52 protein-coding genes (2 of these 52 cut by a window edge) are annotated in these 55903 nt (G+C 66.1%); 33 read left to right on the top strand and 19 right to left on the bottom strand.

Going from position 1 to position 55903, the window contains the following annotated elements:
• A protein-coding gene (locus HOP59_RS14525) for a putative bifunctional diguanylate cyclase/phosphodiesterase (RefSeq protein WP_234254433.1) crosses the window boundary here: on the top strand, positions 1-1728 show its 3' portion. 624 nt of this gene lie to the left of the window's left edge; only the last 1728 of its 2352 coding nucleotides appear in the window; its start codon lies off the left edge, out of view; it ends in the stop codon at positions 1726-1728.
• Between the two features lie 16 nt (positions 1729-1744).
• Here the strand turns inward: HOP59_RS14525 and HOP59_RS14530 are convergent, their stop codons facing one another.
• Positions 1745-2545, bottom strand: coding sequence for a TraX family protein (locus tag HOP59_RS14530; protein ID WP_234254434.1), 801 nt, complete (start codon positions 2543-2545; stop codon positions 1745-1747).
• 107 nt (positions 2546-2652) lie between these two features.
• Here HOP59_RS14530 and HOP59_RS14535 point away from each other — a divergent pair, with 107 nt between their 5' ends.
• From HOP59_RS14535 to HOP59_RS14570, 8 genes are all read left to right on the top strand, one after another.
• On the top strand, positions 2653-3612 hold the full coding sequence (locus tag HOP59_RS14535) for a LysR family transcriptional regulator (RefSeq protein ID WP_234254435.1): 960 nt from the start codon (positions 2653-2655) through the stop codon (positions 3610-3612).
• Positions 3613-3808: 196 nt separating this feature from the next.
• Entirely contained in the window at positions 3809-4357 is a 549-nt protein-coding gene (locus HOP59_RS14540) for a TRAP transporter small permease subunit (protein ID WP_234254436.1), read from the top strand.
• Positions 4354-5676 (top strand): TRAP transporter large permease, encoded by a 1323-nt coding sequence (locus HOP59_RS14545; RefSeq protein ID WP_234254437.1) that lies wholly within the window; start codon positions 4354-4356, stop codon positions 5674-5676. The genes HOP59_RS14540 and HOP59_RS14545 overlap by 4 nt, the downstream gene beginning before the upstream one ends.
• Before the next feature lie 98 nt (positions 5677-5774).
• Complete coding sequence (locus tag HOP59_RS14550; protein ID WP_234254438.1) at positions 5775-6830, top strand: twin-arginine translocation signal domain-containing protein; 1056 nt, start codon at positions 5775-5777, stop codon at positions 6828-6830.
• A gap of 92 nt (positions 6831-6922) precedes the next feature.
• Entirely contained in the window at positions 6923-8302 is a 1380-nt protein-coding gene (locus HOP59_RS14555) for a glutamine synthetase family protein (protein ID WP_234254439.1), read from the top strand.
• A 164-nt stretch (positions 8303-8466) separates the two neighbouring features.
• Positions 8467-9852 (top strand): aldehyde dehydrogenase family protein, encoded by a 1386-nt coding sequence (locus HOP59_RS14560; protein WP_234254440.1) that lies wholly within the window; start codon positions 8467-8469, stop codon positions 9850-9852.
• A 19-nt stretch (positions 9853-9871) separates the two neighbouring features.
• The gene (locus HOP59_RS14565; RefSeq protein ID WP_234254441.1) at positions 9872-11053 is read left to right on the top strand and encodes an iron-containing alcohol dehydrogenase; all 1182 of its coding nucleotides are present in this window, start codon (positions 9872-9874) and stop codon (positions 11051-11053) included.
• Positions 11054-11157: 104 nt separating this feature from the next.
• Complete coding sequence (locus HOP59_RS14570; protein WP_010626884.1) at positions 11158-11877, top strand: GMP synthase; 720 nt, start codon at positions 11158-11160, stop codon at positions 11875-11877.
• Between the two features lie 16 nt (positions 11878-11893).
• Here HOP59_RS14570 and HOP59_RS14575 read toward each other — a convergent pair whose 3' ends face one another.
• The gene (locus HOP59_RS14575; protein ID WP_267965941.1) at positions 11894-13144 is read right to left on the bottom strand and encodes an NAD(P)/FAD-dependent oxidoreductase; all 1251 of its coding nucleotides are present in this window, start codon (positions 13142-13144) and stop codon (positions 11894-11896) included.
• Positions 13145-13152: 8 nt separating this feature from the next.
• Positions 13153-15411 carry a heavy metal translocating P-type ATPase gene (locus HOP59_RS14585; RefSeq protein WP_010626886.1) on the bottom strand — a complete coding sequence of 753 codons (2259 nt, stop codon included), beginning with the start codon at positions 15409-15411 and terminating at the stop codon, positions 13153-13155.
• Between the two features lie 111 nt (positions 15412-15522).
• Here HOP59_RS14585 and cadR point away from each other — a divergent pair, with 111 nt between their 5' ends.
• A complete protein-coding gene (cadR, locus tag HOP59_RS14590) occupies positions 15523-15978 on the top strand; it encodes a Cd(II)/Pb(II)-responsive transcriptional regulator (protein WP_234254442.1) in 456 nt (151 codons plus the stop codon).
• Positions 15979-15991: 13 nt separating this feature from the next.
• A complete protein-coding gene (locus HOP59_RS14595; protein ID WP_234254443.1) occupies positions 15992-16609 on the top strand; it encodes a C39 family peptidase in 618 nt (205 codons plus the stop codon).
• Here the strand turns inward: HOP59_RS14595 and iadA are convergent.
• The 8 genes from iadA to HOP59_RS14635 form a co-directional block, all read right to left on the bottom strand.
• Positions 16606-17754: a beta-aspartyl-peptidase gene (iadA, locus tag HOP59_RS14600; RefSeq protein ID WP_234254444.1), complete on the bottom strand. Its 1149-nt coding sequence runs from the start codon at positions 17752-17754 to the stop codon at positions 16606-16608. The genes HOP59_RS14595 and iadA overlap by 4 nt on opposite strands.
• Positions 17755-17817: 63 nt before the next feature.
• Positions 17818-18603, bottom strand: coding sequence for a transporter substrate-binding domain-containing protein (locus HOP59_RS14605; RefSeq protein WP_234254445.1), 786 nt, complete (start codon positions 18601-18603; stop codon positions 17818-17820).
• Between the two features lie 391 nt (positions 18604-18994).
• A complete protein-coding gene (locus HOP59_RS14610; protein ID WP_234254446.1) occupies positions 18995-19762 on the bottom strand; it encodes a transporter substrate-binding domain-containing protein in 768 nt (255 codons plus the stop codon).
• 96 nt (positions 19763-19858) lie between these two features.
• Entirely contained in the window at positions 19859-20626 is a 768-nt protein-coding gene (locus HOP59_RS14615; RefSeq protein WP_234254447.1) for a transporter substrate-binding domain-containing protein, read from the bottom strand.
• A 121-nt stretch (positions 20627-20747) separates the two neighbouring features.
• The gene (locus tag HOP59_RS14620; RefSeq protein ID WP_234254448.1) at positions 20748-21479 is read right to left on the bottom strand and encodes an ABC transporter permease; all 732 of its coding nucleotides are present in this window, start codon (positions 21477-21479) and stop codon (positions 20748-20750) included.
• Position 21480: 1 nt separating this feature from the next.
• Positions 21481-22182 (bottom strand): ABC transporter permease, encoded by a 702-nt coding sequence (locus HOP59_RS14625; RefSeq protein WP_234254449.1) that lies wholly within the window; start codon positions 22180-22182, stop codon positions 21481-21483.
• A 10-nt stretch (positions 22183-22192) separates the two neighbouring features.
• The gene (locus tag HOP59_RS14630; RefSeq protein WP_234254450.1) at positions 22193-22963 is read right to left on the bottom strand and encodes an ABC transporter ATP-binding protein; all 771 of its coding nucleotides are present in this window, start codon (positions 22961-22963) and stop codon (positions 22193-22195) included.
• A gap of 239 nt (positions 22964-23202) precedes the next feature.
• A complete protein-coding gene (locus HOP59_RS14635; RefSeq protein WP_234254451.1) occupies positions 23203-24189 on the bottom strand; it encodes a succinylglutamate desuccinylase in 987 nt (328 codons plus the stop codon).
• Between the two features lie 191 nt (positions 24190-24380).
• Between HOP59_RS14635 and HOP59_RS14640 the strand changes: the two genes are divergently transcribed.
• Both HOP59_RS14640 and wrbA read left to right on the top strand, forming a co-directional pair.
• On the top strand, positions 24381-25271 hold the full coding sequence (locus HOP59_RS14640; RefSeq protein ID WP_234254452.1) for a class I SAM-dependent methyltransferase: 891 nt from the start codon (positions 24381-24383) through the stop codon (positions 25269-25271).
• Between the two features lie 118 nt (positions 25272-25389).
• Entirely contained in the window at positions 25390-25986 is a 597-nt protein-coding gene (gene wrbA, locus HOP59_RS14645; RefSeq protein ID WP_010626896.1) for an NAD(P)H:quinone oxidoreductase, read from the top strand.
• Positions 25987-26112: 126 nt separating this feature from the next.
• Here wrbA and HOP59_RS14650 read toward each other — a convergent pair whose 3' ends face one another.
• The 3 genes from HOP59_RS14650 to HOP59_RS14660 all read right to left on the bottom strand — a co-directional run bounded on the left by HOP59_RS14650 (position 26113) and on the right by HOP59_RS14660 (position 29283).
• Positions 26113-27114, bottom strand: a complete 1002-nt coding sequence (locus HOP59_RS14650) for a PRC-barrel domain-containing protein (RefSeq protein ID WP_234254453.1) — start codon at positions 27112-27114, stop codon at positions 26113-26115.
• Positions 27115-27303: 189 nt separating this feature from the next.
• Positions 27304-28377 (bottom strand): tartrate dehydrogenase, encoded by a 1074-nt coding sequence (locus HOP59_RS14655; RefSeq protein WP_234254454.1) that lies wholly within the window; start codon positions 28375-28377, stop codon positions 27304-27306.
• 24 nt (positions 28378-28401) lie between these two features.
• Positions 28402-29283, bottom strand: a complete 882-nt coding sequence (locus HOP59_RS14660; RefSeq protein ID WP_010626901.1) for an alpha/beta fold hydrolase — start codon at positions 29281-29283, stop codon at positions 28402-28404.
• Between the two features lie 104 nt (positions 29284-29387).
• Here HOP59_RS14660 and HOP59_RS14665 point away from each other — a divergent pair, with 104 nt between their 5' ends.
• A complete protein-coding gene (locus HOP59_RS14665; RefSeq protein WP_234254455.1) occupies positions 29388-30362 on the top strand; it encodes a LysR family transcriptional regulator in 975 nt (324 codons plus the stop codon).
• On the opposite strand, the gene HOP59_RS14670 is transcribed toward HOP59_RS14665, so the two are convergent.
• Together HOP59_RS14670 and HOP59_RS14675 are read right to left on the bottom strand one after the other, a co-directional pair.
• On the bottom strand, positions 30319-31005 hold the full coding sequence (locus HOP59_RS14670) for a TVP38/TMEM64 family protein (protein WP_234254456.1): 687 nt from the start codon (positions 31003-31005) through the stop codon (positions 30319-30321). The genes HOP59_RS14665 and HOP59_RS14670 overlap by 44 nt on opposite strands.
• Before the next feature lie 78 nt (positions 31006-31083).
• Positions 31084-32148: a LacI family DNA-binding transcriptional regulator gene (locus HOP59_RS14675; RefSeq protein ID WP_234254457.1), complete on the bottom strand. Its 1065-nt coding sequence runs from the start codon at positions 32146-32148 to the stop codon at positions 31084-31086.
• Positions 32149-32336: 188 nt separating this feature from the next.
• Here HOP59_RS14675 and ltnD point away from each other — a divergent pair, with 188 nt between their 5' ends.
• From ltnD to HOP59_RS14725, 10 genes are all read left to right on the top strand, one after another.
• Positions 32337-33263: an L-threonate dehydrogenase gene (gene ltnD, locus HOP59_RS14680; RefSeq protein ID WP_338073340.1), complete on the top strand. Its 927-nt coding sequence runs from the start codon at positions 32337-32339 to the stop codon at positions 33261-33263.
• A gap of 2 nt (positions 33264-33265) precedes the next feature.
• A complete protein-coding gene (gene otnK, locus HOP59_RS14685) occupies positions 33266-34588 on the top strand; it encodes a 3-oxo-tetronate kinase (RefSeq protein ID WP_234254520.1) in 1323 nt (440 codons plus the stop codon).
• Complete coding sequence (otnC, locus tag HOP59_RS14690; RefSeq protein WP_010626908.1) at positions 34585-35232, top strand: 3-oxo-tetronate 4-phosphate decarboxylase; 648 nt, start codon at positions 34585-34587, stop codon at positions 35230-35232. The genes otnK and otnC overlap by 4 nt, the downstream gene beginning before the upstream one ends.
• A 36-nt stretch (positions 35233-35268) precedes the next feature.
• Complete coding sequence (gene otnI / locus HOP59_RS14695) at positions 35269-36066, top strand: 2-oxo-tetronate isomerase (RefSeq protein WP_234254458.1); 798 nt, start codon at positions 35269-35271, stop codon at positions 36064-36066.
• 34 nt (positions 36067-36100) lie between these two features.
• Positions 36101-37066 carry a D-erythronate dehydrogenase gene (gene denD / locus HOP59_RS14700; protein WP_234254459.1) on the top strand — a complete coding sequence of 322 codons (966 nt, stop codon included), beginning with the start codon at positions 36101-36103 and terminating at the stop codon, positions 37064-37066.
• A gap of 70 nt (positions 37067-37136) precedes the next feature.
• Positions 37137-38135, top strand: a complete 999-nt coding sequence (locus HOP59_RS14705; RefSeq protein ID WP_234254460.1) for a TRAP transporter substrate-binding protein — start codon at positions 37137-37139, stop codon at positions 38133-38135.
• Positions 38136-38251: 116 nt separating this feature from the next.
• Positions 38252-38839 carry a TRAP transporter small permease gene (locus HOP59_RS14710; RefSeq protein ID WP_234254461.1) on the top strand — a complete coding sequence of 196 codons (588 nt, stop codon included), beginning with the start codon at positions 38252-38254 and terminating at the stop codon, positions 38837-38839.
• On the top strand, positions 38836-40110 hold the full coding sequence (locus HOP59_RS14715) for a TRAP transporter large permease (RefSeq protein ID WP_010626913.1): 1275 nt from the start codon (positions 38836-38838) through the stop codon (positions 40108-40110). Before HOP59_RS14710 ends, HOP59_RS14715 begins: the two co-directional genes overlap by 4 nt.
• Before the next feature lie 52 nt (positions 40111-40162).
• Positions 40163-41623 carry an aldehyde dehydrogenase family protein gene (locus HOP59_RS14720; RefSeq protein ID WP_234254462.1) on the top strand — a complete coding sequence of 487 codons (1461 nt, stop codon included), beginning with the start codon at positions 40163-40165 and terminating at the stop codon, positions 41621-41623.
• A 31-nt stretch (positions 41624-41654) separates the two neighbouring features.
• A complete protein-coding gene (locus HOP59_RS14725) occupies positions 41655-42542 on the top strand; it encodes an NAD(P)-dependent oxidoreductase (protein ID WP_234254463.1) in 888 nt (295 codons plus the stop codon).
• Here the strand turns inward: HOP59_RS14725 and HOP59_RS14730 are convergent.
• A complete protein-coding gene (locus tag HOP59_RS14730; RefSeq protein ID WP_234254464.1) occupies positions 42539-43354 on the bottom strand; it encodes a M90 family metallopeptidase in 816 nt (271 codons plus the stop codon). The genes HOP59_RS14725 and HOP59_RS14730 overlap by 4 nt on opposite strands.
• Positions 43355-43357: 3 nt before the next feature.
• On the bottom strand, positions 43358-44929 hold the full coding sequence (locus HOP59_RS14735) for a bifunctional GNAT family N-acetyltransferase/carbon-nitrogen hydrolase family protein (protein WP_010626918.1): 1572 nt from the start codon (positions 44927-44929) through the stop codon (positions 43358-43360).
• Between the two features lie 279 nt (positions 44930-45208).
• Here HOP59_RS14735 and HOP59_RS14740 point away from each other — a divergent pair, with 279 nt between their 5' ends.
• The 4 genes from HOP59_RS14740 to HOP59_RS14755 all read left to right on the top strand — a co-directional run bounded on the left by HOP59_RS14740 (position 45209) and on the right by HOP59_RS14755 (position 49613).
• A complete protein-coding gene (locus HOP59_RS14740; protein ID WP_234254521.1) occupies positions 45209-46405 on the top strand; it encodes an ABC transporter ATP-binding protein in 1197 nt (398 codons plus the stop codon).
• Positions 46402-47703, top strand: coding sequence for an ABC transporter substrate-binding protein (locus tag HOP59_RS14745; RefSeq protein ID WP_234254465.1), 1302 nt, complete (start codon positions 46402-46404; stop codon positions 47701-47703). The genes HOP59_RS14740 and HOP59_RS14745 overlap by 4 nt, the downstream gene beginning before the upstream one ends.
• Before the next feature lie 171 nt (positions 47704-47874).
• On the top strand, positions 47875-48762 hold the full coding sequence (locus tag HOP59_RS14750) for a carbohydrate ABC transporter permease (RefSeq protein WP_010626921.1): 888 nt from the start codon (positions 47875-47877) through the stop codon (positions 48760-48762).
• A gap of 8 nt (positions 48763-48770) precedes the next feature.
• Complete coding sequence (locus HOP59_RS14755; protein ID WP_086511768.1) at positions 48771-49613, top strand: carbohydrate ABC transporter permease; 843 nt, start codon at positions 48771-48773, stop codon at positions 49611-49613.
• 43 nt (positions 49614-49656) lie between these two features.
• On the opposite strand, the gene HOP59_RS14760 is transcribed toward HOP59_RS14755, so the two are convergent.
• Positions 49657-50616: a LysR family transcriptional regulator gene (locus tag HOP59_RS14760; protein ID WP_234254466.1), complete on the bottom strand. Its 960-nt coding sequence runs from the start codon at positions 50614-50616 to the stop codon at positions 49657-49659.
• Between the two features lie 108 nt (positions 50617-50724).
• On the opposite strand from HOP59_RS14760, the gene HOP59_RS14765 reads away from it, so the two are divergent.
• The 5 genes from HOP59_RS14765 to HOP59_RS14785 form a co-directional block, all read left to right on the top strand.
• Positions 50725-51834 carry an ABC transporter ATP-binding protein gene (locus tag HOP59_RS14765; protein WP_035590285.1) on the top strand — a complete coding sequence of 370 codons (1110 nt, stop codon included), beginning with the start codon at positions 50725-50727 and terminating at the stop codon, positions 51832-51834.
• Between the two features lie 40 nt (positions 51835-51874).
• Positions 51875-52573, top strand: a complete 699-nt coding sequence (locus HOP59_RS14770) for an HAD-IA family hydrolase (protein ID WP_234254467.1) — start codon at positions 51875-51877, stop codon at positions 52571-52573.
• Position 52574: 1 nt separating this feature from the next.
• On the top strand, positions 52575-53882 hold the full coding sequence (locus tag HOP59_RS14775) for an NAD(P)/FAD-dependent oxidoreductase (RefSeq protein WP_010626926.1): 1308 nt from the start codon (positions 52575-52577) through the stop codon (positions 53880-53882).
• Positions 53883-54072: 190 nt separating this feature from the next.
• Complete coding sequence (locus HOP59_RS14780; protein WP_234254468.1) at positions 54073-55128, top strand: ABC transporter substrate-binding protein; 1056 nt, start codon at positions 54073-54075, stop codon at positions 55126-55128.
• Positions 55129-55196: 68 nt separating this feature from the next.
• Positions 55197-55903: the 5' portion of an ABC transporter permease gene (locus HOP59_RS14785; protein ID WP_010626928.1), read on the top strand. It continues 196 nt past the right edge of the window; the window shows 707 of its 903 coding nt (coding positions 1-707); its start codon is at positions 55197-55199; the stop codon falls past the right edge of the window.

Genomic DNA, 55903 nt, shown 5'->3' on the forward strand with positions numbered 1-55903 from the left:
CTGCGTCTGATCGTCTCCTCCCGCGAACAGCAGCTGCGCGTCAGCGAGGCGCGCTATCGCGCCATCTTCCGCCACACCCCGCTCGGCGTCATGCATTTCGACCGCGAAGGGCAAGTAGTGGACTGCAACGAGATGTGTCTCGACATCCTCGGCACCAGCCGGCAACGGCTGCTGGGATTGAACCTGCTGACCCAACTGAACGACGAGCGTGTGAGCGGCGCGATACGCGATGCCCTGGAAAGCGGCACCGGCTACTTCGAGGGTACCTATCGCGCCGTGGTCAGCGGCAAGCAGACGCCGCTGCGAGCCTTCTACAGCGCGCTGCGCAACGAGTCGGGCGACGTGGTGGGCGGGGTCGGAATCATCGAAGACTTCACCGAGCGCAAGCTGGCCGAGGAGACCATCCATCGCCAGGCCTACTTCGACCCGCTGACGGAACTGCCCAATCGCCGCCTGCTGATCGAGACGCTGGCCTCCACCATTCGTGACCGGCGCGATGACGGTCGCGTCGGCATGGTGCTGTTCCTCGACCTGGACCGCTTCAAGATCATCAACGACACTCTTGGCCACGCGGTGGGTGACGAGCTGCTGCGTCAGGTGAGCAAGCGGCTCTTGCTGAGTATCGACAAGGACGCCATGGCAGCGCGGCTCAGCGGCGACGAATTCGTCGTGCTAATGCCGGCGCTGAGTGCCGACCGGGAGATGGAGCTGAAGCGGGCCGAGCACCGGGCCGAACGCCTGCTGTCGACCCTGCGTCGCACCTACGACCTCGGCGGGCAGCGAATCAGTGTGACGCCGAGTATCGGCTACACCCTCTTTCCGCTGGGCGACGAAGACGTCGGCGACGTGCTGCGCCATGCCGACACCGCCATGTATCAGGCCAAGCTCAAAGGGCGAGCCCAGATCTGTGGCTATGAGCCCGCGATGCAGACCCAGCTCAGCTGGCGCCTCGAAATGGAGCAGGCGCTGCGCCGCGCCCTGTCGGAGGATCAATTGAGTATCGCCCTCCAGCCCCAGCTCGACGAGCAGGAGCGGATCATCGGCGCTGAGGCGTTGATGCGCTGGAAGCATCCCCGCCATGGCTCGGTTTCGCCCGAGGTATTCATCGCCATCGCCGAGGAGAGCGATCTCATCGTCGAGCTGGAAACCTGGATGCTGGACCGCTGCTGCAAATTGTTGGCGCACCTGCCAGTGGCGGTTCTTCCACGCCTGTCGGTCAACATCAGCGTGCGCCACTTCAGCCAGCCCGGCTTCGTCGAGGGGCTCACCTGGGTGACGGGCACCCACGGCATCGACCCGGCGCGGCTGATGGTGGAGCTGACCGAGAGCATCATGATCGACGGGCTGCAGGATGCCGTCGAGCGTATGCGGGCGCTCAAGCGACTAGGGGTCAAGCTGGCGCTGGACGATTTCGGTACCGGCTTTTCTTCACTTGCCTATCTGAAGTCGCTGCCGCTGGACGAGCTCAAGATCGACCGCAGTTTCGTCAGCAACCTCGATACCGACGGCAACGATGCCGCCATCGTGGAAACGGTGCTGGCCATGGCCCAGCATCTCGGCATCGACGTGGTGGCGGAAGGGGTTGAGAATCGGGCGCAGCAGGAGTACCTGCTGGCTCGGGGCTGCCGCCTGTTCCAAGGCTACCTTTTCTACCAGCCCATGAGCGTCGAGGCGTTCGAGGAGCTGCTGACCGGCAGTGAAGTCGAGACCGAGGTCGGCGAGGGCTAGGCTCTGAATGGCCGGCTCAGCCCAGCGCGCCGCTGGCCCAGAGCCACAGTGCGATCAGGGCGAAGTGGCCCGGATACCAGGTCAGCCATAGGCGACGGGGCATGGCGAGGGGCACGTCGGGCGTCAGGCGATGGGCACCGGCGGCAAGCCACAGCACGGCGAGGCAGGTGGCCACGGTGAACGACTTGGCCATGTCGGAGCTGTTCATCAGGCCCGCTACGATCAGCACCGGCGCCGCCAGCGCTACCGCCTGCAGGCGTTCGACCAGGCTTTCCCCGGCACCATGCAAATGATGCATGGCGAGCATGAACAAGGGGATCAGCAGCAGGCCGCGGTGGCCGTATTCGACCCAGCCGCCTAGCAGATACCAGAGCGCCAGGGTGGCGGCCACTGCGGCCCCTAACCAGACGCTGCCCAGACTGCCGCTGCGGTGGCGTGCGAGCAGATCGCGTAGCCAGGCGCCCCAGGCCAGCCCCAGCGCCAGGGTGAAGCAGACATTCAGGATGAAGGCATCCGAGGCCCGCGGCATCATCATGTAGGGCAATTGGGCAGCGATGCCGATGATCAGGATGCGCCGTGCGTAACGTAGCGGGTTACGGGTATTGAACAGACCATGCCAGGCGACCATGGCAGCGAACAGTGGAAAGGCGATACGGCCGATGGATGAGCCGGCCCAGCCGAGCTCCCAGGCACTGGGGAAGACGTAGCGGGTCAGGTGATCGACGGTCATGGTGGCAAGAGCCAGCCACTGCCCCCAGCCCGTCCAGGTGGAGATGGGGCGATCCGGCGCCGTGCTGGAAGCGGCCTGTGCGGTCATCCTGACCTCCTTGTCGGCAATGAAACTCTCATTATAACAACCCCCTGTGACCGGGCCGCACCGCTGGAGTTCCGCACCAGGCAGGGGCAGTAGGGAGAATCACGGCAATGCGCAGCGGCTTCGGTTTCGATCTTCGCAGCATGGAGATCTTCGTCGAGACCCTGGAGCAGGGCAGCCAGAGTGCGGCGGCTCGGCGGCTGGGGCTCAAGCAGTCCTCGGTATCGCAGAGTCTGGCCAATCTGGAGGAGAGCATGGGCGTGTCGCTGTTCAAGCGCCACACCCGCCCCCTCGAGCCGACCAGCGCAGGGCGCTTCTTCTACGACCGTGCCAAGCGCCTGCTCGACGAGGCGCGCAGCACCCGCCGCGAACTGGTCAGCGGCGGTTTCGGTCAGCTGCATCAGGTGCGTCTGGCACTGGTCGACTCGCTGGCCACCGCCGTGGGCCAGCCCCTGATCGAACTGATCCGCCGCTACACCCGCGACTATACCCTGACCACGGGGTTGTCGCACATGCACGGCCACTCCCTGCTCACGCGCCATGTGGATATCATCATTTCCGATGACCGCCTGGAGAACTACGATGGCCTGGAGCGCCACGCCCTGCTGCGCGAGCCCTTCGTGCTGGTGGTGCCGCTCAGTTGGAGCGGCCCGCTGGACAACCTGCGCTGGCTGGCCCGTCATCTGGACTTCGTGCGCTATACGCCGCAGTCGCTGATCGGACAGGCCATCGAGCGTCATCTGCGCCTTAATCAGCTGGAGCTGCCGGCCCGGCTGCATCTCGACAACACCTTCGCCGTGCTGCGCCTGGTCAGTGCCGGCGCGGGCTGGACCATCACCACGCCGCTGTGTCTCTATCAGGCCGGACTCGACAGCCTGCAGGTCACCGTGGCGCCGCTACCGCTGGCGCCGCTGACCCGGGAACTGACCCTGGTGGCGAGGCGCGACGAGCTGGGTGAGCTGCCAGCGCTGCTGGCCCGCGACAGCCGTCGCCTGTTGGAGCAGCGTTTCCGTACCCAACTGGAGCGGGTGCTGCCCTGGCTGGCGCCCGAGGTTTCCGTCCAGCCCTAAGTGCACAAATGCCTGCGTGAGCGAATCGCTGCGTTGCGTCGAACGCGTGCATCGGCCGTCGCGTCTGCTGCGTCACGGGGCACTATCGATTTTACCCATAGTGCCGTCGTCCCGATTGCCGATGCTCTTTGCGCCTTTTCGTTACATGCGCAAAGACTGCATCGATACGGGACGAAACCAGGATCGGTGCCGGACGATGCCAAGAACAATAATGCTCTACGTGCGCTGGGTGGATGCGTTCAACCGGGTGGTGGGACGCATCGTCATGTTCATGATCTTCGTGATGATCGGTGTGCTGCTCTACGCCTCGGTGGCACGTACCGCCTTTAACAGCCCGCTGATCTGGAGCATCGAGGTCTCGCAGTTCCTGATGTCCTCCTACTACCTGTTGGGCGGCGCCTACGCCATGCAGATGGGCGCCCACGTGCGCATGGACCTGTTCTACTCACGCTGGTCCGACCGCACTCGCGCCTGGGTCGATGCACTTACCATCATGCTGCTCATCGTCTTTCTCGGTGCGCTGCTGTTTGGCGGCATTTCCAGCACCGAGTACGCCCTGCGCTACGGCGAGAAGAGCTACTCCGCCTGGGCGCCACGGCTGGCGCCGATCAAGATCGTGATGACCTTCGGCGTGTTCCTCATGCTGCTGCAGAGCGTCTCGACCCTGTTCAAGGACATCGCCCGTGCGCGCGGCGTCCCCCTGGACCGAACGTATGGTGCCGTGGAGAAAGGGGCGGGCGAATGAGCTACGAGATGATCGCTCTGCTGATGTTCTCCACCATGATGCTGCTGCTGCTCACCGGGCAGCGGGTGTTCGGCGTGATCGGTTTCGTCGGCGCCACCGCGGCGCTGCTGCTGTGGGGTCAGGGTGGGGTGGAGATGCCGTTCAGCGCCGCCATTCAGCTGATGAACTGGTACCCGCTGCTGACCCTGCCACTGTTCATCTACATGGGCTACATGCTCTCCGAGTCGGGCATCGCCGGCGAACTCTACGAGATGTTCCACGTCTGGATGGGCTCGCTCAAGGGCGGTCTTGCCGTGGGTACCATCGGGCTGATGGTGGTGGTCTCGGCGATGAATGGCCTGAGCGTGGCGGGCATGGCCATCGGCGCCACCATCGCCCTGCCGGAGCTACTGCGGCGGGGCTATGACAAGGTGATGGTCACCGGGGTGATCCAGGCCGGCAGCTCCTTGGGCATACTGGTGCCGCCCAGCGTGGTGCTGGTGCTCTACGGCATGATCGCGCGCCAGCCGGTCAGCCAGCTATGGCTGGCCGGGGCCATTCCGGGGCTTATCCTCGCCGGGCTGTTCGTACTCTATATCGTCATTCGCTGTCACCTGCAGCCGCATCTGGGGCCGGCGCTGCCCGCCGAGGAGCGCCAGATGAGCCTGGGCGAGAAGCTCAAGCTGCTGCGCGCCGGCATCCTGCCGCTGCTGATCTTCTTCTTCATGACCGGGCTGTTCTTGATGGGCGTGACCAGCCTGGTGGAGAGCTCGGCGGTGGGGGCGGTGTCGGCAACCCTGGCGGCGCTGATCAAGCGCCGCCTCACCTGGAAGGTGATCGAGAGCACCGTGCGCAAGACCCTGGGCATCAGCTGCATGTTCATGTGGATCATCCTGGCGGCGCTCTGCTTCGGCGCGGTGTTCGACGGCCTGGGCGCGGTGCGCGCCATCGAGAACGTCTTCCTCGACCGGGTCGGCATGAGCCCGTGGCAGATACTGGTGATGATGCAGCTCTCCTACATCCTGCTCGGCATGTTCCTCGACGACACCGCCATGCTGGTGATCGTGGCGCCGCTCTACGTGCCGCTGGTGATCAGTCTCGGCTTCGACCCCATCTGGTACGGCGTGCTCTACACCATCACCGTGCAGATCGCCTACATGACCCCGCCGTTCGGCTACAACCTGTTCCTGATGCGCGCCATGGCGCCGCCGGAGGTGTCGCTCGGCGACATCTACCGCAGCGTCTGGCCCTTCGTCGGCATCATGCTGATCGGGCTGGCGCTGATCACCATCTTCCCGCAGCTGGCGCTGTGGCTGCCGCATCTTTATCGCGGCTACTGACCCTGGAGGTGAACCCGGCACGACGAACGAGCAGTGCGTTTCTTCCCACGATTTCTTCCCGCAGTTTCCACAACAAGCAGAAAAGCAGGAGAAGAGAGATGACCAACCGTCGCGATTTCCTAAAGAAGGCGGGCCTGGCCACCGCCGCCACCGTAGGGGCCTCGACCCTTGCGGCGCCCTACGTGCATGCCCAGCGCCGGCCGATCCGCTGGCGCCTGCAGACCTATGCCGGCCCGGCGCTGGCCGCCCACGTGATCAAGCCCTCCATCGACGCCTTCAACAAGGCCGCCAACGGCGAGATGGAAATCGAGCTCTACTATGCCGACCAGCTGGTGCCCACCGGCGAGCTGTTCCGCGCCATGCAGCGCGGCACCATCGATGCCGTGCAGAGCGACGACGACTCGATCAACGCCCCGGTGGACGTCTCGGTGTTCGGCGGCTACTTCCCCTTCGCCTCGCGCTACAGCCTCGACGTGCCGGCGCTGTTCCATCACTACGGGCTCAAGGAGATCTGGGAGGAGGCCTACGGCGAGATCCCCGGGGTCACCTGGCTCGGCTCCGGCGCCTGGGACCCCTGCAACTTCGTCACCCGCGACCCGATCCGCAGCCTCGAGGACCTGCGCGGCAAGCGCGTGTTCACCTTCCCCACCGCGGGGCGCTTCCTCAGCCGCTTCGGCGTGGTGCCGGTGACTCTGCCGTGGGAGGACATCGAGGTCGCCATGCAGACCCGCGAGCTCGACGGCATCGCCTGGGCCGGCATCACCGAGGCCTACACCGTGGGCTGGGCCGACGTCAGCAACTACTACCTGACCAACAACATCTCCGGCGCCTGGGCCGGCTCCTACTTCGCCAACACCGATCGCTGGAACGAGGTGCCCGAGCATCTGCAGACCCTGTTCAAGCTGTGCATGGACAGCTCCCACTACTACCGCCAGCACTGGTACTGGTGGGGCGAGGCCCACTACCGCACCACCGGCGGCAAGCTGGAGCTGACCTCGATACCGGAATCGGAGTGGCAGCAGTTGGAGGACGAGGCGCTGGCCTTCTGGGACGAGATCGCTCAGGAGAGCGAGCGCAGCGCCCGGGTGGTGCAGATCCTCAAGGATTATCGTCAGACCATGCAGCAGGCGGGCCCGCCTTACCGCTATGGTTGAGGGTAGGGGGCGGGTGCCCTGGTGCCCGCCCCGCCTGAAGTATCGAAGCAACGAGCGATAACGACAACGACAAGAGGCGTGAGGAAGCCAAGATGAGCCGACTCCAGGCAAGAGACGTAAGAAACGCCGACGACGCCCGGCGTATCGTCGAGCAGCGCGGGCTGAGCCACGTCAAGGTAGGCATGTTCGACATCGACGGCGTGATGGTCGGCAAGTACATGCGCCGCGACAAGTTCTTCCACGCCCTGAGCGAAGGCTTCGCCTTCTGCGACGTGGTGCTGGGCTGGGACAGCAAGGACGAGCTCTACGACAACGTGAAGTACACCGGCTGGCACACTGGCTACCCCGACGCCGCGCTGCGGCTGATTCCCGAGAGCTGCCGCGAGCTGCCCTGTGAGGGCGACATGCTGCTGTTCCTGGCCGAGTTCATCGGCCCGGCCGGGGAGATCTGCCCCCGCGGGCTGCTGCGCCGGGTGCTGGCCAAGGCCGAGGAGATGGGCTTTACCGCCTGCGGCGCGCTGGAGTACGAGTTCTTCCTGTTCCACGAGACCCCCGAGTCGGTGCGCGAGAAGGGCTTTCGCAACCTCAAGCCCTTCACGCCGGACATGATGGGCTACTCGATGCTCAGAAGCTCGGTGCACGGCGAGCTCTACCACGAGCTGCTGGCCATGGCCGAAGCGATGGACTTCCCCATCGAGGGGCTGCACACCGAGACCGGCCCCGGCGTGCTGGAGGCGGCGATCCGCGTCGACGAGGCGTTGGCCGCCGGCGACAAGGGCGCGCTGTTCAAGACCTTCACCAAGGTGTGGGCGCAGCGACGCGGGTTGATGGCCACCTTCATGGCCAAGTGGTCGCCGGACTACCCCGGCCAGAGCGGCCACATCCACCTCTCGCTGAATCGCACCGACAGCGGCGAATCGGCCTTCTTTGATGCCGACAAGCCCCATGGCATGAGCGACATCCAGCGCCACTTCGTCGCCGGCCAGCAGCAGCTGATGCCGGAATTCCTGGCCATGTTCGCCCCCACGGTGAACAGCTACACCCGCCTGATCCCCGGCTTCTGGGCGCCCACCGATGCCACCTGGGGGGTGGAGAACCGCACCACCGCACTGCGGGTGATTCCCGGCAGTGCCAAGTCGCAGCGGGTCGAATACCGCCTGGGCAGCGCTGACGCCAACCCTTACCTGGCGCTGGCCGCGGCGATCGGCTCGGGCCTCTACGGCATCGAGCACCAGCTCGAGCCCGACGAGATGGTGACCGGCAACTCCTACGAGCTGGCTCACCCAGAGCATCAGGCGCTGTCGCGCACGCTGTGGGAGGCCGCCCAGCGCTTGAAGGCTTCCGACGCGGCGCGCAGCCTGTTCGGCGATGCCTTCGTCGAGCACTTCGCGGCCACCCGTGAATGGGAAGAGCGCCAGTTCCGTCGCCATATTACCGATTGGGAGTTAGACCGCTATTTCGAAATCATATGAGGTTGGGCCGGCTGCACGACGCCAGCACTGCGTTGGAGCGCCTCGAAATCTGCTCATTGGCTACAGCCAACTCCGCGATTTCTCGTTGCTCCGCCTTGTTCTGACGCCGTTCGCTCGGCCCCGAAAGGGTTGATGAAACGGATTTGATAGCAGGAGTACGCCAAGTGGGCATACAGAAGACGATTTCTCCGGTCGACGGCTCCGTCTACGTCGAGCGGGAGCTGGCCGATCCGGCACGGGTCGAGGCGGTACTGGAGCGGGCGGTAACGGCGCAGCAGCCCTGGCGCGAGACGAGCCTCGCCGAGCGCGCGCGGCTGTGTTCGAGGATGGTCGATGCCTTCGTCGCCCGGCGCGACGAGCTGGCGCTGGAGCTGACCTGGCAGATGGGCCGGCCGATTGCCGTGGCCGGCGGCGAGATCGGCGGCTTCGAGGACCGGGCGCGCAGCATGATCGCCATGGCTGAGGAGGCCCTGGCGCCGATCCGCCTGGCCGACAGGCCGGGCTTCACCCGCTACATCACCCGCGAGCCGCTGGGGGTGTCGTTCATCGTCGCGCCCTGGAACTTCCCCTTCATGACCGCGGTGAATGCCGTGGTGCCGGCGATCATGGCCGGCAACACAGTGATCCTCAAGCACTCCGCCCAGACCCCGCTGTGCGCCGAGCGCATCCAGCAGGCCTTCGACGAGGCCGGGCTGCCGGCGGGTGTGTTCCAGCACTTGCACCTTTCCCATGATGCCGCCGAGGCGGTGATTCGCGACGCCCGCATCGCCCACGTCTCCTTCACCGGCTCGGTGGCCGGCGGGGCGATGGTCGAGCGCAACGCCGCCGGGCGCTTCATCGCCACCGGCCTGGAGCTAGGCGGCAAGGACCCGGCCTACCTCCGCGCCGATGTCAACCTGGACGAGGCGGTGCCCGGGGTGATGGACGGCGCCTTCTTCAACTCGGGGCAGAGCTGCTGCGGCATCGAGCGCATCTACGTGCACTCCTCGATCTACGACGACTTCGTCGAGCGCGCGGTGGCCTGGGTGCGCCAGCTGCGACTCGGCAATCCCTCTGACCCCGACACCACCCTGGGGCCGCTGGTGCGTCCGGCGGCGGCGGACTTCGTGCGCGGCCAGATCGAGGAGGCGGTGGCCGCCGGCGCCAGGGCCTGGATCGACCCTGGCGACTATCCGCTGTCGCGGCCGGGCAGCGCCTACCTGGCGCCGCAGGTGCTGACCGAGGTCGATCATTCGATGCGGGTGATGCATGAAGAGAGCTTCGGTCCGGTGGTCGGCATCATGCCGGTGGCGGACGACGACGAGGCCGTGCGGCTGATGAACGACAGCGACTTCGGCCTCACCGCGGCGGTCTACACCCGCGACCTGGCGACAGGCGAGGCCATTGCCCGGCGTCTGCAGGCCGGCACCGTCTTCACCAATCGCTGCGACTACCTCGATCCGGAGCTAGCCTGGACCGGCGTCAAGCGGTCGGGGCGCGGCTGTTCGCTGTCCCGTGTCGGCTACGAGACGCTGACTCGACCCAAGTCGTTCCACCTCAAACACGCCTGAGCCGGCCCAGGAGAACGCCATGAACCACAATATCGATCACTTCACCATGGGCTGGAACTACCCCTCGAACATCCTCACCGGGGCCGGGCGCATCCGCGACCTGCCCGCGGCGTGCAAGGCGCTGGGCATGGGCGCGCCGCTGCTGGTCACCGACCCCGGCCTGGCAGCGCTGCCGATGGTGCAGGCCTGCGTGCAGGCGTGCCAGGATGCCGGCCTGCGCACCGCCGTGTTCAGCCAGATCAAGGGCAACCCCACCGGGCGCAACGTGCTCGACGGCATCGATGCCTTCCGCAACGGCAGTCACGACGGCGTGATCGCCTTCGGCGGCGGCTCGGGGCTGGATGCCGCCAAGGCGGTGGCGCTGATGGCCAACCAGCGCGAGGGGCTGTCGCTGTGGTCGTTGGAGGATATCGGCGACAACTGGAAGAACGCCGACCCCCGAGCCATCGCCCCCATCGTTGCCGTGCCCACCACCGCGGGCACCGGCTCCGAAGTAGGGCGCGCCTCGGTGATCACCGACGAGGCAGAGCACGTCAAGCGCATCATCTTCCACCCCGGCATGGTGCCGGCCACGGTGATCCTCGACCCCGAGCTCAGCGTGGGGCTGCCGCCGACGGTTACTGCCGCCACCGGCATGGATGCGCTGTCGCACTGCATGGAGGCGTGGTGTTCGCCGCTTTATCACCCCATGGCCGAGGGCATCGCGGTGGAGGGCATGCGCCGCATCGACCTCTACCTGCAGCGCGCCTACAGCGATGGCACGGACCTCGAGGCACGCATGAACATGCTGGTCGCCTCCAGCATGGGCGCCACCGCCTTCCAGCGCGGCCTGGGCGCCATGCATGCCCTGGCGCATCCGCTCGGGGCGCTGTACGACGCTCACCACGGAACCTTGAATGCGGTGCTGATGCCCTACGTGCTGCGCGCCAACGAGCGGGCCATCGGCGAGCCCATGGTGCGCCTGGGGCGCTACCTCAACCTGGATCAGCCGGGCACGGCGGCGGTGATCGAGTGGGTGCTCGGCCTGCGCCAGCGGCTCGGCATCCCGCACACCCTGGCGGAGCTCGGCATCGACACGCGTCAGGCCGACAAGGTCGGGCGCATGGCGGTGGCGGACCCCTCGTCGGGTACCAACCCGGTCGCCTTCGACGCCGACGAGTACCGCGACATCTTCGTTGCTGCCGTGGAGGGCCGCCTGTAGGCTGCGTCCTGAACGCCTTCGAGCGAAGCCCAAGAGATTCGTCTGGCAGTGCCGCGGCCGCAGGCCGGGCCGCCAGGGACGGTGACATGACAGGAGAGTGATCGATGCGCATCGGGCTACTGCAGTGCGATGACGTGGCGCCGGAGCTGCGCGAGGCCCACGGCAACTACCCGGAGATGTTCGCGGCCCTGTTCCAGCGGGTCGATCCCACGCTCGAATTTCGCGTCTGGCGCTGCCTGGACGGCGAAATCCCCGACGATATCGACGCCGTGGATGCCTGGATGACCACCGGTTCCAAGCATGGCGTCAACGACGGGCTGGCCTGGGTCGATGTGCTGTGCGACTTCGTCCGCGAGCTGTGGCGGGCCGGCAAGCCGCTGGTGGGCATCTGCTTCGGTCATCAGCTGATGGCCAAGGCGCTGGGCGGCGAGGTGGTCAAGAGCGAGCGGGGCTGGGGCGTGGGCATGTCGTTCAACCGCGTCACCACGCGGGCGTCGTGGATGGAACCATGGCAGGCGGGCATCGACCTGCTGGTCAGCCATCAAGACCAGGTCGAGGTCCTGCCACCCGAGGCCACCATCGTGGGCGGCAGCGACTTCTGCCCCCACTACCTGATGCAGATCGGCGAGCACTTCCTCGGCGTGCAGGGTCACCCCGAATTCACCAAGGCCTATTCCCGCGACCTGATGGCGCTGCGCCGAGAGCTGGTGGGCGACGAGCGGGTGAGCGAGGGAGAAACGTCGCTGGCCGCTCCGGTGGACGATACGCTGATGGCGCGCTGGATATTGAACTTTCTGCGCCGCGCAATAGAGGAGCGGGGCTGAGAACGAATGGCCTGATTCAGCGAAAACGCCCGGCGCTGCAGGCGGCCAACCAGCCGGGCGCTTCGCCTTTGAGGCTGGCTGCCAGCAGCCTTCCGGTGGTGGCGGCCAGGGTCAGCCCCAGGTGGCCGTGGCCGAAGGCATAGCTCACGCCGGGCAGGGCTGACGCGGGGCCGATCACCGGCAGCGAGTCGGGCAGCGAAGGGCGCAGGCCCAGCCAGGCGTGGCTCGGCTCGCCGAGGGGGCCGAACAAGCTCTCTGCGTGACGGCGAATGTAGTCGAGCCGTCGGGGATTGATCGGGTCGTCGTTGTGACCCAGCTCCACGGTGCCGGCGATGCGCAGGCGGCCCTGCATCGGGGTAAGATAGAAGGCATACTCCCCGGGACTACAGGGTCGGCTGACCAGCTCCCTGGCAGTGCGGAACTCCAAGTGATAGCCGCGCTCGGAGATCAGCGGGATGCGGTCGCCGGCGGCCAGCGCCAGCGGTCGCGACCAGGTGCCCGCGGCGACGACCACCTTCTCGGCCTGCCAGGCGCCCTGATCGGTAGCGACGTCGATACGGCCAGCGCGGGATTCGAGCCCCAGTGCCTTGGTGCGTACCAAGTTTACGCCGCGGCGTTGCAGGCGTTCGGCCAGCCGCTGGGCCAGCGTCAGCGGGTCGCTGACATGGCAGGCGTCGGGAAACAGGATGCCGCCCTGGGCACGGCCCGCGAGGGCCGGTTCCAGCTCCGCCAGGGCCCTGGCGTCGAGGCGTTGCTGGGTGATGCCGAAGCGCTCGCGTTCGGCGAGCTCGGCCTGGGCCTCGCGCCAGCCCTTGGCGCTGAGATAGAAGCACAGGCTGCCCCGCTGCTGCAAAAGGGTGCCGTTGTCTTCCAGATCGTCGAAGATGGCCAGCCAGTCATTTACCGAAGGCGTCAGCAGCTCACTCAGGATCTGGGTGGCTTGGGCGGCACTGCGTCGGTTAGCGCGCTGCATGAAGCGCCACAGCCATGGGGCGAGCCCGGGCAGGTGTCGCCAGCGCAGGTGAAAGGGCGAGTGCGGCGATAGCAGAAGCCCCGGGGCCTGCCGCCAGATGGCGGGCTGGGCCAGTGGCTCGATGGCGAAGTTGGCCATGAGTCCGGCATTGCCGTAGGAGGCGGCGGAGCCCGGCGGCTCGGGGTCCAGCAGGGTGACCTCGAAGCCTCGCCGCTGCAGGTGCCAGGCGCAGGCCAGGCCGACGATACCTGCGCCGATGACCAATACCTCGGCGTGTTGCGATGACTCCCTCATGACAGCCCTCAGTGCAGCGTGTTGCCCGCGGTGGTCTCATCATGCCTGAGTTCACGCTGCGGCTTGTCAACGCCTGGCCGCCTGCCATGGCGCAACAGGCGCAGGCCGTTGGCTACTACGATCAGGCTGGCGCCCATATCGGCGAATACCGCCATCCACAGGGTGGCGTGGCCGGTGAAGGCGAGCACCATGAACACCGCCTTGAGGCCCAGGGCGATGGCAATGTTCTGCATCAGCACCCTGTGCGTATCCCGCGAGAGGCACAGGAAGTCGGCCAGGCGGCGCGGGTCGTCGTCCATCAGTGCCACGTCGGCGGTCTCGATGGCGGCATCGCTGCCCAGCGCACCCATGGCGAAGCCGATGTCGGCACGGGCCAGCGCCGGGGCGTCGTTGATGCCATCGCCCACCATGCCCACCGGCCCCTGCTGAGCACGCGCTTCGATCATTGCCAGCTTGTCCTCCGGCAGCAGGGCGCCGTGGGCCTCGTCGATGCCGGCCTGGGCCGCCACCGCCGCCACGCTGGCCGGGGTATCGCCGCTGAGCATCAGCGTGGTCACGCCCAGCCGGTGCAGCGCCTCGATGGCCTCGCGGCTCTCTTCACGCAGCGGGTCGCCGACGGCGAACAGCGCCAGCGGACGCGCCTCTTCCCCGAGGATCACCAGTGTCTCGCCGCGGGCCTCGTGTTCGGCGAGGTGCGCGTCGAGGGGTTCGTCCAGCGCGGCGAACTGCTGCATCAGGCGGCGGTTGCCGAGCCATAGCGTACGTCCGTCGTGGCTTGCCACCACGCCGCGGCCGGGCAGCTCGCGCACGTCGCTGACTTCCAGCGGTGTGATGCCATCGGCCTCAGCAGCGCGGGCCAGGGCCGCCGATACCGGATGCGAGGAGCGCCCGGCGAGGCCTGCTGCCAGCGCTCGCAGGCGCTCTCGGGCGATCATGTCCAGCGCGCCTTCGAGCGGGTGCCAAGCCCGCTGTGAGGGGCGTCCCTGGGTCAGGGTGCCGGTCTTGTCGAAGGCGATGGCGACCAGGCGATGGCCCTGCTCCAGGAAGTTGCCGCCTTTGACCAGGATGCCCGCGCGGGCGGCGGCAGCCAGACCGCTGACCACGGTGACCGGGGTGGAGATCACCAGTGCGCAGGGGCAGGCGATCACCAGCAGCACCAGGGCGCGGTAGATGCCGTCGAACCAGCTGATGCCGAACAGCCACGGCCAGGTGAGCCCTACCAGCAGGGCGACGGCGAATACCGCCGGGGTATAGACGGCGGCGAAGCGGTCGATGAAGCGCTGGGTAGGGGCGCGGCTGGCCTGGGCCTGCTCCACGGTGTGGATGATGCGTGCCAGGGTAGTGTCGCTTGCCGAACGCGTCGTGTGGTAGAGAAACTCGCTGCCCTGGTTGACGCTGCCGGCGAACACGGTCGCGCCGGGGGCCTTGTCCACCGGCAGGCTCTCACCGGTGATGGGCGATTCGTCCAGCGCCGGGTGGCCCTCGGTCACGCTGCCGTCCAGCGCCAGGCGCTCGCCGGGGCGCACCCGCACCAGGCTGCCTACGGCGACTTCGCTGGCTGCCACGCTGAGAAAGCTCCCGTCGGCCTGGCGCACACTGGCGCTCTCCGGGGCCAGCGTGAGCAGCTCGCGAATGGCGTTGCGCGCCCGACCCAGCGAGCGCGCCTCGATGCGCTCGGCCAGGGTAAACAGCACCAGTACCATGGCCGCCTCGGCCCACTGGCCGATCAGCAGCGCGCCGGTTACCGCCACGCTCATCAGCGCATTGATGTTGAGCGTGCGGTGGCGCAGGGCGATGAAGCCTTTCTTCCAGGTCGGCAGGCCGACCAGGGCGATGGCCGTCAGCGCCAGTGCGGCGGCCAGCCACGGCTCGGCCAGTTCCAGCCAGTGACTGACTTCGGCAGCCAGGGCCAGCATCGCGGCGGCGCCCAGCTTCCACCAGTTCTCCGTGCTGCTGGCCGTCGGCGTGCGCTGGGCTGGATCGTGGCGCCGCGCGCTCATGCCGGTAGAGGCGATACGGCGCTCGATGGCCTCTACCGTGACATTGCGATGGTGCACCGTCAGCACGCGATTGACCAGATCGAAATCGAGCCGCTCGATGCCCGGCGTGTCACCCAGCGCCCGGCGCAGCAGCGCCTCTTCCGTGGGGCAGTCCATCGCTTCGATATGCAGGCGCAGCGACTGCGTGCCGGGCGGCAGCCGGTCGTTCTTCCGTGCGGCTGGCGCAGCAGGCGCAGTGCAGCTCGAGCAGCAGGTGCGTTCGGTCATGGCAGGACTCCGTGTCATCGTATAGGCTGATGACACACCCTGTAGTAGCTACAGAGTCAAGTTAGGGGCGCCAATTTCTCGAGTGTTTCCGAAGTACATGCGAGGCTTGGTATGAAAATCGGTGAGCTGGCCACCCGCATCGGCTGCGCGGTGGAAACCATCCGCTACTACGAGCGTGAGGGGCTGCTGCCCGAGCCCGCCCGCTCCAGCGGCAACTATCGCCTCTATGCGGAGCCCCATGCCGAGCGGCTGCGCTTCATTCGTCACTGTCGCACGCTGGACATGACGCTGGAGGAGATCCGCACCCTGCTCGACTATCACGACCGTCCGCGGCAGCCGTGCAACGCGGTGAACGGCTTGATCGACGAGCATCTGGCTCACGTCGAGGCGCGCATTGAGCAGCTTCAGGCGCTGCGTGAGGCTCTCGTCACCCTGCGCTCGCGCTGCAACGGCGAGACCGACTCCAGCCACTGCGGCATCCTCCAGGAGCTGGCCCAGCCGGTGGCGGAAAGGCTCGCCGAGTCATGTGAGCCGAGTCACGTACCGGGCCCCCACAAGGGCCATTGATCGAGAGACACCGATGTCGAATAGGGATGTTCCTGCGTACTACTCCCAATGGGCTTCCAGCGAGCGTATTCCCGACCTGCTGGCCGGACGCCTGCACGCTGCCGACGATCCCCGCTGGGCCGAGTCCGGTGCACCCAGCGCTGAAGCGTACGCGCGCTGGGCCTCGCACATCTGTGGCATGGCCTGCACCAAGATGCTGCTCGAGGAGCTGTGTGGAGAGCGGGCGACCCTGTTCGAGCTGCTCGAAAGATGCCGGGAGGTCGGCGGTTACGTGGTTTCGCAGGCGAGCATCAAGGGCCTTTACTACCGGCCCCTGGTGCAACTGCTGAGGGAGCGTCACGCGCTGCAGGCCGAGGTCGTGGAGCACGTCGAGGCCGAGCGGTTGGCCGGATGGTTGGACGAGGGGCATCGCGTCATCGCCTCGGTGCACCCATCGATTCGCACCCCCGAGCAGGACCCGCCGCAGCGGGGCGGCCACCTGGTCTATCTCTTCGGCCGCGACGAGAGCGGGCGTCTGCGCTTCCACAATCCCTCCGGTTTGCCCGGAGCGAATCAGGCGGACGCCCGCCTCGCGCCAGCGGTGTTCGAGCGTTTCTTCGCCGGACGCGGAATCCTGATACGGCGCGGCTAGCCGCGTCGATACACCCGCCGGCCCAAGGCCCACACCTCGTCGATGGCCCACTCGCCATCGCTCAATACCAGCAGGTCGGCGTCACGGCCGGGCTCGAGGCGTCCCTTGGCGGTGAGCTTGAGGGCGTCGGCGGCGTGAGTGCTGGCGGCACCGACGGCATGCTCCAGCGGCACGCCGTGCTTCTCGATGCATTCGCCGACGACCTCGAACAGGCTGGCGAGGCGGCCGGGTTCGAGCCCGATGAAGCGGCGCTCGGCGTCGAAGCGCGGCAGCGAGGCATTGGCGTCGGAGGAGAGTGTGATACGTGACGGCTCGACGCGGGCCTCCAGGGCACGGGCCACGGCCTCGGCGGCGGGCACTTCGCCCCCGGCCAGCAGCTCTGCAGTGGTGCTGGTGGTGAAGTCGATGCGCCCGCCTTCACGGGCGAAGCGCAGGCCGTCCTCGAACAGCGCCGGGGTACGGTTAATGTGGGTCGGCAGGAACTGGGCGAGCGGAATGGCGCTGTGGCGGGCTGCCCCGCGCAGCGGCTCCAGGTGCGTTGGAGCATCGCCGGTATGGATGAAGACGATGCCCGACTTGCCCGCCAGCATGCCGGCGGTGCGGGCTTCTGAGGCCAGGCGCGCCAGTTCGAAGGCGGAGGGCTGCGAGCCGCGATGATCGCTGATCGCCACCTCGCCCACGCCGATGAATTCGGGAATGAACAAGATGTCGCTGCCCACCGAGCCGGTCAGTGTCACCGGCGGCAGCTGATAGGAGCCGGTATAGCAGTAGGTGGTGAGACCGCCGGCGGCCAGCTCGCGGGCCTTGCCCAGCAGGTTGGCCGGCGTGCGGGTCAGGGCGTCGGTGCCCAGCGCGCCGACCAGGGTGGTGACGCCGGATGCCAGCGCGTCCTCGAGGGTCAGCTCGGCGGTGCGCGTGCCGAAGCCGCCCTCGCCGCCGCCGCCGATGAAGTGTACCAGCGGGTCGACCAGGCCGGGGATGACCCGACGCCCCGCCAGATCGATCTCCTCGATGGCGGGGCCGGCGGCAGGCAGTGGCTGGTCGGCCGGCACCACGGCGGCGATGCGTGTGTCGGCGATCAGCAGATGGCAGAGCCCCAGGCTGCGTGGCGCATGCAGCTGGGCATTCTTCAGCAGGGTCAGCATTCCGGCTCCTCGTGAAGGCGAACGCCGGCAGCAGCCGGCGTTCGCGGAGAATGACGCTATGGGTTACAGCTTGATGTCGTAGTTGAAGTAGCGCTCCATGATCTCATCATAGGTGCCGTCTTCCTTGAGCGCGGCCAGCGCCTCGTTAAAGCGCTCGGCCAAGGCCTCGTCGCGCTGACGGAAGGCCACGCCCACACCCTTGCCGAAGATGTGCTCGGGCTCCTTGATGAAGCCGCTGATGCGCTTGAAATGGCTGCCCGAGGTGTCGATGCCCATGGTGTTTTCCGCCACCGGGTAGTCCATGAAGGTGAGGTCGAGACGACCGGCACGCATGTCGGTGACGACGTCGTCGGCGCTGGTATAGCGACGGATCTCCACCAGATCGCCGTAGAGTTCGCTGACATAATTGTCCTGCAGCGTGGCGCGCTGCACGCCGACCACCAGCCCCGCGAGGCTATCGCGGTCCTCGATGTCGATGTCGCGATCACGCGTGGTGATCCAGGCGCTCGGGGTGGTGTAGTAGGGCTCGGAGAAGAGCACGCGCTCGGCACGCTCCTCGGTGATGGCCATGGACGACATGATGGCATCGTAGTTACGGGCCATGAGCCCGGGAATGATGCCGTCCCAATCCTGCTCCACCCAGGTGCAGGTGACTTCCATGTACTCGCATACGGCGTTGCCCAGCTCGATCTCGAAGCCGGTCAGTTCACCGTCCGGCTGACGGTACATGAAGGGTTCGTAGGGTATGTCGACGCCCAGACGGATTTCGGAATAGTCGCGGGCCTGGGCGGTACCGGCGGTCAGGCCGGCCGCCAGAGTGGCAGCCAGAATCACGTTGAGAGCACGCATGAGGCTTCCTCCTGGGAAGGTGTTGTTTTTCACGAGTTTTGATTGCCGAAGACGGCAGGGTCGTCGCGCTTCAAGCGCGACAAGGCACACGAGCGTTGCCGTTCAGGCAAGGACGTGTCGATGGCACAAGCGTGCCGATGCAACCGGGAAGGCCGCGGGAAGGGGGCTTATTCGTCGAACCACTCGCTGAGGTAGAAGCTGTCGAAGTAACAGCAATAAACCTCAGACATGGGCTGTGGGAAGCAATCGATCATGGACGGTGTCCTGATGCGTTTCGTACAACATCGAATTTCCTGGATGTCGCGGGCCTTGTCAACCACCCGCCTCGACCGCTGCCGGCCAAGGCGGGGGAGCGGCGATCAACTCCGTGAAGATCGAGTCCTTGAAGATCCTAGTCCGTGAAATAGCGGTCGTGGATCTCGTCGTAAGTGCCGTCTTCCTTGAGCGCGGCCAGCGCCTCGTTGAAGCGTTCCGCCAAGGCTTCATCGCGGGGGCGGAAGGCGATCGCGATACCGTCGCCGAAATACTCGTAGGGCTCGCGAATCATCTCGCCGACCACGCGATACTCCCCCCGCTCGCTGTCGAGCAGGGTGGTCTTGCCCACCGGATAGTTGACGAAGACCAGGTCGAGACGGCCCGACTCCATGTCCAGCAGCATGTCGTCCACGCTCGAGTAGCGGCGTACAGAGGCCACGTCGCCGTAGAAGTCGGTGGCGTAGCTGTCCTGCAGGGTGCCGCGCTGGACGCCCAGGGTGCGCCCGGCCAGGCTCTCCTCCGAGGGCATCTCGATATCGGTATCGACGGGGCCGAACCACGCCGAGGGCGGCGTAAAGTACGCATCGGAGAACAACACCTGAGCGCGGCGCTCCTCGTTGATGGTCATCGAGGACATGATGGCGTCGTAGTTGCGCGCCATCAGCCCGGGAATGATGCCGTCCCACTGCTGCTCGATCCACTCGCAGGTGATGCCCATCTGTTCGCACAGAGCATTGCCCAGGTCGATGTCGAAGCCGGTCAGCTCGCCAGCCGGGGTGCGGTACTGCATTGGCTCGTAGGGCACGTCGACGCCGAAGCGGACGTGATCGTAGCTGTCACGGGCATGGGCCTGGCCGAAAACCAGCACGATGCCGGTCAGCGAGGCGATGAAGGCTTTCTTCATGACAATCCCTTGTTGTTATAGTGATCGGAGGGCGCCGCGCCCCAGTGGCGCGGCGCAATAGCGACGGTACTTCGCTTGACCTGCTCGTCGCCGAGCTTACTCTTCGCCGAAATAGCGCTGGTAGATCTCGTCGTAGGTGCCGTCTTCCTTCAGCGTGGCCAGGGCCTCGTTGAAGCGCTGGGCCAGAGCCTCGTCACGCGGACGGAAGGCGATGCCGAAGCCTTCGCCGAAGTACTCTTCCGGCTCGGTGACCATCTCGCCGACCACCTCGAACTCACCTCTGTGGTTGTCGAGCAGGGTGGCCTGGCCGACGATGAACTCCAGGAAGACGAGGTCCAGACGCTGGGCCTGGAGGTCGAGCACCATGTCATCGGCGGTGGAGTAGCGGCTGACGTTGGCTACGCGGCCGTAGTTGTCGGTGACGTAGCTGTCGAAGGTGGTACCACGCTGCACGCCGATGCTCTTGCCGGCCAGGGTCTCTTCGTTGATCTCTTCGACATCGCTACCGGCGGGGGCGAACCAGGCACCCGGAATGGTGATGTAGGGATCGGAGAAGAGCAGGGTCTGGCGGCGCTCGTCGTTGATGGTCATCGAGGACATGATGGCGTCGTAATTGCGCGCCAGCAGGCCGGGGATGATGCCGTCCCACTCCTGCTCGATCCACTCGCAGGTGATGCCCATCTCGGCGCACAGGGCGTTGCCCAGGTCGATGTCGAAACCGGTCAGCTCGCCATCTGGCGTGCGGTACTCCATCGGCTCGTAGGGTACGTCGACGCCGAAGCGCACGTGATCGTAATCGCGGGCCTGGGCGGTACCGGCTGCGAGGGCCACACCCAGCAGGGATACTGTCAGCAGTTTTTTCATGTTTCGTTTCCCTTTGTTTTCGTTCGGCACCGTTTCGGTGACGTCGCGCCTGAATTTAGCGCAGCCACGCCGGGGTCGAAAGCCCCGGGGTGAGCTTTTTCCAACGCCTGTTTGACGTTGTTCAATTGCCGCTCTGGGGCTTGAGGTGTGCCAACAGCCTTTTCTCCAGATAGCGGAAGAAGTAGAGGATGGCGAAGGTCAGGCAGAGGTAGATCGCCGCCGCGAACAGGAAGGCCTCGAACGGCGCATAGAAGCGCGCATAGACGAAGCGTGCCGCGCCGGTGATGTCCATCAGCGTCACCACGCTGGCGATGGCGCTGGCATGCAGCATGAAGATCACCTCGTTGCCGTAGGCCGGCAGGGCGCGGCGGAAGGCGCTGGGCAGCACGATGCGCCGCATCATCAGCCCCTGCGACATGCCGTAGGCCTTGGCCGCTTCGATTTCGCCCCGCGGGGTGGCCTTGATCGCGCCGCGGAAGATCTCGGTGCTGTAGGCCGCCGTGTTGAGGGTGAAGGCGATCAGTGCCGGGTAGAAGGCCTCGCGCAGGAGCGGCCAGAGAAAGGTCTGCTGGATGCCGTCGAAGAACACCACGCCGTAGTAGATGATGTAGAGCTGGATCAGCAGCGGCGTGCCGCGGAACACATAGGTGTAGACGTAGATCGGCAGGCTGATCCAGCGACGGCTCGAGCTGCGCCCGATGGCCAGCGGTATCGCCAGCACCAAGCCGGCGACCAGCGACAGGAACACCAGTTGGGTGGTGAGCACCAGCCCGTCCCAGTAATAGCCGATGGTCTGCGGGGTGAAGATGCGGTTGCCGGCGAGCAGCTCGTTGAGCCAGGTCAGTTCTGTCATCTCAGTGCCCTCCGAAGCCGACGTTGTAGCGCTTCTGCAGTCGAGCGAACATCCACTCCGACACGCTGGCAATGAGCAGATAGGCGGCGGCCACCGGGATCAGGAAGGTGAACGGCTCGTGGGTGGCGCGGGAGGCTTCGGCGGCCACGCGCACCATGTCCGAGAGCCCGATCACCGAGACCAGCGCGGTGGTCTTGAGCAGTACCATCCAGTTGTTGGAGATGCCCGGCAGGGCGTGGCGCATCATCTGCGGGAAGCGGATGCGCCGGAACACCAGCCAGGGGCTCATGCCGTAGGCCTTGCCGGCCTCGATCTGGCCGTGCTCCACGGCCATGAAGGCGCCGCGGAAGGTCTCGCCCATGTAGGCGCCGAAGATGAAACCGATGGTGAGCACCCCGGCGGCGAAGGCGTTGAGGTTGATGTACCAGTCCACCCCGAAGCGGTCGTAGATGGCATCGGTGGCGACGTTGAGCGCCATCTGGCCGCCGAAGAACAGCAGCAGCATCAGAACCAGGTCGGGAACGCCACGAATCACTGTGGTGTAGAGCGTGGCCACCTTGTGCAGCAGCCAGTTGCGCGACATCTTGGCGCTGGCAGTGAGCAGTCCCAGTATCAGGGCGAGAATCAGCGACAGCACGGCGAGCTGGAGGGTGACGCCGGCACCTTCCAGCAGTCGCGGCCCGTAGCCATGTAGATCGATCATGCGGGAACCCTCAATACTTCGGCGCCAGGAACTGCTTGAGCCGGGGTGAGGTGGGATTGACCAGTACCTCCTGGGGCGGGCCGGCTTCTTCGACGAGGCCCTGGTGCAGGTAGATGACCTGGCTGGAGACGTCGCGGGCGAAGCCCATCTCATGGGTCACCACCACCATCGTGCGGCCTTCCTCGGCCAGGTCGCGCATTACCTTGAGCACGTCGCCGACCAGCTCCGGGTCGAGCGCCGAGGTGGGCTCGTCGAACAGCATCACTTCGGGATCCATGGCCAGCGCCCGGGCAATGGCGCCGCGCTGCTGCTGGCCGCCGGACATCTGCGCCGGATAGGCGTCCGCCCGGGCGGTCAGGCCGACCCGCTCGAGCAGGGCGCGGGCGTGCTCGAGGGCCTCTTTCTTGGATTTACCGAGCACGTGAACCGGGGCCTCGATGATGTTCTCCAGCAGCGTCATGTGCGACCACAGGTTGAAGCTCTGGAACACCATGGAAAGCCGCGCGCGCATGCGCACCACCTGCTTCCAGTCGGCGGGTTCGCGACCGTGTTTGGTGTGCTTGAAGCGGATCTCCTCACCGTGCACGATCAGGTCGCCCTCGTCGGGCTGCTCCAGCAGGTTCATGCAGCGCAGGAAGGTGCTCTTGCCGGAGCCGGAGGCTCCTATCAGGGTGATCACGTCGCCCTTGCGGGCCTCGAGGGAGAGGCCCTTGAGGACTTCGGTGTCGCCGAAGCGCTTCTTGATGTTGCGCACTTCGAGTGGAATCGGGGTATCGGCCATGGGACGGGCTCCAGGTCGGGACGGGTCGCCGGTGGCGACGGGCCGGTTCAATCGGGCAGGCACGAAAAAGGGGCGATTCTAACAGGCCTGAGGGCTTTGGGCAGAGGGAGGCAAAGCCCGCGTCATGCGACGATGGTCGAGGAAGTGAGACAAGGAAAGCATCAAAAGGCTCCTGATTATTGTTGTATCGCAAAAAATATTTCTGAAGCGTTTGGGGCTTGGGGTCTTTTTCCCTGTTGCTAGCCGGGCGGCGTGACAGGGCGGGCCAGCAGGGCGGCGCGGGCGCCGAGCTCCACCGCCGCGTTGGGGAAGACCACGCTCAGCGGTTCGTCCTGGACGATGCAAGGGCCGGCGCTGGCATCTTCGGCGAGCCGCGTGCCGGGAGCGAATTCGGTGAAGTTCGGCGTGTCGTCGGGAAAGCACAGGCGGAAGTCCTGTGACTGCCGCATCAGCTCATGGGCGACGCGGAAGAACGTCATACGTGTCGGGTCGGCGCCTCGCGGCTCGCGCCCTTCCAGCAGGGCTTCGAGAAGACGTGCCATGGGGGCCAGGGCAGCCAGATCGTTGTGGCCGAAGGGCAGGGCGCGCCCCAGCTCCAGGGTGAAGGCTTGGGCCTGATGGTAATGCTTGGAGTAGTGGGAAAAGGTCCAACTGTGCCGGTGCTGGTGCAGCACCGCCTGGATGCCGGCCTCAGCCAGCCAGCGCCACTGCTCGGGGCGGATCGGGGTATCGGCGAAGGGCTCGACCACGAAGCGCGGGAAGCGGCTGTCGCGGATCGCCGTGTGCAGGTCGTAGTGCAGTCGCTCGCGACCGGAATGACGGGCGTAGAAATCGTCCACGACGCTCATCAGCTGTCGGGCGCGGTCCGGCTCCATGCCGGTCTCGTCAAGATCGCGACGAAACAGGCGGTTGAGATTGGTGTTCACGTAGCGCTCAGCGCGGCGGATGGCCTCGAGATTGCCCAGGATCACCAGCACCGGGGCACCCAGCGGCAGCAGCCCCGCTTCGATGCGGGCCAGGCAGCTGCCGAGCAACTCGATGGGGGCCGTTTCGTTGCCGTGGATGCCCACCGAGAACACGCAGGCGCGCGCCGTCTCGCGGCATTCGGTAGGCGTCAGCTCGAGGATACCCGGTGCGAGAAGCGTATAGCGACCGCCGCGCAGGCGACCGCTGTGTGACGCGGGGCAGGCATTTTCGAGGTTGAGTTCGATCCATTCCGACAACATGCTGCGTCCAGGGCTGTGGGTCCTCGCTTACCTTCCTGCGGACGGGGCATTATCTCAAGCACGGGCGTCGGGCTAGTGAAAGCCCAGGTGCGATATTGAAAACGACCCCTGCGTGCCGACCTTTGCCCAATGGGGGCGCGGGCGGGCAGCGACTAAGCTGCCTGAACCATTTTGACGGCGAGGAGCCCGCCATGCCAACTGCCCAGGGTAACGCTTCGCTCGGCCATGGTGGCCGTCTCGACGAACACTACGATGCGGCCAGCGCCAGCCAAGGCCACCCCCTGCAGGCACGCCTGCGCGAAGCTTTTCTGGCTGCGGGGCGGGATCCCGAATGCCTGAGTGTCGACGCCATCGCCGGCATCGACCAGCTGCATCTCGGTGGGCGCAGCGCCAGTCGCGCTCTGGCAGAGAGGGGGAAAGTGCAGGGCGGCGAGCGGGTGCTCGACGTCGGCTGCGGTACCGGTGGCGCCAGCCGTCTGCTGGCCGCCGAGTACGACTGCGATGTGGTGGGCATCGATATCACTGCCGCCTTCGTCGAGGTGGCGCGCTGGTTGAGCAGCGCGACCGGACTGGCTGGGCGCACCCGCTTCGTGTGTGGCGATGCCGCCAACGTGCCGCTGGCGACGGGCAGCTTCGACTTGATTTGGTGTCAGCATGCGCTGATGAACATGCCCCAGGTGCCGCGGGTGCTGGCCGAGTGGCGGCGTTTGCTGGGGTCCGGCGGGCGGGTGCTGCTGCACGAGGTGGTGGTCGGCGACAATCCCGAGCCGCTGGCGCTGCCCGTACCCTGGGCGCGCACTCCCGCCAACAGCCATTTGCGCAGCCGTGAGCAGCTGGAGCGGGCCCTGGCCCTGGCGGGCTTCGAGCCGCTCGCCATCGAGGACGTGACGCAGGCCGCCCTGAGCTGGCGCGAGACCAGGGCAGAGCGCGAAAGCGGCACGCAGAAAGCGGCGCGGGCGCTGCCGGGGCCGGCGCTGATCTTCGGCGATGATTTTGCCTTGATGGGGCGCAACCTGCGCGACAACCTGGCGGCCGGGAAGGTGAGCGTGCTGGCTGGTGTCTGGCAGCGCACCGGTCGATGAAATCGAACCTGACGTGCTAAAAGCTTTGCTTTTCTTCACCGCCCTGCCTTCTACGCTGACGATTGTCATCAGCTTGGCTGATGTCGTTTCCCTAGCGCTCATGTACAGGAGGTGAACGATGACCAAGGTACTCGTGCTCTACCATTCGATGTATGGCCATATCCACACCATGGCCCAAGCCGTCGCCGAGGGAGCCAGGCAGGTCGATGGCGTGGAGGTCGACGTCAAGCGCGTACCCGAAACCATGGACCCTGAAACCTTTGCCAAGGCGGGCGGCAAGACCTTCGACACGCCGGAGGCCACGCCCCAGGAACTGGCCGATTACGATGCGGTGATCTTCGGCACCCCGACCCGCTTCGGCAACATGACCGGGCAGATGCGCAACTTCCTCGACCAGACCGGAGGCCTGTGGGCCAAGGGGGCGCTGCGTGGCAAGGTGGGCAGCGTGTTCACCTCGACCGGCACCGGCGGCGGCAACGAAACCACCATTCTCACGTCGTGGACCACCCTGGCCCACCAGGGCATGCTGATTCTGCCGGTGGGCTACGGGCTCGAGTCGCAGTTCGACATCTCCAGCGTTCAGGGCGGCTCGCCCTACGGTGCCTCGACGCTAGCCGGGGCGGATGGCTCGCGCCAGCCCACCGAGCACGAGCTGGAGCTGGCCAGGCTGCAGGGGCGCAGCGTTGCCCAGGTGGCGGCCAAGCTGGCCGCATGAGATAGAGGCGGCCAAGCTGGCCGCGTGAGACTGGCCATCAGCAGGCATTTAAAACGGTAACAAGAAGGCGCGGCCTGGGCCGCGCCTTATCGGTTTCGGCTCGGTGGCCGATGCCGGGCGATTGGATCAGTTCATGTTCTGATCGTCTTCCATCAGTCGCTCATCACCGTCCAGCTCTTCGAGATTGTCCTGTTCGAAATCGTCGACGGAGCGCTCACCGCTCTGTGATTGCAGGATCAGTTCGCCTTCGGAGCGAATCTCCAGGTTTTCGATCGGGTAGGCCGCTTCGTCGCCGCCAAAGCCGAGGAAGCCGCCCTCGCTGACGATCACGTAGGTTTCGTTGCTTTGGGTGTCGCGCACCACTCGCTCGACGTCACCCACTTCATCGCCGTCCTGGGTAACGATGTCGCGACCTTCGAGATCGCTGACCTGCATGTCCATCTGCTGCTGGTCGACCTGATCCTGTGTGACCTGATCCTGGCCGTTCTGGTCGTCATCGAACATGCCGTCCTGGTCGCGCTCTTCGTCGGTGGCCTCGTCGTCCTGCTGGCGGATCTCGGCACTGGCGTCCTCGGCCTCCTCGACCTGAACGTCTGCTTCGCCTTCCTGCTCGACGGTCACATCCGGCTCGGCCTGATCGACTTCGACGTCGGGCTCGGGCTGCTCGATGGTGACATCGGGCGATTGCTGCTCGACGGTGACTTCAGGCGGCTCCTGCTCGACCTCAATCTCGGCCGGCTCCTGGTCGACCTCGACGTCGGTCTCGCCCGGACTGGCTTCTACCTGGGTATCCTCATCCAGACCGTCGTCATCATCGGTATCGTCGGCAGTGCCGATCTCCTCTTCCTCGTCCTCGAACTCTGTATTCTCGAACTCGTCGTTGTCGAATTCGTTGTCGTCAGGGTATGGCTGCTGGCCCTGACCATGGGGATCGAAGCCGGTCTCGCCCGGTTCGCCCGCCTGCTCTTCGTCGAACTGCTCCTGGCCCTGGGCGTCCTCATCGGTCATCTGCTGCGGTTCGCCCAAATGGTGCTGCGGATCCTCGTCCTGGACGTCCTGGGCAAGGACGCCGTGGCTGAGACCGGTGCTCAGGGCGCCTACTGCAATGGCAATTGCTGTCCTTTTCATGCCGTGCCTCCTTTTGTTGCGCGTTGCCCTCTCGAGCTTGCACTCATCAGGCTAGACGAGGTATCGGCGGCCAAGGCCAGGACTTACCGGGAGGTTACTAAAACAAAGCGAGGGGTTACGCGGGAGAGTGTTTGTTTCTGATGGCCCCAGCCGAACGATGTCCGGCTGGGGCGGGGAGAGGCCGTGTTGCTACCTGGCAACCCGCTCGGCAATGGCCTGGCCCAGTGTCTGGGTATTGCCCTGGCCGCGAATGTCCGGCGTCAGCACGGCAGGGTTGGCCTCCGTCAGTACCGCCTCGAAGGCGTCGATGATGGCGTCGGCGGCCTCCTTGTGGCCCAGATGCTCGAGCATCATGGCGCCGGACCAGATCTGGCCGATGGGGTTGGCGATGCCCTTGCCGGCGATGTCCGGAGCGCTGCCGTGGACCGGCTCGAACAGGCTGGGGAAGGTGCCCTCGGGGTTGATGTTGGCCGAGGGCGCCACACCGATGGTACCGGTACAGGCCGGGCCCAGGTCGGAGAGGATGTCGCCGAACAGGTTACTGGCCACCACCACGTCGAACCAGTCGGGATGCATGACGAAGTTGGCGGTGAGGATGTCGATGTGGAACTTGTCGACGCTGACCTCGGGATAGTTGCCCGACATGGCCACGACCCGCTCGTCCCACCACGGCATGGTGATGGCGATGCCGTTGGACTTGGTGGCCGAGGTGAGCTTCTTCCGCGGCCGGCTCTGGGCCAGCTCGAAGGCGAACTTGAGCACCCGGTCGGTACCGTGACGGGTCATCACCGTCTCCTGGATCACCACCTCACGCTCGGTGCCCTCGAACATCTTGCCGCCGACGCTGGAGTACTCGCCCTCGGTGTTCTCGCGCACCACGTAGAAGTCGATGTCGCCGGGCTTGCGGTCGGCCAGCGGACTCTTGATCCCTGGCAGCAGCTTGCACGGACGCAGGTTTATGTACTGGTCGAACTGACGGCGGAACTGCAGCAGCGAGCCCCACAGCGAGATGTGATCCGGTACCGTGTCGGGCCAGCCCACCGCGCCGTAGAAGATGGCGTCGAAGTCCTTGAGCTGCTCGAACCAGTCGTCGGGCATCATCTTGCCGTGCTTGGCGTAGTAGTCGCAGCAGGCGAAGTCGAAGTGTTCGAAGGAGAGGTCGATGTCGAAGCGCTTGGCAACGGCTTCGAGCACGCGCAGGCCTTCCGGCATCACTTCGTTGCCGATGCCGTCGCCGGGAATGACAGCGATACGATGGGTCATGGTGGGTTCCTCGGGTGGTGTTGGTCAGGCGTGGGTCATGAAATGGTTGATACGGTCGAGCAGGGCCTCTGGCGCCTCCTCGGGGATGTAATGGCCGCAGGGCAGGGCCTCGCCCTCGACCCGTTCGGCCACGGCACGCCATTCCGCCAGTGGGTCGAAGCAACGCTCGATGATGCCGTGCTTGCCCCACAGCACGCTGACCGGGCAGGCGATACGGCGTCCCGCTTCACGGTCGGCGCGGTCGTGTTCCAGGTCGATGGCGTTCGAGGCGCGATAGTCCTCGCACAGGGCATGGGCGGCGCCGGGCTGGGCCAGGCAGCGCTGGTACTCGGCGATGGCTGCCGGATCGAAGGCGTCGAGGCTGGCATGCCGCCCGCCCATGGTGCGGATGATGTAGTCGTTGGGTGAAGCCTCGATCAGGGTTTCCGGCAGCGGCGAGGGCTGGATCAGAAAGAACCAGTGGAAGTAGGCGGTGGCGAAGGTACGGTCGGTTTGCTCGTACATAGCAAGCGTGGGGGCAATATCGAGCAGCATCAGCTTTTCCACCCTGTCCGGGTGATCCATGACCAGGCGGTGGGCGACGCGTCCACCGCGGTCGTGGCCGCACAGCAAGAAGCGTTCGAAGCCCAGCTCACGCATCACCGCGACCTGATCCTCGGCCATGGCGCGCTTGCTGTAGTTGGCGTGATCCGGCTCGCCGGGTGGCTTGGACGAATCGCCATAGCCACGCAGGTCGGTGGCCACCACCGTGAAGCGGCTTGCCAGCGGTTCGGCCAGACGGTGCCAGATCACATGACTCTGGGGGTGACCGTGGAGCAGCAGCAGCGGTGGTCCCGAGCCGCCGATGCGGCCATGGATGTTGATGTCGCCGCAGGCGATGTCGAACGTGCGGAATCCCTCGAACATGAGTGTTTCCTCCGAATCTTTGGCTGTCCCCAGTCTAGCCCTTGGCTTGGTGAGAATAATCAGGCTATATGGAAATGTATTGTTGACTGAAAGTGGAGAGTCGTATGGCTCAGCTCGACGACCTGGTTTTCTTCCGCCAGCTGGCCCTGGCGGGTAGCCTGACGGCCACGGCGCGGGAGCTGGGTCTCTCGCTGTCGGCGGTGAGCAAGCGCCTCAAGCAGCTCGAGGCGCGCCTGGGCGTCGAGCTGGCCAGCCGCACCACGCGGCGCCTGACGCTGACTGCCGAAGGGGAGCGCTATCTCACCCGTGGCTCGGCGATCCTCGAAGAGCTCTCCGAGCTGGAAGAGGCCCTCGGCGAACAGCAGGCGGCACTCTCGGGGCCGCTCAAGGTGAACGCCACCTTCGGCTTCGGCCGCCGCCACGTGGCGCCGCTGCTGTCGGTGTTCTGTACCCTCAATCCCGGCGTCGAGGGCGTGCTGGAGCTCACCAACTATCCGCTGAGCCTCGGCGAGCAGGGCTTCGACGTCGGCATTCGCGTCGGTGAACCGCCCGACTCGCGCCTGGTGGCGCGGCGCATTCTGGCCAACCGGCGGGTGCTATGTGCCGCCCCCGGCTACATGGCGCGCATGGCAGCGCTGACGACCCCGGCGGAACTTGCCGCACACCCCTGTCTGATCCTGCGCGAGAACGACAGCGACTACGCCGTGTGGCGCTTTCAGCACCGCGACGACCCGCTGCGCGAGCAGGCGGTCAAGATAGCGGGCCCCCTGGCCAGCAACGACGGCGAAGTGATCGTGCAGATGGCGCTCGATGGCCACGGTGTGGCGCTGCGCTCCTGGTGGGACGTGCATGAGCACCTGGCCAGCGGCAAGCTGGTCGAGCTGCTGCCGCAGTGGCGGGGCATCTCGGCCGACTTCCACGCCGTCTATCAGCAGCGTCGTCACGTGCCGGCACGCCTGCGTGCCTTCGTGGCGTTTCTCGAGGAGCGGATGCCTGAGCGGGTGCCGCCTATGCCCGGCGCCGGACAACCGGGGGTCAGGCGCGGCGGCGGCGCTGTCGCGCATCCGCATAACGCTTGAGTCCGTAAAGCAGCGCCAGGGCGAGAACGATGCCGGCGGCCGCCCAGGCCAGCTCGCGGCGGTCCTCGGCGGTCAGCAGGGTGCCGAGCTGGCTGCTGAGCAGGATGATGCCGGCCAGCCCCGGCGTGGCGCCGATGAAGGTGCCGAGCATGTAATCGCGAAAGCGGATGTGGAAAGCGCCGGCCAGCAGATTGGTGAGGGTGAAGGGGGCCAGGGGCAGCAGGTTGAGCACGGTCATGGTGCGTATCCCGTGCCCGGCCAGATAGCGCGACATGTTGATCAGGCGCGTGCCGCCATAGTACAGCAGGGCATCGCGCCCGAGCCTGCGACCCAGCCAGTAGGTCGCTATCGAGCCGACCAGTGTGCCGATCAGCGAATAGAAAAATCCCCACCACGGGCCGAACATCAGGCCCGCCAGCACGACCAGCACGCTCAGCGGGAACAGGGTCAGCGAGGCGGCGAGAAAGGCCGCCACCACCACCACGCCGGCCCAGGCCGCATCGCGCCAGGCCAGCGAGCCTTGTAGCAGGGTGAAGAGGGTGTTGGCGTCGAACAGGTCGTGCGCGGCCAGCCAGCCCCAGAGGAAGCCCAGCAGGGCGAGTGTCACCAGAGCGGCGAGAACGAGAAGCACCTTGCGGGACATGCGGGCTGCCTGCACGGAAACGTGGCTTCAGCATAGGCTGCCCCTACTGCATTGACCAAGTGGCGACGCGGTGTGGTCTCAGGTGCTATCTCCCACCAGCAGCTCGAAGCCCACGTCGTGCTGTCGGCGTACTACGCGCTGGCCCTCGAGGCGGCGAATCACCGCCGTGGCGGCGAGTTCGCCCATGGCCTGGCGCGGGGAGCGAATGGTAGTCAGGCGCGGGGTGATGTGCTGGCCGATGGGCAGCCCGTTGAAGCCGGCGATAGCAATTCTTTGCGGCACCGTGAGGCCCAGGCGCTGGGCGTGGAGCAGGGCGCCGGTGGCCAGGTCGTCGTTGGCGAAGTGGATCGCCCCGATGCCGGGGTGCTCGGCGAGCGCCCGCTCCAGCCCGGTAGCACCGGCGTCGAGCCCGCCCCGTTCGAGTTCGAGCAGCGGTGCGGCGAGCCCGCCCCGTTCGAGTTCGAGCAGCGGTGCGGCGAGGCCGGCCTGCTCGAATACTTCACGATGGCCTTCGTAGCGCATCCCGGCGCGATAGTCGCCGGCCAGTCGTGCGCCGATGAAGAGCGCCTGGCGATGGCCCCGCTCGAGCAGGTGACGGGCCATGCAGCGGCCGGCTTCGGTATGGTCCAGCCCCACGTTGAGATCCAGCGCCTCGCCCAGCTCCATGACCTCCATGATCGGCTTGTCGCAGTTGGCGAGCAGGGTGCGGCAGGCCTCGTTGTGGCGCAGCCCCGCAGTGACCAACGCCGAGCAGGACCAGCCGAGGAAGGTGCGAATCAGCTGGTATTCCCGCTCCAGGTCGTACTCGGTATTGCCCAGCAGGATCTGGTAGCCCTGGGCCTCGAAGGTTTCCTGCAGCCCCTGGATCACTTCGATGAACACGCTGTTGGCCAGTGAAGGCACGATGACGGCAATGAAGCGTGAGCGGGCCGATGCCAGGCTGCCGGCCACCAGATTGGGTACGTAGCCCAGGCGCTCCACGGCCTCGAGAACCCGTGCACGGGTGAGTTCGTTGACCTGATCGGGGCGATTCAGCGCGCGTGAAGCGGTGATGGCCGAAACGCCGGCGGCATCGGCTACCTGCTTGAGCGTGGGCTGCTCGGTGCTGCGTCGTCGACGCGAGTTGGGCGCATCGTTAGACAATGGTCGTATCCTCCTGGCCGCCCCTTGCTGCGAGTCGGTGAATCTACTACAACGATGTTAGCGCTAACATGATAGCGCTAACATAACGAATTCAGCCAGCATAAAAACGACACCGGAAGCAGCGGTCGCCGAGCGGGTAGAACGGAAAGGCAATAGACAAGACGAACAGACGAACGGGGAGAGCGGCGGTGAGCGACGGTACGACTCCAAGAGTGGGCGTCATCGGCCTGGGCACCATGGGCCTGGGTACGGCAACGGCGCTGCACGAGCGTGGCCTGACGGTGGTCGGCTGCGACGTGGCCGAATCGGCCTGCCGTGCCTTCGAGCAGGCCGGTGGGCGCTGCGTGACGACGCCCGCCAAGCTTGCCACGCAGTGCGACGTGGTGCTGGTCGTGGTGGTCAATGCCACCCAGGTCGAGCAGGTGCTGTTCGGCGAGAACGGGCTCGCCCACGCTCTGGCGCCGGGCGCGCTGGTGATCCAGTGCGCCACCGTGGCGCCGAGTCTGGCCGAAGGACTGGGCGCCCGGCTGGCCGAACGCGGCCTGCTGATGCTCGACGCGCCGATCAGCGGCGGGGCGGCCAAGGCGCGGGCAGGGCGGCTCTCAGTGATGGCCTCCGGCAGCGCCGAGGCCTTCGACAAGGCCGGCCCGGTGCTCGATGCCATGGCCGAGACCGTGCATCGTCTGGGCGCTTCGCCGGGCATCGGCTCCAGCATGAAGTTGGTCAACCAGCTGCTGGCCGGCGTGCATATCGCCGCCGCTGCCGAAGCGGTGGCGCTGGGCGTCCGCATGGGACTGGAGCCGCGCCGCGTGTATGAGGTGATCACCCAATCCGCCGGCAACTCCTGGATGTTCGAGAACCGCGTGCCGCACATTCTCGAGGGCGACTATACCCCGCTCTCGGCGGTGGATATCTTCGTCAAGGATCTCAACATCGTCCACGAGACCGGCCGCGAGCTGGCCATACCCACGCCCATCGCCGCCAGCGCTCTGCAGCAGTTCACCGCCGCCAAGGGCGCCGGTTTCGGCCGCGAGGACGACGCGGCGGTGATCAAGGTCTACCAGCGTCTCTCGGGCATTGCCCTGCCCGAGGCGGCCAACGACGAGAGGGCGTGAGCATGGCGATCGTGCTGGGCGCCATTGCCGACGACTTCACCGGGGCCACCGACCTGGCCAACAACCTGGTGCGTGGCGGCATGCGCTGCGTGCAGCTGATCGGCGTGCCCGAGCGCCCCCTGGCCGAGCTGGTCGAGGACGCAAAGCGGATCGATGCGGTGGTGGTGGCGCTGAAGTCGCGCTCCTGCCCGGCCGACGAGGCCATACGCGATTCGCTGGCGGCGCTGGAGTGGCTGCGCGGCGAGGGCGCCCGCCAGCTCTTCTTCAAGTACTGCTCCACCTTCGACTCCACCGAGGCCGGCAACATCGGCCCGGTCGGCGAGGCGCTGCTGGAACGCCTCGACGCGCAGCTGAGCGTCATGGTGCCGGCCTTTCCGGCCAACGGTCGCACCGTCTATCAGGGCCATCTGTTCGTCGGCGACCGGCTGCTCAACGAAAGCGGCATGCAGCACCACCCGCTCAACCCGATGCACGACGCCGATCTGGTCCGCGTGCTGGCGCGCCAGAGCCGGCACCCCGTAGGGCTGCTGCCGTGGCCGACGCTGGCTCAGGGCGCCGAGGCCGCCCGGGCACGGCTCGACGAACTGGCCGGGCAGGGCGTACGCCAGGCGATCTGCGACACTCTCGACGAGCGCGACCTGGCCGTGTTGGCCGAGGCGACGGCCGACCTGCCGCTGGTCACCGGCGGCTCGGGGCTGGGGCAGACGCTGCCCGCCGCGTACCGCCGGCGCGGCTGGCTGGGCGAGATCGCGGCGGCGGGGGCGTTGCTGCCGGCGTCGGGCAGTGCTCTGGTGCTGTCGGGTAGCTGCTCGCGGGCCACCCTGGCCCAGGTCGACGCCTTTCTCACGCGCTTTCCCGGCTTTGCTCTCGATCCGGCCTCATTGGCCGAAGGGCCCGACCATCTGGAGCGGGCGCTGGCCTTCGCTCGCCGACACCTGGCCGGTGGCCGCCCGGTGCTGATCTACGCCTCGGCTGATGCCGAGCGGGTGCGCCGGGTGCAGCAGATGCTGGGACGCGAACGGGCCGGCGAACTGGTGGAGAAGGCGCTGGGCGAACTCGCCCGACGGCTGGTCGACGAGGGCGTGGGACGCCTGGTGGTGGCGGGCGGCGAGAGCTCCGGTGCCGTGGTGTCGGCGCTGGGTGTCTGCGCCCTGCGCATCGGCGAGCAGATCGACCCCGGCGTACCCTGGACCCAGGCCATGCTGGCCGGCCGCCAGGCGCCGCTGTCGCTGGCGCTGAAGTCGGGCAACTTCGGCGGCGAGGATTTCTTCCTGCGCGCCTTCGAGGTGCTGCCAACCGTCGGCGACAGCGGAGGTGTGACATGAGCACGGCCGATTGCCATCGCCTGCGCGAGCAGATCGCCACGCTCGGCAAGTCGCTGTTCGATCGCGGTCTGACCATGGGTTCGAGCGGCAACATCAGCGTACGCCTGGACGATGGCGGCTGGCTGATGACGCCGACCAACGCCTGCCTGGGCCGGCTCGATCCGGCACGGATCTCGCGCCTCGACCGCGACGGCTGCCTGCTCGACGGCGACGCCCCGACCAAGGAGCACTTCCTGCACATGGCGATGTACGCCGAGCGCCCTCGTGCCGGTGCCATCGTGCATCTGCACTCGACCCATTCGGTGGCGGTCTCCTGCCTGCCCGACGTCGACCCCTGCGACTGCATCCCGCCGCTCACCGCTTACTACGTGATGCGGGTGGGGCGCCTGCCCCTGGTGCCCTATCACGTGCCGGGAGACCCGGCGCTGGGAGATGCCGTGCGCGGCCTGGCCGGCAAGCACAGCGCTGTGCTGCTGGCCAACCATGGCCCGGTGGTGGCGGGCAAGAACCTGGAGGCGGCGGTCTACGCCACCGAGGAGCTGGAGGAGACCGCCAAGCTCTACCTGCTGCTGCGCGGCCATAATCCGCGCGGACTGACGCCCGAGCAGGTTGCCGAACTGGAGGCCCGTTTTCCCCGTGACTGATGCCGTCCCACGACCCAAGAACACGAGACGCGAAACATGATTCGACTGGCCGCCAATCTCAGCATGCTGTTCACCGAGCACGACTTCCTCGACCGCTTCCAGGCGGCTGCGGCGGCGGGCTTTCGCGGCGTGGAGTACCTGTTCCCCTATGCCTACGCTCCCGAGGAGCTGGCTGGTGCGCTGCGCGAAGCCGGCGTCGAGCAGGTGCTGTTCAACATGCCGCCGGGGAACTGGGAGGCCGGCGAGCGCGGTCTGGCCAGTCTGCCCGGGCGTGAGGCGGAATTTCGCGACGGCGTGGTCGAGGCGTTGCGCTACGCCGAAGCCCTCGACTGCCCCCGCGTGCACGCCATGGCCGGGCTGCTGCCGGTCGGCGCCGATGCCGAGACGCGGGCGCGCCACCATGCTACCTACGTGAGCAACCTGCGCTTCGCCGCCGCCGAGGCGGCCAAGGTGGGGCGCCAGGTGCTGATCGAGCCGATCAACACCCGCGACATGCCGGGCTACTTCCTCTCGCGCCAGGCCCAGGCCATGGCGGTGCTCGAGCAGGTCGGGGCCAACGGCAGCCTGCGTCTGCAGTTCGATCTCTATCACTGCCAGGTCATGGAGGGCGATCTGATCCGTCATCTGGAACGGCAGTTCACCGCCATTGCACATATCCAGATCGCCGGCGTACCGGAGCGCCACGAACCGGACGTCGGCGAGGTGCACTATCCCGCCCTCTTCGAGCGGCTGGAGCGGCTCGGCTACCAGGGTTGGATCGGCTGCGAGTACCGGCCCGCGGCGGGCACCCGGCAAGGATTGGGCTGGGGGCGTGACTACGGGCTCATGGTCTGAGCGCAACGGCAAACACAACGACAGGATGCCAGACATGCACATCGTCATTACCGGCGGCGCCGGTTTCCTCGGCCAGCGTCTTGCTACTCGGCTGCTGGCACGCGGCGAGCTGAGAGGTGAGGCCATTCAGCGTCTGACGCTGGTCGATCAGGTCGAGCCACCGTGCCCGCCCAGCGACACGGCCGACGTCGCAGGGTTGGCGCTGGATATCACCGAGCCCGGTGCGCTGGACGCAGTGCTCGATGCGCGTCCGCAGGTCGTGTATCACCTGGCCGCGGTGGTCAGCAGCGCCGCCGAGGCCGACCTGGATCTCGGCATGGAGGTCAACTTCGATGCCACCCGGGCACTGCTGGAGGGCTGCCGCGAGCGGGGGCTGGCCAATACCCGTCTGATCATGGCGAGCTCGGTTGCCGCCTACGGCGGCGAGCTGCCCGCGGTGCTCGACGACATGACCGCGCTGCAGCCGCAGAACTCCTACGGCACCCAGAAGGCGATGTGCGAGCTGCTGATCAACGACTACAGCCGACGCGGCCTGATCGATGGCTGCGTGCTGCGTCTGCCGACCATCATCGTGCGTCCGGGACGACCCAACGCCGCCGCCTCGAGCTTCGCCTCCAGCATCCTGCGCGAGCCGCTCAACGGTGAGGAGGCCGTCTGTCCCGTGGCCACCTCCCTGGAGCTGTTCGTGATGTCGCCGGCCAAGGTGATCGAGGCGCTGATTCATGGCGCCGAGGTGTCGGGTGAGGCGCTGGCACCGTTTCGCGCCTTCATGCTGCCGGGCATCACGGTCAGCGTGGCCGAGATGCTCGACTCCCTGCGTCAGGTCGCGGGTGAGGAGGCGCTGGCGCGGGTGCGCCACGAGCCCGATCCGCGTATCGAGGCGATCGTCGCCAGTTGGCCGGCACGCTTCGAGACCCGCCGGGCGCGGGAGCTGGGCTTCGCCGGCGACCGCAGCCTGCACGATATCGTCAAGGCGTTCATCGAGGAGCGCAGCCGATAGCGAGCACATAGCCGCGGCCGACAGGCCGCCGACAACAACCGAGGTGTTTCACGACGAAGAGGTCACAACAATGAAAACGCAGTTCGTACGCCACGCCCTCACCGCCGCCATCGGCGGCATCACTGCCGCCGCTCTGGTCGCCAATGCCCAGGCCGCCCAGGAGGTCAGCCTGGGTCACACCCTCTCTTCCACCTCCCACTATGCGGTGGGTGCCCAGGCCTTCAAGGAGACCCTGGAAGAACTCAGCGGCGGCGCCTTCACGGTCACCGAATACGCCTCCGGCGCGCTGGGCGGCGAGCGCGAGATGATCGAGGGCCTGCAGATCGGCACCGTGGACGTGGTCATCACCTCCACCGGCCCGCTCGGCAACTTCGTGCCGGAGACCTACGTGCTCGACCTGCCGTTCCTGTTCGAGAGCTACGATCAGGCCCGCTGCGTGCTCGACAGCGAGCTCGGCGGCGAGCTGCTGGAGAAGATGGGGCAGCACGACCTGGTCGGCCTGGCCTGGTCGGAGAACGGCTTCCGTCACCTCACCAACAGCCGCCGCGAAGTGACCAGCCCCAGCGATGCCGAAGGACTGCGGGTGCGCACCATGGAGAACGAGGTGCACCAGGAGGCCTTCCGCCAGATGGGTGCACGGCCCACTCCGATGGCCTTCCCGGAGCTCTTCACGGCGCTGCAGCAGGGTGTGGTGGATGGCCAGGAGAATCCCATCACGGTGATCGTCGCCACCAACTTCTGGGAAGTGCAGGACCATCTCTCGCTTACCGGGCACGTCTATTCCCCCGCCGCCGTGCTGGGCTCGCCGCTGTTGCTCGACGGGCTCAGCGACGAGGAGCGCGAGTGGTTCCACGAAGCCGCCCGTGCCTCGGCCGAGGCGACTCGCGGCGAGGTGTCGCGGCTCGAGGAGGAGGGCGTGGCCCTGCTGCGCGACAACGGTATGACGGTCAACACCGAGATCGACATCGGCCCCTTCCAGCAGGCGGTCGAGCCGGCCTACGAGATCTTCACCCGCCAGCACGGCAGCGAGATGCTGGAGAGGATCCAGGAGAAGGCGGCCAGCTGCTGAGAAGAGCGTGAATGCCCGTGCGGTGTCACCGCGTCGCGCGGGCACTTCTCTACGCTGAGTTACCCAACTGCGCTCCCGGTGTATAGCGGGGGCGCGTCGGCAGGAATCGTGAGCCCATGGTGGATTTCTTTCTTCGTTTCGAACGTCAGCTGACGCGCCTGGCCATGCTGGTGGCGGTGGTCATGCTGGTGGTGTCGGTGTCGTTCAGCTTCTATCAGGTGCTGACCCGCTTCGTTTTCAATGCGCCCTCCACCTGGACCGAGGTGGCGGCGCGCACGGCGATGATCTGGTGCGTGTTCATGGCCGCCGCCGCGACCTTCCGTGGCGGCTACATGATGGCCGTGGAGGCGATCTACAAGGTGGTGCCGCAGCGTCTGCTGCTGGTGCTCGAAATCGCCATCGTGCTGTGCTGCCTGCTGGTGCTGGCGGTGCTGGTCCACTACGGCATTCTCATGACCCGGCGCGTTGCCAACCAGACCATGTCGGGCATGAACATCTCCATAGCCTACGCCTACGCCGCCATTCCCATCGGGGCCGGTTTCGCCATCGTCTCGGTCGTTGCCCGGCTGCTGGCCCAGTTGACTGGCCGCGAGGCTGTGGGCCCCGACCTGGACGAAGCCTCACCCGAGGTGGAAATGCACGATCTGCGCCGTACCATGCCCGAGACCGCCGAGGACGTCGAACGCGGAGGGCCGCGCTCATGAACCTGGTCATCGGTCTGTCATTGATCATCCTGTTCGCCTTCGGCGTGCCGATCGCCGTGTCGATCATGCTGGCCTCGATCATCGGTATCGAGTTCTTCACCCGGCTGCCACTGCTGCTGGTGCCGCAGCAGATGTTCATCGGCATCGACAAGTTCCCGCTGATGGCGATCCCGTTCTTCATTCTCGCCGGCAATCTGATGGCGGCCGGCGGCATCTCCCAGCGCCTGGTGGACCTGGCCAAATCCATCGTCGGCGGCGTGCAGGGCGGGCTGGCGATGACCTGCGTGCTGACCTGCATGATGTTCGCCGCGGTGTCCGGCTCCAGCGTGGCGACCACCTTCGCCATCGGCGCCATCCTGATTCCGGCCATGGTGCGCCATGGCTACCCCAAGCCGCTGGCGGCTTCGATCCAGGCCTCGTCGGCGGAGCTCGGGGTGCTGATCCCGCCGTCGATCCCGCTGATCCTGTTCGGCGTAAGCACCGACACCTCCATCGGTCAGCTGTTCCTGGCCGGGGTAGGGCCGGGCCTGCTCATTGGTACTGCTTTGATCCTGTTCCTCTATTTGTTCTGCAAGGTGCGCGGCTTCGGCCTGGAGGACCACAAGGACAGCACCAGCTTCGTGATCTCGTTCAAGCGCGCCTGGGCGGCGCTGCTGATGCCGGTGGTGGTGATCGGCGGGATCTACGGCGGCGTATTCACCCCCACAGAGGCTTCGGCGGTGGCAGTGTTCTACGCCCTGCTGGTGGGCGGGCTCTACTATCGCGAGCTCAAGGTGGCCGATCTGTGGCCGATCCTGCGCCAGAGCGTGATTTCCACCGCCGCGGTGATGCTGATCATCGCCGCGGCCTCGCTGTTCAGCTTCCTGATCAGCCGGACGGGCCTGCCGGGCCATATCGCCGGTTGGGTGACCGGCGTGTTCGACAGCCCCATGACTTTCCTGCTGGCGGTCAACGTGCTGCTGCTGATCGTCGGCATGTTCATAGAGACTTCCGCCGCCATCCTGGTGCTGGCGCCGATCCTGACGCCGATCGCCATCCAGTTCGGCGTCCATCCGGTGCATTTCGGTCTGATCATGGTGGTCAACCTGGCGCTGGGCATGATCACCCCGCCGCTGGGCGTGAACCTGTTCGCCGCCTGTGCGGTGGCCAAGATCTCCATCGATCAGATGCTGCCCTGGCTGGTGCGCTTCGTGCTGGTGGTGCTGGCCTGCCTGATAGCGATCACCTACATGCCGTGGATCTCGCTGGGTCTGGTGAGACTGGTCTACTGAGGAACGATCTCAAGGACAAAGACAACGACAACGACAACGACAAGGAGGATGTATGACCGTGCTACCCGTGATTCCGCCCCGACACGCCCTGATCGGCGGCGAATGGGTGCCGACCCAGGCGCTGCTCGACGTGGAGACCCCCTCCAGCGGCCAGACCATCGCCCAGATCGCCCGCTGCCAGGCCGAAGAGGTGATGGTGGCCGTCGACGCTGCGCGTCGCGCCTTCAGCGGCAGCCTGGGCGAGTGGGCGCGCTGGAGTGCGAAGCGGCGCGGCGAGTGGCTGCTGCAGTTCGCCGACGCCATCGATGCCGACCACGCCAACCTGGCGGCACTGGAGTGCGCCGACACCGGCAAGCCGATGGCCCAGGCCGAGGCCGATATTCGCGCCTGCGCACGCTACTTCCGCTTCTACGGCGGCGGAGCCGACAAGCTGCACGGCGAGACGATACCGTTCGACGAAGGCTTTGCCGTGCTCACCCTGCGCGAGCCCTATGGTGTGTGCGCTCAGATCATCCCCTGGAACTATCCGGCGCAGATCTTCGGACGCTGCGTGGCGGCGGCGCTGGCCACCGGCAACAGCGTGGTGCTCAAGCCCGCCGAAGACGCCTGCCTGAGCGTGTTGCGCCTGGCCGAGCTGGCCTGCGAGGCGGGCCTGCCGCCCGGCGTGCTCAACGTGGTGCCGGGACTGGGGCGTGAGGCGGGTGCGGCGCTGGCCTCGCACCCGGCCATCGATCATCTCTCCTTCACCGGCTCGCCCGTCACGGGCACTCAGGTGGCTCAGGCCGCCGCGGCGCACCATGTGCCGGTGACCCTGGAGCTGGGTGGCAAGTCGCCGCAGATCGTCTTCGCCGATGCCGACATGCCGCAAGTGCTGGACACGGTGGTGCGCGCCATCATCCAGAATGCCGGCCAGACCTGCTCGGCCGGCAGCCGCCTGCTGCTGGAGGCGAGCTGTGCCGAGGCGGTGCTGGGCGAGCTAGTCGAGCGCTTCGCGGCGCTGCGCTGCGATGCCGGCGAAGCCAACGCCGACTGCGGCCCCTTGATCAACGCCCGCCAGAAGGCCGGCCTGGAGGCACGCCTGGAAGCCGCCCAGGCCGATGGCGTGCGGGTGGCGGCGAAGGGTGAGCTGGCCGCCGGAGCCCCCGTGGGCGGCCATTTCGTGGTGCCCCATCTACTCACCGACATCCCCGCCGGCCATGCCGTGCTGCGTGAGGAACTGTTCGGCCCGGTGCTGGCGGTGCAGCTCTTTCGCGACGAGGCCGAGGCACTGCGCCTGGCCAATGCTACCGACTTCGGCCTCTGTGCCGGTGTGTGGACCCGCGACGGCGGCCGTCAGCTGCGCCTGGCCAAGGGCATCCGCAGCGGTCAGGTGTTCATCAACAACTACGGCGCGGGTGGCGGCATCGAGCTGCCGTTCGGCGGTGTGGGACGCTCCGGACACGGCCGCGAGAAGGGCTTCGAAGGGCTGCGCAGCTACACCCGGCTGAAGACCGTGGCGATCCGGCATGGTTGAGACGAACGATTCACAGCGAGAGGAGAGAGACATGAAGGCATCACGCCGGGTCGGCCTGGTCGGGGTCGGTCTGATGGGGCACGGCATTGCCGCCAACATTCTGCGCGGTGGCCATGCGCTCTGCTTTCTGGATCATCCGGGCAACCAGCCGGTGGAAGACCTGCTCGGCGCCGGTGCGGTGGCCAAGGGCAGCGGACGCGAGGTGGCCGAGGCCGCCGAGGTGGTGATCCTGTGCGTGACCGGCTCGCCTCAGGTGGAGGCGGTGCTGTTCGAACCGGGCGGGGTGCTCGAAGGGCTGGCGCCCGGCACGCTGGTGATCGACTGCTCCACGGCGCTGCCGAGTTCCACCGAACGAGTCGCTGCTCGCGTAACGGCGGCGGGCGGTCGCTTCATGGACGCCGCCATGACCCGTACGCCCAAGGAAGCCGAGGAGGGGCGACTGAACCTGATCGTCGGCGCGCCCGAGGCGCTGTTCACCGAGGTGCGCCCGCTGCTCGAATGCTTCGCCGAGAACATCGCCCACGCCGGGCCGGTGGGGGCGGGGCATACCCTGAAGCTCTTGCACAACTTCGTCTCGCTGGGCTTCACCGCGGTGCTGGCCGAAGCCGCGGCGGCGTCGCGTCGGGCCGGCATCGACGATGCGGCGCTGCTCGACGTGCTGGGCAAGGGCGGCGGCGGTGGGGTGGTGCTGGAGCGGCTGCGCCCCTACATCGAAGCTGGCGATCCGTCCGGATTCCGCTTCAGCGTGGCCAACGCGCTCAAGGACATCGGCTACTACCGCACCATGACCGAGGATCTCGCCGCCGAGGGCGGGGTGGCCGAAGCGGTGCTGGCGCTCTATCGCCAGGCCAGCGACGCCGGCCATGCGGACAAGCCGGTGCCGGAGCTGGTCGGGTTGCTGGAGCAGAGCAGAGTCTAGGCTTCTTCGAGCTCGAGCGGCGGAAGGCGCGTCAACGGGTCCTGACGGAAGTAGCGGGTGAGCAGGTCGTACAGCTCGGGGTAGGCACCGCTGAGCACGTCCGGGGCGGAGAAGAAGGCCTCGCAGCACACCGCGAAGCACTCGCCGGGGTGGGTGGCGGCGTAGTCGTCGATGGGCGGCTCTTCGCCGCGTTCCAGGTGCGCCTGCAGGTCGTCCCACACCGCGGTGAAGACGCGATGCCACTCCTTGGGATCCATGTCCCGGGGCAGCGGCGGAAAGCCGTCGACGTCGAGCGAGTTGCCCATGTCGAGCTTGTGGGCGAGCTCGTGGATCACCACGTTGAAGCCGCTGAAGTCGCCGCTCTCCATCAGGTCGGGGAAGGCCACCACCACCGGCCCCTGGGCCGAGGTCTCACCGGCGCGCTCGTCCTCGTAGGCGTGCATCACGCCGAATTCATCCATCTCCTCCACCTGGCGGTGGAAGGCGTCAGGCAGGATCAGGATCTCGTGGAAGCCGCTGAACGCCTCGTCGTGGTCGTCGTCCGACCAGCCCAGCGTCAGCAGGCAGGCCTGGGCCGCCAGGGCCAGCTGGGCGGGCTCGTCGAAGGTGGTGTGGGCGACCAGGTCGGGATGCATGCTGGTGCGCTTGGTATGCAGGAAGTGCCAGGCGCGCCGGCCCAGGCGCTCGGCCTCCTCGTCGCCGAGAAAGGTCAGCAGCGGCAGGCGCGAGCGGGCCTCGGCCCAGGCTTCCGCGGGAAACGGATGGCGGGCCTCGAAGCGTTCGGCCCGCCAGCGGCGCAGGCGGTCGAACATGGCTCAGCTCTCTTCCTGCCGTGAGCCGGACTTCCACGACCAGTCGCGCCAGCGCAGGTCGAACAGGTCCTTGCGGCGGTCCTTGAGATTGGTCACCGAGCCCTCGGCGCGCACCACGGTGAGCCGGGTGAGGTCGAGGTCAGAGAAGATCACCATCTCGGTGTTGGGCGTGGTCTCGGAGAGCACCGCGTCGTGGGGGAAGGCGAAGTCCGAGGGCGTGAACACCGACGACTGGGCGTACTGGATGTCCAGGTTGCGGATCGACGGAACGTTGCCCACGCTGCCGCACAGCACCACGTAGCACTCGTTCTCGATGGCCCGCGCCTGGGCGCAGTGGCGCACCCGCAGGTAGCCGTTCTTGGTGTCGGTCCAGAACGGCACGAACAGGATGTCCATGTCCTGGTCGGCCAGCAGTCGGCCGAGTTCCGGGAACTCCACGTCGTAGCAGATCAGGATGCCGACGCGTCCGGCGTCGGTCTCGAACACGCGCAGCTCGTCGCCGCCCTCGATCACCCACTCGCGGCGCTCCTGGGGGGTGATGTGCAGCTTGGATTGCTTCTCGACGTCACCGTCGCGATGGCACAGGTAGCTGACGTTGTAGAGCCGGTCGTCCTCGCCCACCTCGATCATCGAGCCGGCAATGATGTTGATGTTGTAGGAGACCGCCATGCGTGAGATTTCGGTCTTGAACTGCTCGGTGAAGCCGGCCAGGTAGCGGATGGCGGCGAGCTGGTCCTGCTGGGTGGCGCGATCCTGCAGGCCCATCACTGGGGCATTGAACAGCTCCGGGAACACCGCGAAATCGCTCTGATAGCTGGAAATGGCGTCGACGAAGTATTCCACCTGCTGCAGCACCGACTCCACCGAGGCGCACTCGCGCATCTGCCACTGCACGGCACCCACCCGTACCTGAGTGGGGCGGTTCTCCAGCACCCGCTCGGCGGGTTCATAGAGAATGTTGTTCCACTCGAGCAAAGTGGCGTAGCCCTGGGACTTCTCGTCCTCGGGCAGGTACTTGCGCAGTAGTCGCTTGACCTGGAAGTCGTTGGCCAACTGGAACGACAGGATCGGGTCGTAGATCTCCTTGCGCGCCACCCGCTCGATGTACTCGGCGGGCGAGAGTTCCTCGGCGTGCTCGTGATACTGGGGGATGCGCCCACCGGCCAGGATCGAGCGCAGGTTGAGCGAGCGGCACAGCTCCTTGCGCGCCTCGTAGAGGCGACGGCCCAGGCGGTAGCCGCGGTAATCGGGATGGATCAGCACGTCCAGCCCGTACATGGCGTCGCCTTCGGGATCGTTCAAGATGATCTCGCGGTTGCCCACCAGGTCGTCGTACTTGTGCGGGTTGGAGAACTCGTCGTAGTCGACCCGCACGGTGAGTGCCACGCCCACCAGCCGCTCGTCGTCCTCGATGGCGATCTGGCCGTCGGGGAACTCCTGAATCAGCCGGTCGATGGAGTGCTGCGGCCAGGCGCCGCCGATGTCGTCGTAGACGGCATCCATCAGCTGCTTGAGCTGAGGGTAATCGTCCTGCGTCAGGTTGCGGAGATTGAGGTGCAGGTCTTCAAGGGACATTGCGCTCGGTTCCTGATCAGGGGAAAGCCAGCAGTCTAGCATGCCGGGCTCGCTGCCTCCGTAACATGGCGGAGGTCGTCATCGTGTCATGGCGGTGTCATCGAAAGTCGTCAGCATGGCCGCACTTCGTCGAATTAGCGGCTACGCTGAGTTTCGGGAGAGTCGATGACAGCCATGCCACGCCTTCACGGGCAACGCGGAAGCAGTATGAACCCAGACAACAATAATCAGGGTCAGGATCAGGGCCCGCAGCGCCAGCCATCCGCCCCGCACGCCACCATGCGAGATCATCAGCGCATCCGGCTCGAGGCCGTGAGCAAGCGCTGGGGCGATACCGCTGCCGTCGACGCCATCGGCTTCGACGTGGCGCCGGGGGAGTTCGTCATCCTGCTCGGCCCCTCGGGCTGCGGCAAGTCGACCACGCTGCGCATGATCGCCGGGCTCGAACAGGCGTCCTCCGGCCGCATCGAGATCGGCGGGCGGGACGTCACCCATCTACCGCCGGGCGACCGCGGCATCAGCATGGTGTTCCAGTCCTACGCGCTGTTTCCTCACCTGAGCGTGGCCGACAACATCGTCTTCGGCCTGCGCAGCCGCAAGGTGCCCAAGGCCGAGCGCCGCGAGCGACTGGCGCGGGTAGCCCAGCTGGTCGATCTGGAAGCCTATCTCGAGCGCAAGCCGGCCCAGCTCTCCGGTGGCCAGCGCCAGCGGGTCGCGCTGGCAAGGGCGATCATCTCCGAACACCCCATCTGCCTGATGGACGAGCCACTGTCCAACCTCGACGCCCGCCTGCGCGGCGAGATGCGTCGCGAGATCAAGGCCCTGCAGCAGCGGCTCGGCATGACGGTGATTTACGTCACCCACGACCAGGTCGAGGCGATGAGCATGGGCGATCGGGTGATCCTGATGCAGGACGGCCGCATCGTGCAGGACGCCACCCCGAGCGAACTCTACGAGCGCCCGGCCAGCGCCTTCGCCGCCGGCTTCATCGGCAGCCCGGCGATGAACCTGGTGACGCTTTCCGCTGCCGCGGACGGCGCGGTGATCGACGGCGAACCCCGCTGCAGCGTGGCACCCCACGAGGCCAAGGGACACTGGCTGGGCCTGCGCCCGGAGGAGATCCGCCTGCTGCCGGCCGATGCTCCCGGCGTGCCCGCCGAGGTGATCGATGCCGAATACCTCGGCGCCGACAGCATTGTGCGGCTCAAGGTGGGCAGCCAGCAGCTGCGCGCCCGTCTCGACGGCAGGCCGTCGCTCGCTGCCGGCTCGCCCTGTCGGCTGCAGTGGCGGCGCGAGGCGGCGCACTTCTTCGATGCAGGCGATGGGCAGCGGCTGGCGATTGCGGGGCACGACCTGGCCGCACCGCCCGGGCGCCATCGCTTCGAGCCGGGCCTTGCCGGCGCTTCGACCCAAGAACGCGAGGCACGAGCCTCGTCCCATCCCGCAGGGAACGACTCTTCAGGAGTGAACCGATGAACGCACGCTTCTCTCTATCAGGCAGCAGACTGGGTGCCGCGGCGGTGGCCGGGCTGTTGGCCTCCGGCTCGCTGAACGCCCAGGCCCAGACCGAGCTGACCATGTACTACCCGGTGGCCGTGGGCGGGGCCTTGACCGACGTGATCGACGGTCTGGTGGCCGAGTTCGAGAACGAGCACCCGGATATTTCGGTGAACGCCATCTATGCCGGCAACTATGACGACACCCGGGTGCGGGCGATGTCAGCCATCGAGGCAGGCAATGCGCCGCAGCTCTCGGTGCTGTTCTCCATCGACCTGTTCGACCTGCTGGAGCAGGACGCCATCGTCTCCTTCGACTCGGTGATCGAAACCGACGAGGAGCGTGAATGGCTCGACGGCTTCTATCCCGGGCTGATGGAGAACGGCCAGATCGACGGCCAGACCTACGGCATCCCCTTCCAGCGCTCCACCATCGTGCTCTACTGGAACAAGGACGCCTTCGAGGCCGCTGGGCTCGACCCCGAGACGCCGCCCGAGAACTGGGAGGAGATGGCCGAGATGGCCGCCGCGGTGCGCGAGGCGAGCAACGGCCAGCAGTGGGGCGTGATGGTGCCGTCCACCGGCTACCCCTACTGGATGTTCCAGGCCTTCGCTTTCCAGAACGGTCACCGGCTGATGAACGAAGAGGGCACCGAGGTCTATTTCGACGATCCCGCTGCCATCGAGGCGCTGGAGTATTGGGTCTCGCTCTCTCAGGAGCATCAGGCCATGCCCGACGGCACCATCGAGTGGGGCACGCTGCGCCAGAATTTCATCGAGCAGGCCACGGCCATGATGTGGCACACCACCGGCAACCTCACCGCGGTGCGCAACGAGGCCGGCTTCGATTTCGGCGTGGCGATGCTGCCCATGAACACCCAGCGTGGCAGCCCCACCGGCGGCGGCAACTTCTACCTGTTCAAGGACAGCACCGAGGAGGAGCAGCGCGCGGCGATGACCTTCATCCGCTGGATGACCGACCCCGAGCGCGCCGCGGCCTGGTCGATCGAAACCGGCTACATGGGCGTGAGCCCGGCCTCCTACGAGACCGAGGCACTGCGCAACTACGTCGAGGAGTTCGCCCCGGCGGCGGTAGCCCGCGACCAGCTCGAGCACGCCACTGCGGAGCTGGCCACCTACCAGGGCGGGCGGGTGCGCCGGGCGCTGGACAACGCCGTGCAGGCGGCGCTGACCGGCCAGATGTCGCCGGAGGAGGCGCTCAAGCAGGCCCAAGCCGAAGCCGATGCGGCGCTGCGACGTTATGCACGTTCCCGCTGAGGCTTCTAAAGGCATAACGTCGAGAATTCGAACCGACGCAGACAGGGCGCCGGGGGCAAGGTCGAAGAGGAGGTCATTCGACAGGGATGTCGAATGTAGCGTCCAGGGAAGGATTTACAGCGCCTCCTCGTAGGCTTTGCCCCCGGACAGCCCCGAGACGAGTTAAGGGCCATGCTGATCCACAACGCCGACCGACGCATGCAGATCTACGGTGCGCTGTTGCTGCTGCCGGCGGCGGTGCTGCTCGGCACCTTCGCCTACCTGCCCACCGTGGCGACGCTGATCAACAGCTTCTTCCTGCCCGGCTTTCGCGGCGCGCCGCCGGAGTTCGTCGGGTTGGAGAACTACGCCATGCTGGTGGAGGATCGCACCTTCTGGCGGGTGGCGCGCAACAACCTGATCTATGCCTTCGGCACCATTCCCACCTCCATCGCCCTGGCGCTGGGCATGGCGCTGTTCGTCAACGCCCGCCTGCCGGGGCGCGGCTTCGTGCGCATGGCCTATTTCACCCCGACCATCCTGCCGATGATCGCCGCGGCCAACATCTGGATGTTCTTCTACGCACCGCAGATCGGCCTGTTCAACAAGCTGCTCGGCGCGTTGGGGCTCTCCGGGGTCAACTGGCTGGGCGACCCCAGCGTGGCGCTGACCTCGGTGATCGTGATGACGGTATGGAAGGAGGCCGGCTTCTTCATGATCTTCTACCTGGCGGCGCTGCAGAGCATCCCGCCGGAGCTGAAGGAGGCCTCGGACCTGGAGGGCACCAGCCGCTGGAGCTTCTTCTGGCGGGTGACCTTCCCACTCTTGATGCCGACCACGCTGTTCGTGCTGATCAATGCCCTGATCAACGCCGTGCGGGTGGTCGATCACCTGTTCATCCTGACCAAGGGCGGGCCCAACAACGCCACCAACCTGCTGCTCTACTACGTCTACGAGAATGCCTTCTCGTTCTTCGACCGCACCTATGCCGCCACCATCACCGTGGTGATCCTGCTGGTGCTGGCGGTGGTGGCCACGCTCAAGTTCACCGTGATCGACCGCAGGACGCACTATCAATGAACCGCGCAATGAACCGAGCCATCAGCCCCGCCGCCAGCCGCTTCGCCCTGCGCGTGCCGAGTCTCGAGACCACGGCCGCCTGGCTGCTGGCGATCATCTGGATCTTTCCGCTGCTCTACGCGATCTGGGCCGCCTTCCATCCGCCGGCCTACATGGTGCGCTTCGACCTGTTCGCTCCGATCACGCTGGACAACTTCGCCAACGCCTGGGCCCAGGCGCCGTTCGCCCGCTACTACCTCAACACCTTCCTGCTGGTCACCGGGGTGGTCCTGGCGCAGTTCGTGGTCTGCACCCTGGCGGCCTTCGCCTTCGCCCGCTTTCCCATTCCCGGGCGCGACGTGCTGTTCATGCTGGTGCTGATCCAGCTGTTCGTCTTCCCCGAGGTGCTGATCGTCGAGAACTACCGTATCGCCAGTGGACTGGGGCTGGTCGACACCATCACCGGCATCGGCCTGCCTTACGTGGCCAGCGCCTTCGGCATCTTCCTGCTGCGACAGACCTTCAAGACCATTCCCAGGGAGCTCGAGGAGGCGGCCCGGGTGGAGGGCTGCGGCTGGATGGCGATCCTGCTCAAGGTCTACGTGCCCCTGGCCAAGCCCACCTACCTGGCCTACGGCCTGGTCTCGATCAGCCATCACTGGAACAACTTCCTGTGGCCGCTGGTGGTCACCAACTCGGTGGAGAGCCGCCCGCTCACCGTGGGGCTCGGCATCTTCTCGGCGCCGGAAACCGGTGTCAACTGGGCCACCGTCAGCGCCGCCACGCTGCTCAGCATCGCCCCGCTGCTGGTCGCCTTCCTGCTGTTCCAGCGCCAGTTCGTGCAGTCGTTCCTCAGGGCGGGGATTCGGTAGGGGGGCAGTCGCAGTCGCGGAACCACGCCTGGGAACACGACGGTCAGCGCCGGGTGAGCGCATCCAGCTCAAGCTCCGGATAACGCTTGGCCACCTTGGCGACGTCCTTGCGGGTTTCATCGATGATCCAGTCGCGTACCTCGGCGGCGGCCTGGCTCAGAGGCTTCTTGCGTGAGTGGATGAGATGGCAGAGGCGTTCGGTCGCGATAGCGATTGGCTTGACGGTGGCCGGCACCAGGGCGCCAGTGTCCAGCCAGTGCGAGACGATGTTCATCCAGCCCACGGCAATGCCTTGGCCGAGCAGGGCGGCCTGCAGAACGACAGCATAATCCGAGAAAATCAGAGAGTGAGCAGTGCCCGACGCTTCGTTCTGAAAGCATGGGAACAGTTCGAACCAGTCGATGCGACTGTCGCTCAGGCTGATGAGCGTCACCCCTGAGTCATGGGGTTTGTCGCTGACATGCTGCTCGCGATAGGCAGGGCTGCAGACGGGCACCAGGATCTCGGGCATGATCAGTGCGGCCTGGTGATGGACGTCCTCCCCGCTGACGAACCTCACGCCCAGATCGACATCCTCCACCGAGCCGCTCACCGAGCCGGAGATCAGTTGGAAGCGCAGATCGAGGGAGGGGAACTCGGCCTGGAGTTCGTGCATGCGTGGCATCAGCCAGTGGGTGGTGAAGGCGGTCGACACCGACAGTGTGACCGTCTCGAGCCCGGTGCTGCGGGCTCTGATCTCCTGGATCGCTTTTTCGATGCTCTGAAAACCCTCGCTGATCCCCCGATACAGGATCTGGCCATTCTCGGTCAGTACGGTGCCGTTTGGCGTGCGCAGGAAGAGCTGCACCTCCAAATGATCTTCCAGTAGCGACAGCATGCGGCTGACCGCCGGCTGGGTGACTCCCAGTTCGGCGGCCGCCTTGGTGAAATTGCCGCAGCGTGCGGCCGACTCGAAGACGAACAGGGCGTTGGCGCTGGGTAATTGGCGGCGTAAGGTTGGCATGACTTCAGGTTATGGCAAGCCAAAGAATTTCGCAATTGCCGCTCATCTTTCGATCTGCTGTACTCAATTCCAATAGTTGTTTACACAATAATAAAAGCGGGATTTTCCATGAAAAAACGAGACAGTGTCGGCGTCTCTATCCGCTCGGTCAGTAAGCGCTACGGCGGAACGACTGCCCTCGACGACATAACCTTAGATATTGAGCCGGGTGAGTTCGTGTCGCTCCTGGGCCCTTCGGGATCAGGCAAGACCACACTGCTTGGTGCCCTCGGCGGTTTCGTGTTGCCCTCGTCCGGCTCGGTGTGGGTCGGCGACCAGGACATGACCTACATGCCACCTCACAAGCGCAATATCGGCGTGGTCTTCCAGAGCTATGCGCTGTTCCCGCACATGACGGTTGGCGAGAACGTGGCCTTCCCCCTGCGTGCCCGACGGCTGCCCAAGTCCACCTGGCCGGAGCGGGTGCGTGAAGCTTTGGCGATGGTGGAACTCGATGGCTACCAGGAGCGTGGCATCTCGCAGCTTTCGGGCGGGCAACGCCAGCGGGTGGCCCTGGCGCGCGCCATGGTCTTCGAGCCACGCCTGATCCTGATGGATGAGCCGCTGTCGGCGCTGGACAAGCAGCTACGCGAGACGATGCAGATCGAACTGCGTCAACTGCACCGCAAGCTCGGCGCCACCATCGTCTATGTGACCCATGACCAGCGCGAGGCGCTGACCATGAGCGATAGAGTGGCGATCCTCAAGGACGGCAAGTTGGTGCAGATCGGCTCTCCCGAAACGCTGCACAACGACCCCAAGGATTCCTTCGTGGCAAGCTTCATCGGCGACTCGACCTTGCTGCCGGTGACCCGTGTCGACACCCATAGCGTCAGGCTCGGCAAGCATACGCTGCACTCGGCAAAGCCGCTTCCCGCCCATTCAGAGCTGCTGCTCGCCATTCAGACCGAGAAATTGCTGATCGATGACGGGCGTCATGAGGCCGACGTCAATCGCCTGCAGTGCCGCGTGCGCGAAGTCGTGTATCAGGGCGACAGCCTGCGGCTGTTTCTCGAAATGGACGATGGTACCGCCATCAGCCTGCGCCAACCCAGCCATCACCTGGGCCAGAAGAAGATTCCACCGATCGGCGAAAGCCTGACAGTGGTCCTGCATCCGGAGGACACCATCGTCGTGCCCCGTACCGGATGTCGACACCCGGCGGCACAAGTCGCCTGACGTTACCTCGAAGCACAAGAAACAGGAGTCATTGACGATCATGGAACTTTCCAACTTCAAAGTTCTGACTTTCGATGTCGTGGGCACGCTGATCGATTTCGAAACGGGGGTGCTGGAGGCGGTGCGTCGGCTTGGTGGAGACGCGACGCTCGACTTGAGCGACACCGCTATCTTCGAGGCTTACAAGCGGGGGCGTGACCGCTTTCCGGGGCGCTCGAGCAGCGCCATGGCAGATGTCTACCGCTCTCTGGCCGAAGAGCTGAAACTGCCTGCCGATCCGGCCACCGCGGAAGCCTTCCAGATGGCGGTGTTTCGCTGGCCGGCATTCGAGGACTCGGTGGCGGCGCTCAAGCGTCTGCGCAAGCACTACCGGCTGGTGGCCATGACCAATGCCGATCGCACCGCTTTCTCTTGCTACTCCCATACCCTCGACGATCCGTTCGACGACAGCGTCACCTGCGACGAAACCCGCGTCGCCAAGCCCAACCCTCAATTCTTTGCCTACAACCGGGGGCGCCAGGCGGCCCATGGCTACAAGTTCTCGGAAATACTGCACGTCGCCCAGAGCCAATACCACGATATCGGCGTAGCCAGCGAGCTTGGTTACACCACCTGCTGGATCGAGCGTCGCCAGGGTCAGCCGGGCTTTGGCGGCACCCCCGAGCCCAAGCAGGTGACCCGGCCGGACTTCCACTTCGCCACGCTCAAGGAGCTGGCCGACGCGGTGGAGGGCGTGTGACATGAGTGGGCCGCGGCCGGATGCCGGTATTGCCTCGCTGTGGCGCGATACGTCGGATCAGGCGTTCGACTTGCCGTGCCTGCGGGGCGACGCTCAGGCCGATGTGGTCATCATCGGCGGCGGCTACACCGGTCTGGCGGCGGCCCACCGCCTGGCACAGCGCGGCATGGCTCCACTGGTTGTGGACGCCAACCCGATCGGCTGGGGAGCCAGCGGTCGCAATGGCGGCGTGGTATCGGCCAAGTTCCGCCTGGCGTTTCCCGTCATCGCCCAGCGACACGGCATCGAGGTGGCGCGGCGCATGCATCGGCTCGCGCTGCGATCGGTGGATGAGGTGGCGTCTCTGGTCGAGGAGTACGGCTTGGCGGACGCCCGCTTCATCCGCTGCGGCAACCTGCGTTGTGCGCATACCGAGCGGGCCTTCGGCTACCTCACCGAAGAGGCGCAATGGATGCGACGTGAGCTGGGTGATGACTCGCTGCGCCTGCTGTCGGCCGGCGAGGTGGCGGAGGAGACGGGGTCTCGTGCGTTCACGGGCGGCGTCTTGAGCCATGGCGTCGGTACCCTGCACCCCTTGAACTACGTGCGCGGCCTGGCCCGGGGCCTGACCCAGCGCCACGGGACGATTGTCTTCGAGCTCACGCCGGTAACCGGCATTCGGCGTGAGGCGGATGGGGTTCGAGTCGTGACGGCGCAAGGCGAAATACGCGCGCGTCAGGTCATCATGGCGACCAATGCCTACTCCGATCTCACCCCGGCGAGCGCCATGATCAGGTCGCGGCTGGTGCCGTTTCGCAGCTCGATCATCGCCACCGAGGTGCTGCCAGCAGCGCTGCAACAGAGCCTGCTGGTCAATGCCAGGAGCTATGGCGAAACGCGCCGCATGATGCGCTGGTTCCGCAAGGTAGATGGCCGCTTCATGTTCGGTGGCCGGGGAGCCTTCGGCAAGCGTGATTCGAAGGCGGCTTTCACTGCCCTGCGGCGGGCGATGGTGGCGATGTTTCCAGACCTGGCAGGAGTCGCGATTACCCATCGCTGGTCGGGGCACGTCGCTATGACGATGGATGCATTGCCTCATGTAGGCCGCTTCGACGATCGGCTGAGCTATGCCGCCGGTTACAACGGCGCCGGTGTGGCCATGTCCACCCTGCTCGGAGGCCTGGCGGCGGACTTCGCCGCTGGCGAATCGCCGGACGTGGCGCTTCTGGAAGCGAGTCGTCTCAAGGCCGTACCCCTTTACCCCTTACGAGAAGTAGCAGTTCGACTGGTAGCTGGCTGGTACCAGTTCCTAGACGCGATCGGGCGCTAAGGAAACACATGCATAAATGTCTGCGAGGGCGAATCACTGCGTTGCGCGGTGCTCGAAATCCTCACCTATACCCCATAGGTTCCGGTTTCTGTGCTCCGTGCGCCTTGTGCTTCATCCCGCTCGCCGATTTATGCAGCGCTTCCTTTAGCGCACATAGGTCGCAAATGTCATCAGCAGCGGAGACAACAAGATGAAACAGACGCATGGCTTGAAGACGTTGATGGGCACCAGCGTGGTCCTGGCGGGAACGCTAGGCATTTCCCACGCTATGGCGGGAGGACAGATCACCTTCGTTTCCCAGGGTGGCGCCTATCAGGAGGCCCAGACGGTGGCTATCCTGGACCCCGTCGCCGAGGCGCTGGGTATCACCATTCACCAGGAGAGCGCTCCGGATGCCTGGCCGATGATTCGCACTCAAGGAACCACCGGCCAGGCAGTGTGGGATGTGGTCGACACGCCGCCGTTGAACTGCGTGCGTGGCGGCAACCAGGGGTTGATCGAGCCGCTCGATTTCAGTCGAGTGCCCAATGCGGAGTCGATGCCCGAGGAATACAAGACCCCTTACTCCGTCGCCTATGAGTTCTACTCCAGCGTGCTGGCCTACAATCCCGACGCCTTCAACGGCAACCCACCCGAGACGTGGGCGGATTTCTGGAACGTCGAGGAATTCCCCGGCAACCGTGCCCTGCGTAACCATCCCCTGGGCACGCTCGAGGCGGCGCTGCTGGCCGATGGCGTGACACCGGAAGAGCTGTATCCGCTGGATGTCGATCGCGCCTTCGAGAAATTGGCAGAGATAAAACCGCACATCGCCACCTGGTGGACCTCGGGCGGCCAGTCAGCCCAGCTGCTCTACGACGGTGAAGTCGACATGCTGATGATGTGGAACGGACGCGTCAGCGCCATCATGGATGAGGGCGCCAACGCCGACTTCACCTACAGCGAAGGCATTCTCCAGAATACGCACCTGTGCATCATCAAGGGTGCGCCCAACCTCGATACGGCGATCGAGTTCGTCAATGCCGCTATCGATCCAGAGTATCAAGCCAATCTGCCGCTCCATATCGACTATGGCCCTGGCAACCCGGCCGCATTCGATACCGGCAAGATCTCCGATGAGCGTGCCCGAGAACTGCCGAGCTACCCGGAAAACGCTGCGCGCCAGGTGCTGATGTCCTACGAGTGGTGGTCCTCCTCGGAGGGCGAGCAGGCCGAACGGCGTTGGCTCGAGTTCATGCAGCAATGAAAGCGCCGATGCCGCACATACGGCGTGTGCGGCATCGGCTGCGTCGTTTCCATGCCAGGAGAAGCGCTTTGAAAGCCACCGCGATTCATGACCGCCAAGCTGCCGCAAGCGCCATTGACCCATCGCTGCGTCATCGACGCCGCGAACATGTCTTGATGATGCTGCTGATGTCGCCGGCCGTGCTGGTGGTCTTTGCACTGCTCGTCGTGCCCTTGAGCTGGCTGATCGTCCAATCCTTCTATGCCGACGGTGCACTCAGCCTGGCGCATTATCGACGGATCTTCACCGAAGGCATTTACTGGAACACCTTTTATCTGACCTTTCGCATCAGTGTCATCGTGACCCTACTGGCTTTGCTGATGGGGTATCCCATTGCCTATGCCGCATCGATCTTGCCAAAACGCTGGGCGATGCTGATTCTGGCCCTGGTGATTCTGCCGTTCTGGACCAGCGTGCTGGTCAGGGCCTATGCCTGGTTGATCCTGCTGCAGCGCTCGGGGGTGGTCAACCAGACCTTGATGGCCAGCGGTATCACTGACGCCCCCCTTCCGTTGGTGCACAACGAACTGGGCACCATCATCGCCACCGTACACATTTTGCTGCCGTTCATGGTGCTGCCGCTCTATGCCACCATGCAGAAGATTCCCCAGGATCTCGTTCTGGCGGGCTCCAGCCTGGGGGGAAGCCCGTTGCATGTCTTCATGCGGGTGTTCTTTCCCTTGTCGCTGAGTGGCGTTCTGGCCGGGATGACCCTCGTCTTCGTGCTCTGCCTGGG

Origin of the sequence: Billgrantia aerodenitrificans, from assembly GCF_021404405.1 — a bacterium.
In the GTDB taxonomy this organism is placed as follows: domain Bacteria; phylum Pseudomonadota; class Gammaproteobacteria; order Pseudomonadales; family Halomonadaceae; genus Halomonas; species Halomonas aerodenitrificans.

Excerpts from the sequence above, each read along its gene's own strand:
- HOP59_RS14605 (WP_234254445.1), bottom strand. The coding sequence starts at position 18,603 with ATGCGTGCTCTCAACGTGATTCTGGCTGCCACTCTGGCGGCCGGCCTG.
- denD (WP_234254459.1), top strand. The coding sequence starts at position 36,101 with ATGCACATCGTCATTACCGGCGGCGCCGGTTTCCTCGGCCAGCGTCTT.
- HOP59_RS14730 (WP_234254464.1), bottom strand. The coding sequence starts at position 43,354 with ATGTTCGACCGCCTGCGCCGCTGGCGGGCCGAACGCTTCGAGGCCCGC.
- HOP59_RS14650 (WP_234254453.1), bottom strand. The coding sequence starts at position 27,114 with ATGAAAAGGACAGCAATTGCCATTGCAGTAGGCGCCCTGAGCACCGGT.
- HOP59_RS14610 (WP_234254446.1), bottom strand. The coding sequence starts at position 19,762 with ATGAAGAAAGCCTTCATCGCCTCGCTGACCGGCATCGTGCTGGTTTTC.
- HOP59_RS14615 (WP_234254447.1), bottom strand. The coding sequence starts at position 20,626 with ATGAAAAAACTGCTGACAGTATCCCTGCTGGGTGTGGCCCTCGCAGCC.
- iadA (WP_234254444.1), bottom strand. The coding sequence starts at position 17,754 with ATGCTGACCCTGCTGAAGAATGCCCAGCTGCATGCGCCACGCAGCCTG.
- HOP59_RS14630 (WP_234254450.1), bottom strand. The coding sequence starts at position 22,963 with ATGGCCGATACCCCGATTCCACTCGAAGTGCGCAACATCAAGAAGCGC.
- HOP59_RS14765 (WP_035590285.1), top strand. The coding sequence starts at position 50,725 with ATGAAAAAACGAGACAGTGTCGGCGTCTCTATCCGCTCGGTCAGTAAG.
- HOP59_RS14640 (WP_234254452.1), top strand. The coding sequence starts at position 24,381 with ATGCCAACTGCCCAGGGTAACGCTTCGCTCGGCCATGGTGGCCGTCTC.
- otnC (WP_010626908.1), top strand. The coding sequence starts at position 34,585 with ATGAGCACGGCCGATTGCCATCGCCTGCGCGAGCAGATCGCCACGCTC.
- HOP59_RS14725 (WP_234254463.1), top strand. The coding sequence starts at position 41,655 with ATGAAGGCATCACGCCGGGTCGGCCTGGTCGGGGTCGGTCTGATGGGG.
- HOP59_RS14740 (WP_234254521.1), top strand. The coding sequence starts at position 45,209 with ATGCGAGATCATCAGCGCATCCGGCTCGAGGCCGTGAGCAAGCGCTGG.
- HOP59_RS14705 (WP_234254460.1), top strand. The coding sequence starts at position 37,137 with ATGAAAACGCAGTTCGTACGCCACGCCCTCACCGCCGCCATCGGCGGC.
- HOP59_RS14750 (WP_010626921.1), top strand. The coding sequence starts at position 47,875 with ATGCTGATCCACAACGCCGACCGACGCATGCAGATCTACGGTGCGCTG.
- HOP59_RS14550 (WP_234254438.1), top strand. The coding sequence starts at position 5,775 with ATGACCAACCGTCGCGATTTCCTAAAGAAGGCGGGCCTGGCCACCGCC.
- cadR (WP_234254442.1), top strand. The coding sequence starts at position 15,523 with ATGAAAATCGGTGAGCTGGCCACCCGCATCGGCTGCGCGGTGGAAACC.
- HOP59_RS14660 (WP_010626901.1), bottom strand. The coding sequence starts at position 29,283 with ATGTTCGAGGGATTCCGCACGTTCGACATCGCCTGCGGCGACATCAAC.
- HOP59_RS14655 (WP_234254454.1), bottom strand. The coding sequence starts at position 28,377 with ATGACCCATCGTATCGCTGTCATTCCCGGCGACGGCATCGGCAACGAA.
- wrbA (WP_010626896.1), top strand. The coding sequence starts at position 25,390 with ATGACCAAGGTACTCGTGCTCTACCATTCGATGTATGGCCATATCCAC.
- HOP59_RS14535 (WP_234254435.1), top strand. The coding sequence starts at position 2,653 with ATGCGCAGCGGCTTCGGTTTCGATCTTCGCAGCATGGAGATCTTCGTC.
- HOP59_RS14565 (WP_234254441.1), top strand. The coding sequence starts at position 9,872 with ATGAACCACAATATCGATCACTTCACCATGGGCTGGAACTACCCCTCG.
- HOP59_RS14670 (WP_234254456.1), bottom strand. The coding sequence starts at position 31,005 with ATGTCCCGCAAGGTGCTTCTCGTTCTCGCCGCTCTGGTGACACTCGCC.
- HOP59_RS14720 (WP_234254462.1), top strand. The coding sequence starts at position 40,163 with ATGACCGTGCTACCCGTGATTCCGCCCCGACACGCCCTGATCGGCGGC.
- otnK (WP_234254520.1), top strand. The coding sequence starts at position 33,266 with ATGGCGATCGTGCTGGGCGCCATTGCCGACGACTTCACCGGGGCCACC.
- otnI (WP_234254458.1), top strand. The coding sequence starts at position 35,269 with ATGATTCGACTGGCCGCCAATCTCAGCATGCTGTTCACCGAGCACGAC.
- HOP59_RS14735 (WP_010626918.1), bottom strand. The coding sequence starts at position 44,929 with ATGTCCCTTGAAGACCTGCACCTCAATCTCCGCAACCTGACGCAGGAC.
- HOP59_RS14620 (WP_234254448.1), bottom strand. The coding sequence starts at position 21,479 with ATGACAGAACTGACCTGGCTCAACGAGCTGCTCGCCGGCAACCGCATC.
- HOP59_RS14780 (WP_234254468.1), top strand. The coding sequence starts at position 54,073 with ATGAAACAGACGCATGGCTTGAAGACGTTGATGGGCACCAGCGTGGTC.
- HOP59_RS14775 (WP_010626926.1), top strand. The coding sequence starts at position 52,575 with ATGAGTGGGCCGCGGCCGGATGCCGGTATTGCCTCGCTGTGGCGCGAT.
- HOP59_RS14595 (WP_234254443.1), top strand. The coding sequence starts at position 15,992 with ATGTCGAATAGGGATGTTCCTGCGTACTACTCCCAATGGGCTTCCAGC.
- HOP59_RS14745 (WP_234254465.1), top strand. The coding sequence starts at position 46,402 with ATGAACGCACGCTTCTCTCTATCAGGCAGCAGACTGGGTGCCGCGGCG.
- HOP59_RS14585 (WP_010626886.1), bottom strand. The coding sequence starts at position 15,411 with ATGACCGAACGCACCTGCTGCTCGAGCTGCACTGCGCCTGCTGCGCCA.
- HOP59_RS14530 (WP_234254434.1), bottom strand. The coding sequence starts at position 2,545 with ATGACCGCACAGGCCGCTTCCAGCACGGCGCCGGATCGCCCCATCTCC.
- HOP59_RS14755 (WP_086511768.1), top strand. The coding sequence starts at position 48,771 with ATGAACCGAGCCATCAGCCCCGCCGCCAGCCGCTTCGCCCTGCGCGTG.
- HOP59_RS14545 (WP_234254437.1), top strand. The coding sequence starts at position 4,354 with ATGAGCTACGAGATGATCGCTCTGCTGATGTTCTCCACCATGATGCTG.
- HOP59_RS14710 (WP_234254461.1), top strand. The coding sequence starts at position 38,252 with ATGGTGGATTTCTTTCTTCGTTTCGAACGTCAGCTGACGCGCCTGGCC.
- HOP59_RS14570 (WP_010626884.1), top strand. The coding sequence starts at position 11,158 with ATGCGCATCGGGCTACTGCAGTGCGATGACGTGGCGCCGGAGCTGCGC.
- HOP59_RS14635 (WP_234254451.1), bottom strand. The coding sequence starts at position 24,189 with ATGTTGTCGGAATGGATCGAACTCAACCTCGAAAATGCCTGCCCCGCG.
- HOP59_RS14715 (WP_010626913.1), top strand. The coding sequence starts at position 38,836 with ATGAACCTGGTCATCGGTCTGTCATTGATCATCCTGTTCGCCTTCGGC.
- HOP59_RS14760 (WP_234254466.1), bottom strand. The coding sequence starts at position 50,616 with ATGCCAACCTTACGCCGCCAATTACCCAGCGCCAACGCCCTGTTCGTC.
- HOP59_RS14770 (WP_234254467.1), top strand. The coding sequence starts at position 51,875 with ATGGAACTTTCCAACTTCAAAGTTCTGACTTTCGATGTCGTGGGCACG.
- HOP59_RS14555 (WP_234254439.1), top strand. The coding sequence starts at position 6,923 with ATGAGCCGACTCCAGGCAAGAGACGTAAGAAACGCCGACGACGCCCGG.
- HOP59_RS14575 (WP_267965941.1), bottom strand. The coding sequence starts at position 13,144 with ATGAGGGAGTCATCGCAACACGCCGAGGTATTGGTCATCGGCGCAGGT.
- HOP59_RS14625 (WP_234254449.1), bottom strand. The coding sequence starts at position 22,182 with ATGATCGATCTACATGGCTACGGGCCGCGACTGCTGGAAGGTGCCGGC.
- HOP59_RS14540 (WP_234254436.1), top strand. The coding sequence starts at position 3,809 with ATGCCAAGAACAATAATGCTCTACGTGCGCTGGGTGGATGCGTTCAAC.
- HOP59_RS14665 (WP_234254455.1), top strand. The coding sequence starts at position 29,388 with ATGGCTCAGCTCGACGACCTGGTTTTCTTCCGCCAGCTGGCCCTGGCG.